The 40,542-nt window shown below is 71.7% G+C and carries 39 protein-coding genes and 1 pseudogene (1 of these 40 cut by a window edge); 22 read left to right on the forward strand and 18 right to left on the reverse strand.

Annotated elements, in window-relative coordinates:
* On the reverse strand, positions 1-241 hold the beginning of the coding sequence (locus tag ACFQRI_RS22140) for a LacI family DNA-binding transcriptional regulator (RefSeq protein WP_380671658.1). 782 nt of this gene lie to the left of the window's left edge; the window shows 241 of its 1,023 coding nt (coding positions 1-241); the start codon lies at positions 239-241; the stop codon falls past the left edge of the window.
* 189 nt (positions 242-430) lie between these two features.
* Here ACFQRI_RS22140 and ACFQRI_RS22145 point away from each other — a divergent pair, with 189 nt between their 5' ends.
* The 4 genes from ACFQRI_RS22145 to mmuM all read left to right on the forward strand — a co-directional run bounded on the left by ACFQRI_RS22145 (position 431) and on the right by mmuM (position 4,536).
* Positions 431-1,666, forward strand: coding sequence for an extracellular solute-binding protein (locus tag ACFQRI_RS22145; RefSeq protein WP_380671659.1), 1,236 nt, complete (start codon positions 431-433; stop codon positions 1,664-1,666).
* Positions 1,667-1,672: 6 nt separating this feature from the next.
* On the forward strand, positions 1,673-2,590 hold the full coding sequence (locus ACFQRI_RS22150) for a carbohydrate ABC transporter permease (protein ID WP_380671660.1): 918 nt from the start codon (positions 1,673-1,675) through the stop codon (positions 2,588-2,590).
* Complete coding sequence (locus tag ACFQRI_RS22155) at positions 2,591-3,499, forward strand: sugar ABC transporter permease (RefSeq protein ID WP_380671661.1); 909 nt, start codon at positions 2,591-2,593, stop codon at positions 3,497-3,499. It abuts the gene before it with no gap.
* 164 nt (positions 3,500-3,663) lie between these two features.
* Positions 3,664-4,536, forward strand: coding sequence for a homocysteine S-methyltransferase (gene mmuM, locus ACFQRI_RS22160; RefSeq protein ID WP_380671662.1), 873 nt, complete (start codon positions 3,664-3,666; stop codon positions 4,534-4,536).
* Positions 4,537-4,632: 96 nt separating this feature from the next.
* On the opposite strand, the gene ACFQRI_RS22165 is transcribed toward mmuM, so the two are convergent.
* The 3 genes from ACFQRI_RS22165 to ACFQRI_RS22175 form a co-directional block, all read right to left on the reverse strand.
* The gene (locus tag ACFQRI_RS22165) at positions 4,633-5,793 is read right to left on the reverse strand and encodes a YncE family protein (RefSeq protein ID WP_380671663.1); all 1,161 of its coding nucleotides are present in this window, start codon (positions 5,791-5,793) and stop codon (positions 4,633-4,635) included.
* A gap of 151 nt (positions 5,794-5,944) precedes the next feature.
* Entirely contained in the window at positions 5,945-7,411 is a 1,467-nt protein-coding gene (locus ACFQRI_RS22170; protein ID WP_380671664.1) for an alpha-amylase, read from the reverse strand.
* A gap of 120 nt (positions 7,412-7,531) precedes the next feature.
* On the reverse strand, positions 7,532-8,464 hold the full coding sequence (locus ACFQRI_RS22175; protein WP_380671700.1) for a carbohydrate kinase family protein: 933 nt from the start codon (positions 8,462-8,464) through the stop codon (positions 7,532-7,534).
* A gap of 149 nt (positions 8,465-8,613) precedes the next feature.
* Here ACFQRI_RS22175 and ACFQRI_RS22180 point away from each other — a divergent pair, with 149 nt between their 5' ends.
* The gene (locus ACFQRI_RS22180; protein WP_380671665.1) at positions 8,614-8,826 is read left to right on the forward strand and encodes an RNA-binding S4 domain-containing protein; all 213 of its coding nucleotides are present in this window, start codon (positions 8,614-8,616) and stop codon (positions 8,824-8,826) included.
* 59 nt (positions 8,827-8,885) lie between these two features.
* Here the strand turns inward: ACFQRI_RS22180 and ACFQRI_RS22185 are convergent, their stop codons facing one another.
* Positions 8,886-9,251: a HesB/IscA family protein gene (locus ACFQRI_RS22185; protein ID WP_380671666.1), complete on the reverse strand. Its 366-nt coding sequence runs from the start codon at positions 9,249-9,251 to the stop codon at positions 8,886-8,888.
* A gap of 212 nt (positions 9,252-9,463) precedes the next feature.
* Here ACFQRI_RS22185 and ACFQRI_RS22190 point away from each other — a divergent pair, with 212 nt between their 5' ends.
* The 4 genes from ACFQRI_RS22190 to ACFQRI_RS22205 all read left to right on the forward strand — a co-directional run bounded on the left by ACFQRI_RS22190 (position 9,464) and on the right by ACFQRI_RS22205 (position 12,628).
* On the forward strand, positions 9,464-10,099 hold the full coding sequence (locus ACFQRI_RS22190; RefSeq protein WP_380671667.1) for a DUF3043 domain-containing protein: 636 nt from the start codon (positions 9,464-9,466) through the stop codon (positions 10,097-10,099).
* Between the two features lie 141 nt (positions 10,100-10,240).
* Positions 10,241-10,786 carry a bifunctional adenosylcobinamide kinase/adenosylcobinamide-phosphate guanylyltransferase gene (gene cobU / locus ACFQRI_RS22195; protein WP_380671668.1) on the forward strand — a complete coding sequence of 182 codons (546 nt, stop codon included), beginning with the start codon at positions 10,241-10,243 and terminating at the stop codon, positions 10,784-10,786.
* Between the two features lie 34 nt (positions 10,787-10,820).
* On the forward strand, positions 10,821-11,897 hold the full coding sequence (gene cobT, locus ACFQRI_RS22200; protein ID WP_380671669.1) for a nicotinate-nucleotide--dimethylbenzimidazole phosphoribosyltransferase: 1,077 nt from the start codon (positions 10,821-10,823) through the stop codon (positions 11,895-11,897).
* Positions 11,894-12,628: an adenosylcobinamide-GDP ribazoletransferase gene (locus ACFQRI_RS22205; protein WP_380671670.1), complete on the forward strand. Its 735-nt coding sequence runs from the start codon at positions 11,894-11,896 to the stop codon at positions 12,626-12,628. The genes cobT and ACFQRI_RS22205 overlap by 4 nt, the downstream gene beginning before the upstream one ends.
* Positions 12,629-12,722: 94 nt before the next feature.
* Here the strand turns inward: ACFQRI_RS22205 and ACFQRI_RS22210 are convergent, their stop codons facing one another.
* Positions 12,723-13,826, reverse strand: a complete 1,104-nt coding sequence (locus ACFQRI_RS22210; RefSeq protein WP_380671671.1) for a branched-chain amino acid aminotransferase — start codon at positions 13,824-13,826, stop codon at positions 12,723-12,725.
* A gap of 158 nt (positions 13,827-13,984) precedes the next feature.
* On the opposite strand from ACFQRI_RS22210, the gene ACFQRI_RS22215 reads away from it, so the two are divergent.
* Positions 13,985-14,287 (forward strand): hypothetical protein, encoded by a 303-nt coding sequence (locus ACFQRI_RS22215; protein ID WP_380671672.1) that lies wholly within the window; start codon positions 13,985-13,987, stop codon positions 14,285-14,287.
* Here ACFQRI_RS22215 and ACFQRI_RS22220 read toward each other — a convergent pair whose 3' ends face one another.
* Together ACFQRI_RS22220 and ACFQRI_RS22225 are read right to left on the reverse strand one after the other, a co-directional pair.
* Complete coding sequence (locus ACFQRI_RS22220; protein ID WP_380671673.1) at positions 14,288-14,938, reverse strand: DUF402 domain-containing protein; 651 nt, start codon at positions 14,936-14,938, stop codon at positions 14,288-14,290.
* Positions 14,939-14,947: 9 nt separating this feature from the next.
* The gene (locus tag ACFQRI_RS22225; protein WP_380671674.1) at positions 14,948-16,186 is read right to left on the reverse strand and encodes an APC family permease; all 1,239 of its coding nucleotides are present in this window, start codon (positions 16,184-16,186) and stop codon (positions 14,948-14,950) included.
* A gap of 240 nt (positions 16,187-16,426) precedes the next feature.
* On the opposite strand from ACFQRI_RS22225, the gene ACFQRI_RS22230 reads away from it, so the two are divergent.
* On the forward strand, positions 16,427-17,920 hold the full coding sequence (locus ACFQRI_RS22230) for a leucyl aminopeptidase (protein WP_380671675.1): 1,494 nt from the start codon (positions 16,427-16,429) through the stop codon (positions 17,918-17,920).
* Between the two features lie 131 nt (positions 17,921-18,051).
* The gene (locus tag ACFQRI_RS22235; protein WP_380671676.1) at positions 18,052-18,552 is read left to right on the forward strand and encodes an OsmC family protein; all 501 of its coding nucleotides are present in this window, start codon (positions 18,052-18,054) and stop codon (positions 18,550-18,552) included.
* 73 nt (positions 18,553-18,625) lie between these two features.
* Here the strand turns inward: ACFQRI_RS22235 and ACFQRI_RS22240 are convergent, their stop codons facing one another.
* A complete protein-coding gene (locus ACFQRI_RS22240; protein WP_380671677.1) occupies positions 18,626-18,976 on the reverse strand; it encodes an oxidoreductase in 351 nt (116 codons plus the stop codon).
* Positions 18,977-19,250: 274 nt separating this feature from the next.
* Here ACFQRI_RS22240 and lpdA point away from each other — a divergent pair, with 274 nt between their 5' ends.
* From lpdA to ACFQRI_RS22270, 6 genes are all read left to right on the forward strand, one after another.
* Entirely contained in the window at positions 19,251-20,621 is a 1,371-nt protein-coding gene (gene lpdA / locus ACFQRI_RS22245; protein WP_380671678.1) for a dihydrolipoyl dehydrogenase, read from the forward strand.
* Between the two features lie 51 nt (positions 20,622-20,672).
* The gene (gene sucB, locus ACFQRI_RS22250; protein WP_380671679.1) at positions 20,673-22,442 is read left to right on the forward strand and encodes a 2-oxoglutarate dehydrogenase, E2 component, dihydrolipoamide succinyltransferase; all 1,770 of its coding nucleotides are present in this window, start codon (positions 20,673-20,675) and stop codon (positions 22,440-22,442) included.
* Between the two features lie 112 nt (positions 22,443-22,554).
* Positions 22,555-23,442, forward strand: a complete 888-nt coding sequence (locus ACFQRI_RS22255) for a TIGR01777 family oxidoreductase (protein ID WP_380671680.1) — start codon at positions 22,555-22,557, stop codon at positions 23,440-23,442.
* 35 nt (positions 23,443-23,477) lie between these two features.
* Positions 23,478-24,224: a lipoyl(octanoyl) transferase LipB gene (lipB, locus tag ACFQRI_RS22260; protein WP_380671681.1), complete on the forward strand. Its 747-nt coding sequence runs from the start codon at positions 23,478-23,480 to the stop codon at positions 24,222-24,224.
* A gap of 112 nt (positions 24,225-24,336) precedes the next feature.
* Positions 24,337-25,440, forward strand: coding sequence for a serine hydrolase (locus ACFQRI_RS22265; RefSeq protein ID WP_380671682.1), 1,104 nt, complete (start codon positions 24,337-24,339; stop codon positions 25,438-25,440).
* Between the two features lie 14 nt (positions 25,441-25,454).
* On the forward strand, positions 25,455-25,925 hold the full coding sequence (locus ACFQRI_RS22270; protein ID WP_380671683.1) for an ArsR/SmtB family transcription factor: 471 nt from the start codon (positions 25,455-25,457) through the stop codon (positions 25,923-25,925).
* Between the two features lie 27 nt (positions 25,926-25,952).
* Here ACFQRI_RS22270 and ACFQRI_RS22275 read toward each other — a convergent pair whose 3' ends face one another.
* Together ACFQRI_RS22275 and ACFQRI_RS22280 are read right to left on the reverse strand one after the other, a co-directional pair.
* On the reverse strand, positions 25,953-26,897 hold the full coding sequence (locus ACFQRI_RS22275) for an LLM class F420-dependent oxidoreductase (RefSeq protein WP_380671684.1): 945 nt from the start codon (positions 26,895-26,897) through the stop codon (positions 25,953-25,955).
* Positions 26,898-26,941: 44 nt separating this feature from the next.
* Positions 26,942-27,544, reverse strand: coding sequence for a TetR/AcrR family transcriptional regulator (locus tag ACFQRI_RS22280; RefSeq protein ID WP_380671685.1), 603 nt, complete (start codon positions 27,542-27,544; stop codon positions 26,942-26,944).
* Between the two features lie 110 nt (positions 27,545-27,654).
* Between ACFQRI_RS22280 and ACFQRI_RS22285 the strand changes: the two genes are divergently transcribed.
* The 3 genes from ACFQRI_RS22285 (at position 27,655) to ACFQRI_RS22295 (ending at position 30,146) form a co-directional block, all read left to right on the forward strand.
* A complete protein-coding gene (locus ACFQRI_RS22285; RefSeq protein ID WP_380671686.1) occupies positions 27,655-28,152 on the forward strand; it encodes a hypothetical protein in 498 nt (165 codons plus the stop codon).
* A 124-nt stretch (positions 28,153-28,276) separates the two neighbouring features.
* A complete protein-coding gene (gene lipA, locus ACFQRI_RS22290) occupies positions 28,277-29,284 on the forward strand; it encodes a lipoyl synthase (protein WP_380671687.1) in 1,008 nt (335 codons plus the stop codon).
* Positions 29,285-29,414: 130 nt separating this feature from the next.
* The gene (locus ACFQRI_RS22295; protein WP_380671688.1) at positions 29,415-30,146 is read left to right on the forward strand and encodes a DUF4191 domain-containing protein; all 732 of its coding nucleotides are present in this window, start codon (positions 29,415-29,417) and stop codon (positions 30,144-30,146) included.
* A gap of 299 nt (positions 30,147-30,445) precedes the next feature.
* Here ACFQRI_RS22295 and ACFQRI_RS22300 read toward each other — a convergent pair whose 3' ends face one another.
* Positions 30,446-30,916 (reverse strand): RDD family protein, encoded by a 471-nt coding sequence (locus ACFQRI_RS22300; RefSeq protein WP_380671689.1) that lies wholly within the window; start codon positions 30,914-30,916, stop codon positions 30,446-30,448.
* A gap of 223 nt (positions 30,917-31,139) precedes the next feature.
* On the opposite strand from ACFQRI_RS22300, the gene glnA reads away from it, so the two are divergent.
* Positions 31,140-32,564: a type I glutamate--ammonia ligase gene (gene glnA / locus ACFQRI_RS22305; protein ID WP_380671690.1), complete on the forward strand. Its 1,425-nt coding sequence runs from the start codon at positions 31,140-31,142 to the stop codon at positions 32,562-32,564.
* Between the two features lie 51 nt (positions 32,565-32,615).
* Here glnA and ACFQRI_RS22310 read toward each other — a convergent pair whose 3' ends face one another.
* From ACFQRI_RS22310 to ACFQRI_RS22335, 6 genes and pseudogenes are all read right to left on the reverse strand, one after another.
* Entirely contained in the window at positions 32,616-33,890 is a 1,275-nt protein-coding gene (locus ACFQRI_RS22310) for an aspartate aminotransferase family protein (RefSeq protein WP_380671691.1), read from the reverse strand.
* Positions 33,891-33,899: 9 nt separating this feature from the next.
* Positions 33,900-34,439: a GNAT family N-acetyltransferase gene (locus tag ACFQRI_RS22315; protein ID WP_380671692.1), complete on the reverse strand. Its 540-nt coding sequence runs from the start codon at positions 34,437-34,439 to the stop codon at positions 33,900-33,902.
* Between the two features lie 45 nt (positions 34,440-34,484).
* Positions 34,485-34,826, reverse strand: a pseudogene (locus ACFQRI_RS22320) (DUF6194 family protein); the annotation flags it as partial.
* A gap of 183 nt (positions 34,827-35,009) precedes the next feature.
* Positions 35,010-35,870, reverse strand: a complete 861-nt coding sequence (locus tag ACFQRI_RS22325; RefSeq protein ID WP_380671693.1) for an SMP-30/gluconolactonase/LRE family protein — start codon at positions 35,868-35,870, stop codon at positions 35,010-35,012.
* A gap of 577 nt (positions 35,871-36,447) precedes the next feature.
* Positions 36,448-39,486, reverse strand: a complete 3,039-nt coding sequence (locus tag ACFQRI_RS22330; RefSeq protein WP_380671694.1) for a bifunctional [glutamine synthetase] adenylyltransferase/[glutamine synthetase]-adenylyl-L-tyrosine phosphorylase — start codon at positions 39,484-39,486, stop codon at positions 36,448-36,450.
* Positions 39,487-39,539: 53 nt separating this feature from the next.
* On the reverse strand, positions 39,540-40,286 hold the full coding sequence (locus ACFQRI_RS22335; RefSeq protein ID WP_380671695.1) for a type 1 glutamine amidotransferase: 747 nt from the start codon (positions 40,284-40,286) through the stop codon (positions 39,540-39,542).
* Between the last annotated feature and the right edge of the window lie 256 nt (positions 40,287-40,542).

The raw sequence follows: 40,542 nt of genomic DNA on the forward strand, positions 1-40,542 counted from the left end.
GGCTCTCCAGCGCCTCGGCGAACGCGGGGAAGATCGGGTTGGACAGTTCCGGCACCAGCAGCCCGAGCACGCCGGTGCGGCGCAGCGCGCCCGCGCCGCGCGCGGTGTGCGGCATCTGGTTGAGCACTTCGAGCACCCGCTGCCGGGTCTCCTCGGCGATCCCGCCCTTGCGGTTGAGCACTCGGCTCACCGTCGAAACGCTCACGCCCGCCCGCTCGGCGATATCGGCCAGACCCGCCACGTCGTTGCTCCCGCTCGTGCTCGATTCCGTTGCGAACAATCCTGCACGCGATCGAAATGTTTTGCAATCACTGATAGTTGGAACCTGGAACGCCTGCCCAAGTTTACCCGCAATTCTTGACTTTGCTCACATGTTGGGTATGCAATCTTATGCCAGGTGTTCGCAAAAATTTGCAAAGGAGATCTTGCCATGAGACCCGAGGCCACGGTCACCGCCGCCCTCGGCCTGGTCTGCGCGCTCACCCTCGCCGGCTGCGGCGGCGCGGAGGGCAACGCGAACCAGGTCGTCTACTGGGACACCAGCGGAACCGCCGAGAGCGCGGTGTTCCGCGAGGTCGCGACCAGCTGCGGGAAGTCCGGCGGCTACCAGGTGCAGGTCGAAACCGTGTCGTTCGACCAGGCGCTGAACAACTACAAGACGGCCGCGCAGGGCGGGCGGGGACCGGACGTGCTGCGCGCCGACGTCGGGTGGGTCGCCCAGCTGGCCGAAGCCGGGCTCATCCAGGACCTCTCCGGCACCCCGCTGGCCGAGGACACCGCCGACTTCCTGCCCAACGCGCTGAAATCCACCCGCTACGAGGGCAAGACCTACGCCGTCCCGCAGGTCACCGACGCGCTGGCGCTGTTCTACAACAAGCGCAAGCTCGACGAGGCCGGCGTGCAGCCGCCGAAGACCTGGGAGGACGTCAAGCGGATCGCACCGGAGCTCGGCGGCGAGAACGCGCTGTTCATCAACAACGACGAGTACTACGCGCTGCCGTTCCTCTATACCCACGGCGGCGACCTGGTCGACACCGAAGGCCGGATGATCGAGGTCAACTCGCCGGAATCGGTGCGCGGCATCGGCATCGCCAAGGACCTGCTGGACGCGGGCGCGGCGCGCACGGCGCTGGACCAGCCGAACTCCTACACCAGCATGAAGGCGGCCTTCACCAACGGCGAGGTCGCGATGGTCATCGACGGCCCCTGGGCGGTGCCGGAGTACACCGAGTCCCAGGAGTTCTCCGACCCGGCCGACCTGGGCATCGCGCCGGTTCCGGGCTCGGCCAACCCCTCACCGGTCGGCGGGCACGACTACGTCATCCGGCAGGGCAGCGACGCCACCGAGGCCTCCCAGCAGTTCGTCCGGTGCATGAGCAGCGCGCAGAGCCAGGCAAAGATCGCCGCTGAGCTGGGCCTGCTGCCCACCCGCAAGTCGGCCTACGAGGACCCGGCCGTGGCCGGCAACCCGATCGTGCAGGCCTTCGAGCCGCTGGCCGCCTCGACGCACAGCCGCGCGTGGATCCCGGAGAACAACGAGCTGCTCGAACCGCTGCAGACCGCCTACGCCGACGTCCTCGCCGGCCGCCAGCAGCCCCAGGCCGCGATGGACGACCTGGCCAAGACCTACCAGACCTCGGTCCTGCCCGACTACGCGAAGCGCTGATCGACGATGCGGAACTTCCTCGGCCGCCACTGGTTCGCCTGCGCGATGGTGCTGCCGGTGCTGGCAGTGCTCGCGCTGCTGGTGGCGCTGCCGCTGCTGCAAGGGCTGTACTTCACCTTCACCGACATCAACGACACCAACATCGCCAACCCGGTCCTGGACCGCGAGGCGACCTACGAGTTCCTCGGCTGGCAGAACTACGCCAACGTGCTGTCCGGCTCGGCGGCCTACGGGTCGTTCTGGGCGACGCTGCTGCGCACCCTGATCTGGACCTTCGCCTGCGTGGGGTGCCACTACGGCATCGGGCTGGGGCTGGCGGTGCTGCTCAACCGGCAGGTCCGCGGGCGCGGCCTGTACCGGGTGCTGCTGATCCTGCCGTGGGCGGTGCCGGTGTTCATCAGCGCGTTCGCCTGGCGCTACCTGCTCAACTCGAACTACGGGCTGGTCAACTGGCTGCTGGAGTCGATCGGGCTGCCCGGGCAGGTGTGGCTGGGCCAGTCGAACCTGGCCCTGCTGTCGGTGATCGTGGTCAACGTGTGGCTGGGCGTGCCGTTCATGATGGTCGCCCTGCTCGGCGGGTTGCAGGCGATCCCGAACGATCTCTACGAGGCCGCCGACATGGACGGCGCCACGGCCTGGCAGCGCTTCGTCAACGTCACGCTGCCCGGCCTGCGCCCGGTGTCGTCGACCGTGGTGCTGCTCGGCGTGATCTGGACGTTCAACATGTTCCCGGTCATCTACCTGATCACCGGCGACAACCCGCACACCCGGATCCTGGTGACCTACGCCTTCGAGCGCTTCTTCTCGGGCGCCACCAGGGACTACGCCATCGCGTCGACCTACGGCGTGCTGATCCTGTCGGTGCTGCTGGTGTTCGCCGCGATCTACCGCCGCGCGATGGCGCGGCAGGGGGAGGTGCTGTAGTTGAGCCTCGACGTGGGGACGCCGCGCTCGGAGACCGCGCCACCGGTGACCCCGGTGCGCACCGCGCCAAGGCGATCGCGTTCGCGCCTGGCCAGCATCGGGCTGCACGGTGCGCTCGGGCTGGCCTCGCTGATCGCGGTGTTCCCGGTGTTCTGGGTCGTGGTGGTGTCGTTCAAGCCGAACTCGAAGGCCATCGAGGCCACGCCCTCGCTGGTCGACGAGTCGAGCTTGGACAACTACCGCGACGTGCTCTCCGGGGCGAAGGGAGCCTTCCTGACCTGGTTCGGCAACTCGGTGCTCATCGCGGGGCTGACCACCGTGCTGGCGGTGCTGCTCGCGGCCTCCACGGCCTACGCGCTGAGCCGCTTCCGGTTCCCCGGCAGGCACTGGCTGCTGCTGTCGTTCCTGGTGGTGCAGATGTTCCCGTTCGCGGTGCTGATCGTGCCGCTGTACAACATCCTGCTCAACATGGGTCTGCAGGGCAGCGCGCTCGGTCTGGTGCTGGTCTACTGCAGCACCGCGATCCCGTTCTGCACCTACATGCTCAAGGGCTACTTCGACGGGATCCCGGCCGACATCGACGAGGCCGGGCGGGTGGACGGGCTCAGCCCGTTCGGCGTGTTCTGGCGGCTGGTGCTGCCGCTGGCTCGGCCGGGCCTGGCCGTGACCGCGTTCTACTCGTTCATCGTGGCCTGGAGCGAGGTCGCCTTCGCCTCGGCGTTCCTGTCGGCCTCCGACGAGTCGAAGACGCTGGCGGTGGGCCTGCAGGTGTTCGTCCAGCAGAACCGCGCCGAGTGGGGCCACCTCGCCGCCGCCTCGGTGCTGGTGGCGATCCCGGCGGTGGCGGTGTTCTACGCCGTGCAGCGCTTCCTGGTCAGCGGGCTGTCCGCGGGAAGCGTGAAGGGCTGACCGCAGCGGCGGGATTCGGAGGGATCTCTCGGGGAGTTCGCCACGAGGCGAGCTCCCCGAGACCGCTCGACGGCAAAGGCCGAACCGGACTCGGCGGCTGCCCGGCGTGACGTCCGCCGCGCGCGCCAGCTCGGCATTACGCTGGGCTCGTGACGGTTTTCAGAGTGAATCGGCCCTTGGTCCTCGACGGCGGGCTGGCCACCGAGCTGGAGGCGATGGGACACGACCTCGCCGACGCGCTGTGGTCCGCGCGGTTGCTGGCCGACGCTCCGGAGGAGATCGTCGCGGCGCACGCGGCCTTCTACCGCGCGGGTGCGGACATCGCCACCACCGCCAGCTACCAGGCGTCCTTCGCCGGCTTCGCCGATCGCGGGATCAGCCGCGCCGAGGCCGAGCGGCTGCTGCGCCGCAGCGTGGAGCTGGCGCGGCTGGCCGGTGAGATCGAGGGCGGTGAGACGCGCATCGTGGCCGCCTCCGTCGGCCCCTACGGCGCGACGCTCGCCGACGGTTCGGAGTACCGCGGCGACTACGGCTTGAGCAAGCAGCAGCTCCGCGACTTCCACCTGCCGCGCATGGAGGTGCTGGCCGAATCCCGGCCGGACGTGCTGGCGCTGGAGACGGTCCCGGACGTCCGCGAAGCCGAGGTCCTGGTGGAGGCCGTCGCCGAGATCGGCATCCCGGCCTGGCTGTCCTACACCGTCGACGGCGGCAAGACGCGCGCCGGCCAGTCGCTGGTCGACGCCTTCGCGCTGGCCGAGTCGGACGCGATCGGCTGGGTCGGGGTGAACTGCTCGGCGCCGGACGAGGTGCTGCCCGCGCTGGAGATCGCCCGGCGGTCCACGCCGAAACCGCTGATCGCCTACCCCAACAGCGGCGAGTCCTGGGACTCCGACCACCGGACCTGGATCGGCGCCACCCACCTCTCCGCCGACCAGGCCCGCGAGTGGCGCACCGCCGGCGCCAAGATCATCGGCGGTTGCTGCCGGGTTCCCCCGGAGGAGATCACCGCCCTCGCCCACGCGTTGACCACGACCTAGCCGCTCGGCCGACCACCGACACTCCGCGCGCGAAATCCGAGGGAATTCGACCGGATCAAAACCCTCGAATTTCGCGCGCGCAGCGCGGGTGCGCGGTCAGGACTGGGGGTCCAGGAGGCCTTCGGGGACGGCGAAGCCGCGGATTCGCTGGGGGTGGTCGCCGACGGGGATGCGGGCGGTCTCGCCGGTGCCGTCGAAGTCGATGACCGAGATGTCGTCGCTGCCGCTGTTGGACAGCATGCAGTGCTGCCCGTCCGGCGTGCTGGCCGCCCAGTACGGCTTGTCGCCCGTCGGGACGATCGCGTCGGTGGTCAGCGAGGGAACCGACACGATGGCCGCGTAGTCCGAAACCGTGCCCGCGTCGCAGAGCTTGGTGCGCTCGGCGTTGGCGGCGAGCCCGTGGTGCGCCGAGTCCAGCGGGTACTCGTCGCGGCGCATCTCCTCCGCCTCCTCGGACAGCGGCAGGTGCACGGTGCGGGTGATGCGCTTCTCGGCCAGGTCGTACTCGATGAAGCCGTGGTGGAACGACAGCTGCGCGTACATCGTGCGCCCGTCCGGCGTGACCAGGAACGGCCGGATCCCCGCGTCGAAGTCGATGACCTCGCGGACCTCGTCGGTGGCGGTGTCCACGATGGTCAGCTGCCGCTTGCCCTTGAGCGGGTCGAGGGCCGGGTCGTCCGGCGCGATCACCCGTCCGATCGTGGCGTTGTAGAGGGTCTTGCCGTCCGGCGAGTACCGGTTCTCGTGCGGGAAGTCGCCGGTCGGGAACTCCCCGGTCACCGAGCCGTCGGCGGTGTCGAGCAGCTGGACCGCGTTCGCCGTGGTCGCCGAGACCGCGAGCTCCGAGCCGTCCGGGGACAGCGACATGTGGTCCGAGCGGAACCCGGCCACCTCGGTGCGCCACACCTGCTCGCCGGTGCCCAGGTCGAAGGCCGCCACGTCGCCGAGGCTGGGCCGCGAGACGTAGAGGGTGCGCCCGGCCGGCGAGACCCACACGTCGTCGACCAGCTGATCGTTCCCCTCACCGGCGGTTTCCCGGATCACCAGCATCGCGGCGCGCTCGTCCGGTGTCATCTCGCGCTTGCGCCGCTCCAGATCGGGCACCACGTCGATCCGCTGGTACTTCTCGAAGCTCCGCGCGTCGATCAGGTCGACGGTGCCGTCCCAGTTGTTGCCCACGAACATCACGTCCCGGCGCTGCTCGGCGGCCGCCGAGGTCGGCAGCGCGGCGAGCGCCACCAGCGCCGCTGCCGACATCGCGCACGCTCGCGATAAACCCATTCGCATCCGAATCGCCCTTCCTGCCCAAGCGGAACAACCCCACCAACGAATGTGAGAACAATTCGGATGTGCCCGGCCGCGCGGCTGGACGACATCGCACCCGAACAGCCGACGGCCGGGCACTCGATCAGCCGAGCTTCGCTCCGGCGTGCAGCGCGATGCCGGAGTTGGCGGGCACGGTCGCGTCGAACCAGCCGTTCTCGCCGACCTCGACGGCCCTGCCGGTGCAACCGCCCTCGGAGACCTCGCCGGACATCACGTCGCAGTAGGTCCCGGCGGGCAGCGAGGTCTGGAAGCTGCGCGACATCTCCCCGCCCTCGCGGTTGAACGCCACGTAGCCCTCGTCCTCCCGGCCGAAGGCGATCTGCCCACCGCCGTTGTCCCACCAGTCGGTGAGCCCGGCACCGGCGACCGCGTTGTGGAAGCCGACCATGCCCGCGATGATCGGGCGCCGCTGCTCGCAGACCCACGCCGCGTCGTCGCAGTTCGCGGGCTTGGTGGCGCCGTCGGACTCGGCAGGCGGACCCGCGTCGGCGTTGTCGAAGGCGAAGCTGGAGATCAGCTTCGGCGTGCCGTACGGGTGGGCGAGCTCGAAGGCGACGCCCAGGTCGTAGGCGGCACCGTCCTCGTGGGTCAGCGTCGGCTCGCTGCGCTGGGTGTCGTGGTTGTCGATGAACACCACGGCCTGCTCGCCGGGCAGCGGCATCGAGTCCGCCAGGCCCGAGAGCCCGGCCAGCGAACCGCTCTTGAACGCCTCCGAAACCCGCCCGTGGTAGGCGAACTCGGTAACATCGCCGTTGCCGGTGTACTCACCGGCGGTGGTCGTGCCGTCGGCGATGACCTCCTGGAAGACGTAGGGCTTCTGCCCGGTTCCCGGAACGGCGTCCAGCGCCCCGAATATCGCGCCGATGTCCTCCGGTGGCATGTGCTTGGAACCGTCCACCCGGAAGCCCGACACGCCCATGGCGACGAGGTCGTTGAGGTAGGCGATCTCGGTGCTGCGGACGTGGTCGCTCTCGGTCTTGAGGTCGGCGAGCCCGACCAGCTCGCAGTTGCGGACCTCCCACTTGTTCCCGTAGTCCGAGATGTCCCGGCGGCAATCGTGGAAGTCCTGGTCGGCGTAGGTGCCCGGGTAGTCGTACTTCTCGTAGTTCGTTCCGCCGCTGCCCGGACCGCCGTTCTGCGAACCGGAACCGGACATGTGGTTGATCACCGCGTCGACGTAGACCTCCACGCCGGCGCCCCTGCAGGTCTCGACCATGTTGGCGAACTGCTCGCGGTTCCCGCGGCGGCTCTCCAGCTGGTAGCTGACCGGTTGGTAGTCCTGGTACCAGGGATGCCCGGCGTCGCCGAGCACCACGTGCTCCTGCGGCGGCGAGACCTGCACCGCGCCGAAGCCCGCGGGCCCGAGGAAGTCGGTGCACTCGCGGGCGACCGAATCCCAGGGCCACTGGAACATCTGGATGATCGGCCCGCTCACCGGCGCCGCGGCAGGCCGGGCCGCGGGCTCGGGCGCGCGGTGCTGGGCGAAGGCGGTCGGCACCAGAGGGGTGCCGACCACGACCGCCGCCAGCGCGAGCACGGGTAATCGCATGGCGCTCTCCTCACGTCGTCGGAAGCAAGCGCCTTCGATAACATTTTCTTGCGCGAGTTAAGTCAATCCCACTTTCGAACTAGCAGCTCACCAGGCATTATCGTTGCAATAATTTGCAAATCAGCGCGGCAGAACGGTTGCGAGCTCGGTCGCCGCCCGCTCGCCGTAGATCCCGGCCAGGCGCTTGCGGCAGCGCTCGGGGTGCAGCGTCCACTCCTGGGTGCCGGTGACCTCCAGGACGTGCACCGCGATCAGCGAGCCCAGCTGCGCCGAGCGCTCCAGCGACAGCCCCGCCTCGACCCCGGCCAGGAACCCCGCCCGGAACCCGTCGCCGACCCCGGTCGGGTCGGCCTTGCCGAGCTCGGGCACCGCGGGCACGCGCAGCCGCGCGCCACCCCGCTCGACGACCTCGGCCCCGTCGGCGCCGAGGGTGGTCACGCGGGTGCCGACGCGCTCCAGCACCTCGCCCTCGCTCCACCCGGTCTTATGCAGCAGCAGGCCCCACTCGTAGGAGTTGGTGAACAGGTAGTCGGCCCCCTCGACGACTCGCCGCACCTGATCGCCGTCGAGCCGGGCGAGCTGCTGCGAGGGGTCGCTGGCCCAGCGGAAGCCCAGCTGCCGGCACTCGTCGGCGTGCCGCAGCATGGCCTTCGGGTCGTTCGGGCTGATCAGCACCAGGTCGGCCGAGCGGGCCCGCACGACCGGCGCCAGCTCGATGTTGCGGGCCTCGGCCATCGCGCCCGCGTAGAACGAGGCGATCTGGTTGAAGTCCTGATCGGTGGTGCACACGAAGCGCGCGGTGTGCGCGAACTCGGAGACGTGCACCCCGCCGCAGTCCACCCCGTTGCGCTCCAACCAGGAGCGGTAGTCGGCGAAGTCCTCCCCGACCGCGCCCACCAGGACCGGATCGCGGCCGAGCACCCCGAGCGCGAAGGCGATGTTGGCGGCCGCGCCGCCGCGCCGCACCACCAGGTCGTCGACCAGGAAGCTCAGCGAGACCTGCTGCAGGTTGTCGGACACGAGCTGCTCGGCGAAGCGCCCCGGGAAGTGCATCAGGTGGTCGGTGGCGATGCTGCCGGTAACTACCACGGACACGGAACGCCTCCAGAACACTACCAGGTGTGATCTTCCGAGGTGAGCCTAACGCCACAGCGGGCTCGGCCGCGCGCTCGCGCGGGCGGCTCCGCGGGACAATCGGAGGCATGCGCGATGTGGAGATCTCCGACGAGATGATCCGGCTCGGCCAGCTGCTCAAGCTGTCCGGGCTGGTCGAGGACGGCACCGAGGCCAAGGAAGTGCTGGAGGAGGGCCTGGTGACGGTCAACGGCGCGGTCGAGACGCGCCGCGGCAAGCAGCTCGTGGACGGCGACCGGATCGCGCTCGACGAGGAGGAGGTGCGGGTGGTGGCCCGCTGAACGCCAGAAGGCCGGTGCCCGAGCGGGCACCGGCCTTCCGCCGAATCAGGGAGCGACCGTCAGTGGAACGAGTCGCCGCAGGCGCAGGAACCGCCGGCGTTGGGGTTGTCGATGGTGAAGCCCTGCTTCTCGATCGAGTCGACGAAGTCGATCACCGCGCCCTGCAGGTACGGGGCGCTCATCCGGTCGACGACCACGCCCAGGCCCTCGAAGTCGCGACGCGCGTCGCCGTCGAGCGAGCGCTCGTCGAAGAACAGCTGGTAGCGCAGGCCGGCGCAGCCACCGGGCTGCACGGCGATGCGCAGGTGCATGTCGTCGCGGCCCTCCTGCTCGAGCAGGGCCTTGGCCTTCTGGGCAGCCGAGTCGGTCAACGTGACACCGTGGGCGGGCGCCTCGGTCTCGGTCGTGGTGTTCGGGGCGGTCATGGACACTCCCTCGGTCTCGCTCATCCGAATCCGGCGTGAGGTGGAACCACACCCGGAGCCGGGCTATTCCCACGGGCGAACCCGGGGACGCATTGATGTCTCCTCCCCACATGGTGGCACAGACACGCCGCGAACTGGTGTGACGTGTCCTGCGCCATCCGTTTCGGGCGGTCTCCTGCGAGCGCCCGAGCAGCGTCGAATAACCTGGAGGGGTGAGGTTCCTTCGCCGCAACACCGAGCAGCCCGCCGCGGACGACGCCGAGAACGAGACCGCTCAGTCCGAGGAGGAGCAGGCGCAGGGTCACACCCCGAAGAAGGGGCGACCCACGCCCAAGCGGCGGGAGGCCGAGGGCAAGCGCCGCGGACCGGTCCCGCCTCCGCCGAAGACCCAGCGCGAGGCCATCAAGCGCTCCCGCGGCAACAAGGAGGAGCGCCGCAAGGCCGCCGCCGAGCGCCGCGAGCGCATGATGCAGGGCGACGACCGCTATCTGATGCCGCGGGACAAGGGCCCGGTGCGCGCCTACGTCCGCGACCTGGTCGACACCCGCAGGCACCTGATGGGCCTGTTCATGCCGCTGGTGCTGATCGTGTTCGCCGCCACGCTGGCGCAGAACCTGGTCGTGCAGCAGTACGCGACCCTGTTCTGCCTGGTGCTGCTGATCATGATGGTGATCGAGGGCAGCCTGCTGGGCCGCTACATCAACCGCCAGGTCCGCGCGAAGTACCCGGACCACAAGGACCGCCCGCTGGCACTGGGCTGGTACGCGTTCACCCGAGCCATGCAGATCCGCAAGCTCCGCGTCCCGCGCCCCCGCTACACCCCCAAGGACATCGCCAAGATCGGCTGACCCCGCGACACCTCGCAGTTCGGCCTGGAACTGCATGCTTCGAGGCATGCAGTTCCAGGCCGAACTGCGAGGTTCAGGCGCGCGGTGAGGCTCCGCCCGTCCGCGTGGTGGGGCTCGATACGGTCGTCGGGGTCTTTGGAGGTGGGGATGCGGTCGTTGGTGCTCGGCGGGGCTCGCTCCGGGAAGTCCGCGCACGCCGAGGGGTTGGTCGGCGCGGATTCGGCGGTGACCTACGTGGCCACCGCGCGGCGGATCGCCGGGGACGGCGAGTGGGACGCGCGGATCGCCGAGCACGTGGCTCGGCGGCCGGACTCGTGGACGACCGTGGAGGCGCCGGACGCCGAGTCCCTGCGCGAGGCGCTGCGCGAGGCTCCGGCCGGGGCCGAGGTGCTCGTCGACGACCTCGCCACCTGGTTGACCGGGGTGCTCGACGACGCCGGCGCCTGGGAGCGCGACCCGGCGGCGCTGGAGGTGGTCGCCGCGGAGCGCGAGCGCCTGGTCGCGGCCGCTGCCGGGTGCGCTGGGCGGTTGGTGCTGGTGTCCGCGGAGGTCGGCCTCGGCGTCGTGCCCTCGACGCGGTCTGGAAGGCTGTTCCGAGACGAGCTCGGCTCGCTCAACGCCCGGTTGGCGGACGTCTGCGACGAGGTCCTGCTGCTGGTGGCGGGGTGCCCGCTCCGCCTGCGGTGAGCCGAGCTGCGCCGCACCAACACGGAGGTTCCCCTTGTCGACCGAAGTCAACGACCTCGAGTTCCCGCCCGTCCCGGGACCCGACGAGCAGGCCCGCCGCGACGCCGCGTCCCGGCAAGCGCAGCTGACCAAGCCCGCTGGGTCGCTGGGCAAGCTGGAGGAGCTGGGCGTGTGGGTGGCCGCGCGGCAGGGGACCTGCCCGCCGCGGCCGTTCGCGCGGCCGCGCGTGGTCGTCTTCGCCGGTGATCACGGGATCGCGCGGCAGGGCGTCTCGGCGTACCCGCCGGAGGTCACCGCGCAGATGGTCGGCAACTTCCTGACCGGGGGCGCCGCGGTGAACGTCCTGGCGCGGCAGGCCGGGGCGACCGTCCGGGTGGTCGACATGGCGGTCGCCACCGACACCGCGCCGGTGGTCAGCGCGCACAAGGTCAACAACGGTTCCGGGGCGATCGACCGCGAGGACGCGCTCACCGACGAGGAGGTGCGCGCGGCGATCCGGGCCGGGCGCGCCATCGCCGACGAGGAGGTCGACTCCGGTGCGGACCTGCTCGTCGCCGGGGACATGGGCATCGGCAACACCACTCCCGCCGCGGTGCTGATCTCGCTGCTGACCTACACCGAGCCGGTGGCCGTGGTGGGCCGCGGGACCGGCATCGACGACCAGGCCTGGATGCGCAAGACCGCCGCGATCCGCGACGCGCTGCGCCGGGCCCGCAAGGTCCAGCACGACCCGGTCGCGCTGCTGCGTACCTCCACCGGCGCGGACATCGCCGCGATGGCCGGCTTCCTCGCGCAGGCCTCGGTGCGGCGCACCCCGGTGCTGCTGGACGGCGTGGTCGTCGGGGCCGCCGCGCTGGTGGCCGAGGAGCTCGTGCCCGGGGCGCGGCGGTGGTGGCTGGCCGCGCACCAGTCGGCCGAGCCGGGCGGGCAGCTGGTGCTGCAGCACCTCGACCTCCAGCCGGTGCTGAACCTGGACCTGCGGCTCGGCGAGGCCTCCGGGGCGCTGACCGCGCTGCCGGTGGTGACCGCGGCGATCAAGGTGCTCGGCGAGATGGCGACCTTCGCCGAAGCCGGGGTCGGCGGCCCCGCGGAGGCCGAGGCCACGTCGTGACGGACGGACTGCGCCTGGCCGTGTCCTGGCTGAGCGTGCTGCCGGTGCCCGCCGGTGAGGTCGACGACCGGTCGAGCCGGCAGGCCATCGCCCTCGCCCCGCTGGTCGGCGCGCTGCTCGGCGGCGCGGGCGCGCTGGTGCTGTGGGGCCTGTCGGCCGCGGGCGCTCCCCCGCTGCTGGCCGGGTTCCTCGTGGTCGGACTGCTGGCGCTGCTGACCCGCGGCATGCACGTGGACGGCCTGGCCGACACCGTCGACGGCCTCGGCTGCTACGGCGGACCGGAGCGGGCGCTGCAGGTGATGCGCGACGGCGGCGCCGGGCCGTTCGCCGTGGTGGCGCTGATCGTGCTGCTCGGGGCGCAGGCGGTGAGCTTCGGCGCGCTGGCCCACCAGCCGTGGGTGCTGGTGCTGGCCTGCGCCGTCGGACGCGCGGGGTTCGTGCTGTGCTGCCGCCGCGGCGTGCCCGCCGCCCGGCCCGAGGGCTTGGGCGCGCTGGTGGCGGGCAGCCAGCCGACCTGGCTGGTCGCCGGGTGGTGGCTGGCGCTCGCGACGCTGGGCTTCCTGGCCGGGCACCACGTGCTGGTCGGCGTGCTCGCGGCCGCGGCGCTGCTGCAGGTGTTCGTCCAGCACGCGACCCGTCGCTTCGGCGGCATCAACGGCGACGTGCTCGGCGCGTCCTCCGAGCTCGCGACGACCGTGGTCCTGATCGCCGCCGCGCTCGGCCTCGGCTGACGGTCGCGCCCGGGACTGCCGCTGATCCGCGCGGGCGGAAGAACGACGGGGGGCCCCCCCCCGGGGGTGGCGGCCCGCCGTCGTCGTTCCGGGGTCAGGCGAGCTTGGTCATCCAGGAGTGGGAGTCCTCGGACTTGCCGTACTGGATGGCGGTGAGGCGGTCGCGCAGCTTCATGGTGACCTCGCCCGGGTGGCCGTCGGCCACGGCGAACTCGCCCTCGCGGTGCTTGACCTTGCCGACCGGGGTGATGACCGCGGCGGTGCCGCAGGCGAAGACCTCGGTGAGCTCGCCGGTCGCGGCGGCCTTCTCCCACTCCTCCGCGGTGATCTTGCGCTCCTCGACCTGCATGCCCAGCTCCTTGCCGAGCTCCAGCAGCGAGGACCGGGTGACGCCCGGCAGCAGGCTGCCGCTGAGCGCCGGGGTCACCAGGCGGGCGTCCTTGCCGGACCCGAACACGAAGAACAGGTTCATCCCGCCCATCTCCTCGACGGTGTGCCGGTCGCAGGCGTCCAGCCACACCACCTGGTCGCAGCCCTGCTCGACGGCCTGCGCCTGCGCCAGGAAGGACGCGGCGTAGTTGCCCGCGAACTTGGCCGCACCGGTGCCGCCGGGCGCCGCGCGCACGTACTCGTGGCTGAGCCAGACCGTCACCGGCTTGATGCCGCCGGAGAAGTACGAACCGGCCGGCGAGGCGATCAACGAGTACAGGTAGCTCTTCGACGGGTGGTTCACGCCCAGCCCGATGTCCGTGGAGACCATGAAGGGCCGCAGGTACAGCGAGCTCTCACCCGAGCTCGGCACCCACTCCCGGTCGGCGGCGACCAGCTCGCGCAGCGACTCGACGAACAGCTCCTCGGGCAGCTCGGCCATCGCGATGCGCCGCGCGGAGTCCTGGAAGCGGCGCGCGTTGGCCTCCGGGCGGAACGCGGCGATCGAGCCGTCGGGCTGCTGGTAGGCCTTGAGCCCCTCGAAGATCGCCTGCGCGTAGTGCAGGACCGAGGTCGCCGGGTCGAACTCGAACGAGTGGTAGGGCTCCAGCTTGGCGTCGTGCCAGCCGCGGCCCTCCTCGTAGCGGATGGTCACCATGTGATCGGTGAAGAACCGTCCGAACCCCGGATCCTCCAGTACCTCGGCCCGGCGCTCCGCGGTGGCCGGTTGCGGGTTGGGGTTCCGGGTGAAAGACAGCGCTCCAGTCATGGACGTACGTTATCGCGCCCGCTGGAGCAGTGGAAACCGGATCACTTCGATTGGTCGTCCAAGTATTGGAGGCGCTCGGGCAAGCGGAGCGGGGCCGGCCGGTTCCGGGCGTTCCCGGAACTGCCCGCGGCGCCCTCGCGCCCGACTATGCTGGCGGCATGAACGAGGCGTCCCGTACTCCCGCCCCGCGCACGCCGACCACCACCAACCAGGACGTGCTCGCCGCCGCCCTGGCGGCGCTGCTGCCGCTGGGCGGCGGACTGCTGCTGGTGCTCGGCTACGCGTGGCTGGGCTGGTTCGGCGTCGTGCTCGCCGCGGTCGGCGACGCCGGCTGGGGCTACTGGTGGTACGGCAAGAACGAGCAGCGCTGGTTCCCGGAGAGCCTGCGCGGCGGCCAGGTCGGCGGCATCGCGGTGCTCGTCGCGATCATCACCCTGCTGCTGTTCGTCACGATCAGCTGATCAGTCCCGCAGCAGCGATTCGGGCAGCTCCGGCAGCGACCAACCCGGGTTCGGGGCGAGATCGCAGTAGGTGCCGTCGAACGGGAACTGGCCGTCCTCGGCGAGCTTGATCATCCGCTCGCCCTCGGCGCGCAGCTCCTCGGCCTGCTGCCGCTCGAAGCGGCCCGCGGACACCGCGGCAGGCATCTCGTCCTCGTCCTTCCAGGACCAGCTGCCGTCGGGCAGCACCTCGACGTCGAGCACGCCGTCGACCCGCCGCACCCCGGTGGCGTCCCGGCCGAGCGGGACCTCGAGGTTCACGTACCAGTTGCGGAAGGTCCCGTCGGGTTCGAAGAACCACCACACCGAGGACCACTGGTGCTCGTGGACCAGCCGCAGCGTCGAGGTCCCGCGCCAGGTGGAGCGCTTCGGGACCCGCGGTCCGCCGAAGCGCTCGGCCAGCGGCATGTCCCGCGGCCCGCGCCCGTCCGGCGCGGTCGTGGTGCGAATGGGCGTTCCGGCCAGCACCCAGCACAGCAGCTGATCGCCGTCGTCGGCGACGACGCGGCCCGGGTGCACGGTGCCCAGCGAGCCGTCCAACCGCCAGAAGCTGTAGAGCACGTCCGCGCCGGGGAAGAAGGTCTGCTTCGGCTCGAATTCGGTGATCGGCATGTTCCCGCCTCACTTCCAGCGGCGGGACACACCTCCCGCCACCAACGGTCCGAGGACAACGACAACAGCGGTGCTCAGCATGGCACCGATCGGCATGCTCATGGCCACCACGACCGAGAGCCCCATCCCGAGGCACGCCAGGCGCGTCGCCCACGCGGGACCGTCGGCCAGCAGCAGGCGGGCGCCCGCGCTGGCGAGAGCGTAGTGCAGCAGCAGCGCGCACGCGGCGAAGGACATCGCCGCGACGGGTGAGACCCACTGCGCGACCAGCACCGCGGCCACGCCGCCGAGCAGGTCCAGCAAGTAGGGAGTCCCGGCCGAGCCGGTGCGGCCCAGCGCGCGGGGCAGTTCACCGTCGCGGTTCAGCGCGACCGCCGTGGAGCGCCACGACTCCAGCGCTCCCAGCAGCACCGGCAGCAGCGCGACCGCCGCGCCCGCGCTCACCAGCGGGCGCATGTCGGCCGCGGCCGCGGCGGTGAGCACGTCGCGCAGCGGCGCGGGCGACAGCGCCAGCCGCGCCCAGCCCAGCTGGTGGGCCAGGGCCAGCATCATCAGCGCGAGCACCGCGGTGACCACCGACAGCGAGATCACCGCCGCGCGCTTGACCACCCGGGGAGGGAGCCGGCGCCCGTCCGGCGCGGTCAGCCGCTCGATGCCCAGGAAGGCCACGAACAGCACCCCGGCCGCGCCGAAGGGGCCCACCGCGCTGTCGGCGACCTGGCCGGCCGGCTGCCCGCCCACCGGGGCGATCGCGAAGCAGGTCGCCACCACCAGGCCGACGACCAGCAGGCTCAGCGCGGTCCACAGCCAGGCCGCGCCGCCGCGGATGCGCAGGCCGGTGGTCGCCGAGAGCACCACCAGCAGGATCGCCACGGCCGCGACCTGCGGAGCCGCCGAGGGCAGGAACAAGTCCCCCAGGACCCGGGCCACCGCGGCCATCGCCGCGACCTGACCCGCCAGGAACGCCGAGGCCGCCACGCGCGCGGCGAGCAGGCCCATCCGCTCGCGCACGCACGCGTAGGCCGGTCCGGGACCGCCGTAGGAGTTCGACTGGTGCGCCGTCGCCGAGGCCACGCAGATCGCGGTCACCAGCGCGATCGGAAGACCCAGCAGCGACCACGGCCCGGCCGCGGCGGCGGCCGGGGCCGGGCCGAGCAGCACGCCGATGCCGAGCATGCCGCTCAGCGCGAGCGCCACACCGCCGCCGACCGCGGTGGAACGACCGCTCGATTCAACCTGTTGGGTCACGCGACCACCCTTGCAGAGGATTGCCGGTGGATCAGCCGCTCTCCGACTGACCCGCGGTGCGGGATCGTCACCCAGCGTAGAACCAGGCGCGCGGCACCCCGGGGGCACCTTTCGCGCCGGGGGCGTTTCCGCAGAACTCGCGAACTGCGCCGTGAGCGAACCTGTGGGTTTCCGGATGGCGGAGGGTTCTAGAGTGCCAAGCAGCTTCGCTTTTCCCGCACGAATCCGGAGGATGACCACGTGACGACCCCCAAACTCGCGCTCACCGACACCGCGGTGGGCAAGCTCAGCGCCGACGCGCTCGTCATCGGCACCGTTCAGGGAACCGACGGGCTGCAGCTCGCCCCGGGCGCCGACCAGGTCGCCGCGGCCCACGACGGCGACCTGGTCGAGGTGCTGACCTCGCTGGGCGCGACGGGCAAGGCCGACGAGATCGTCAAGCTGCCGGCGAGCGGCAAGCTCAAGGCCGAGGTGCTGGTGGCCGTCGGGCTGGGCAAGCCGGGGGACGACGGCGTCACCGCCGAGGCCGTGCGCCGCGCCTCGGGCGCGGCGGCCCGCGCGCTCGCCGGCGTCGAGCACGCCGCGACCACGCTGTCGGCGAGCGACCTCTCGGCGGCCGTGCAGGGCACCGTGATGGGCGCGTACAGCTACACCGCGTACAAGTCGAGCGAGAACGGCAACGGCCCGGTCGCCGCGGTGGACTTCGCGGTGCCGGACGCCAAGGCCGACGCGAGCGCCCACGCGCTCAAGGGCGCCGCGGCCATCGGCGAGGCGGTCAACACCGCCCGCGACCTGATCAACACCCCGCCGAACGACCTGTACCCGGCCTCGTTCGCCGAGCGGGCGACCGAGCTGGCCAAGGCCGCGGGCCTGGAGGTTGAGGTGCTCGACGAGAACGCGCTGCGCAAGCAGGGCTTCGGCGGCATCCTCGGCGTCGGCATGGGCTCGACCCGCCCGCCGCGGCTGGTCCGCATCAAGCACAAGGGCCCGAAGGACGCCAAGAAGGTCGCGCTGGTCGGCAAGGGCGTCACCTTCGACACCGGCGGCATCTCGCTCAAGCCGGGCGCGGGGATGGACAACATGACCTCGGACATGTCCGGGGCCGCGGGCGTGGTGGCCACGATGGTGCTGGCCGCCAAGCTCAACTACCCGCTGGAGATCACCGCGACCGTTCCGATGGCCGAGAACATGCCCTCGGGCAGCGCCTACCGGCCGGGCGACGTGCTCAAGATGTACGGCGGCAAGACGGTCGAGGTGCTCAACACCGACGCCGAGGGCAGGCTGATCCTGGTCGACGCGATCACCCGCGCCTGCGAGGAGAACCCGGACTACCTGGTCGAGACCTCGACGCTGACCGGCGCGCAGGTGGTGGCGCTGGGCAACCGCACCCCCGGCGTGATGGGCAGCGAGGAGTTCCGCGACCGGGTGGCGAAGCTGTCCCAGGGCGTCGGCGAGGGCGCCTGGCCGATGCCGCTGCCGGAGGAGCTGCGCACCGACCTGGACTCCAAGCTCGCCGACCTGGCCAACGTCACCAACCACCGCTGGGGCGGCATGCTGGCCGCGGGCCACTTCATCAAGGAGTTCGTGGCCGAGGGCGTGCAGTGGGCGCACATCGACGTCGCGGGCCCGGCCTACAACACGAACTCGCCGTGGGGCTACACCCCGAAGGGCGGCACCGGCGTGCCGGTGCGCACCCTCGCCGCGGTGCTGGCCGACATCGCGGACCACGGCTGACTGCGCTGCGTCATCAACGGGCCCGGACCGGCGCCGGCCCGGGCCCGTTTTGTCGCGAATCGCATTTCAGCGCGTGAGCCAGGCCACAAAGAGGTGACCATCGAGGGGGATTCCGGTGTCACGATGGGTGAATGACCCAATCTGAACCGGCCACGCTCGCCGAGACCCGGCACGGCTACCAGGTCGACGTGGTGTGGACCGGGAACACCGGACAGGGCACCTCGACCTACCACTCCTACGAGCGCACCCACGAGGTGCGCGTGGCGGGCAAGGACTCCATCGACGCCTCCGCCGACCCGGTCTTCCTGGGCGAGGCGGACCGCTACAACCCCGAAGAGCTGCTGGTCGCATCGCTGTCGCAGTGCCACATGCTGTGGTTCCTGCACCTGGCCGCCGACTCCGGCGTGGTGGTCACCGGCTACCACGACCGCGCCCGCGGCGTGCTCGCCGAGAACTCCGACGGATCCGGTCAGTTCGAGGCCGTCGAGCTGCTCCCCGAGGTCACCGTCTGCGACCGCGCGAGCGTGGACGTCGCCGAGGCGCTGCACGAGCGCGCCCACGAGCTCTGCTACATCGCGAAGTCCGTGACGTTCCCGGTCCGCTTCACCCCCACCGTGCGGATCGCCAACTGATCCCGCGCGGAGTAATCGATTCAGTCGTCGAGGCGGTCGTGCGCACGGAATTTCCGCCCTGCGGATTTCCGGCTCACGACTGCTCGTCGGCGGCGCGCTGCGCGCGCTTGCGCAGAATGCGCTGCCTGGCCTGGTAATCGCGCATCCGCTGCGGGTATCCGACCTTGGCCACCTCGTAGAGCGGAATTCCCAGACCCCGGGTGAACCGACCGGCCGCGCCCGGACTCGCCACTCGCCGCCGGGTCCACTCCCCGTCGTGCGCGATCAGCAGCAAGGTGGTCTCGGTGACCAGCGTGCGCGGCTCCAAGAATCCCTCGACGCCCCGCCGCTGCTCGGCCCAGGCGCGCAGGTGCTCGGAATCCGACGAGGAAGCACCGCGCATCCGGCCGGGGCGGCGGCCGCGGAACCGGTCGAAAAGTCCCACCGCACTCTCCCCTCCAAGCCGAAGGAACCGGCATCGGATTCGAGAACCGATCCGAACCTCCACTTCGATTCTGCCATCACCCGGATGGGGAGAATGTGAAAACTCGCTGATAATCGCACCGCAGTTCCGGGACTTCTCCGCGAGGGTGACGAACAGATCACCCCGCCCGCGTCGCATCCGCCGCTCGGGTGGTGACAAGATGGCCAGTGGAGCACCTGACCACCAGGTCAGGTCACCGTCAGCAAGCCAATGACGCCCTGTCGAGGAGTGCGAAGTGACCGACACGTCCGCCGATCTGGTCATCCTCGGCGGCGGTTCGGGCGGCTATGCCTGCGCTTTCCGCGCGGCCGAGCTCGGCCTGTCCGTCGTCCTCATCGAGAAGGACAAGCTCGGTGGGACCTGCCTGCACCGAGGATGCATTCCGACCAAGGCCCTGCTGCACGCGGGCGAGGTCGCCGATTCCGCCCGGGAGGCCGACCAGTTCGGTGTCCGCGCCTCGTTGGAGGGCGTCGACATCGATGGTGTCAACAAGTACAAGGACGACATCGTCGCGGGCCTGTACAAGGGTCTGCAGGGGTTGGCCAAGGCGCACAAGGTGACCCTGGTCGAGGGTGCGGGCACCCTGGTGGATTCCAAGACCGTCGAGGTCGACGGCACCCGCTACACCGGCGAGAACGTGGTGCTGGCGACCGGTTCGTACTCCAAGACGCTGCCCGGTCTGGAGCTGGGTGGCCGGGTGGTGGCCAGCGAGCAGGCGCTCAACCTCGACTACGTGCCGGACAAGGTCGTGGTGCTCGGCGGCGGTGTGATCGGGGTGGAGTTCGCCAGCGTGTGGCGCTCCTTCGGTGCCGAGGTCACCGTGGTCGAAGCGCTGCCGAACCTGGTGCCCAACGAGGACGAGTTCCTGTCCAAGCGCCTGGAGCGCTCCTTCCGCAAGCGCGGCATCAAGTTCAAGACGGGCGTGAAGTTCACCGGTGTCGAGCAGAGCGACGACGGCGTGTCGGTGAGCCTGGAGAACGGCGAGACCTACGACGCCGACCTGCTGCTGGTGGCGGTGGGCCGCGGCCCGAACACCGCCGGCCACGGCTTCGAGGAGGCCGGGGTGACCCTCGAGCGCGGGTTCGTGCGCACCGACGAGCGGCTGCGCACCAACGTGCCGGGCGTCTACGCCGTCGGCGACATCGTGCCGGGTCTGCAGCTGGCCCACCGCGGGTTCCAGCAGGGCGTGTTCATCGCCGAGGACATCGCCGGACTCAACCCGCAGCCCATCGACGAGGCCGGTATCCCGCGGGTGACCTACTGCCGCCCCGAGGTCGCCTCGGTGGGGCTGACCGAGGCCGCCGCCAAGGAGCAGTACGGCTCGGTGGAGACCTTCACCTACGACCTGGCCGGCAACGGCAAGAGCCAGATCCTCAAGACCCAGGGCGCGGTCAAGCTGGTCCGCGTCACCGACGGCCCGGTCGTCGGCCTGCACCTGGTCGGCGACCGCGTCGGTGAGCTCATCGGCGAGGCGCAGCTGATCTACAACTGGGAAGCGCTGCCCGACGACGTGGCCCCGCTGGTGCACGCCCACCCCACCCAGACCGAAGCTCTGGGCGAGGCCCACCTCGCCCTGGCCGGCAAGCCGCTGCACGTGCACGGCTGAACCGCGCCCATTCAGCCGCACCCCGCCACACCCACGAGGAGTCAGCAACAGATGGCCTTCTCCGTTCAGATGCCGGCACTCGGCGAGAGCGTGTCCGAGGGAACGATCACCCGGTGGCTCAAGCAGGAGGGCGACACCGTCGAGGTCGACGAACCCCTGCTGGAAGTCTCCACCGACAAGGTCGACACCGAGATCCCCTCGCCCGCCGCCGGCGTCCTGCAGCGCATCATCGCCAAGGAGGACGACACCGTCGAGATCGGCGGCGAGCTCGCCGTGCTCGGCGAGTCCGGTGAAGCCCCGGCCGCGGAGCCCGCCCAGGAGGCACCGGCCCAGGAAGCACCGGCGCAGGAGGCACCGGCGCAGGAAGCGCCCGCCGCCCCCGCCGCTCCGGAACCGCAGGCCGCCGCTCCGGCGGCCCCGGCCGGTGGTTCCGCGCAGGGCACCGACGTCGAGATGCCCGCGCTCGGCGAGAGCGTCACCGAGGGCACGATCACCCGGTGGCTCAAGCAGGTCGGCGACTCGGTCGAGGTCGACGAGCCGCTGCTGGAGGTCTCCACCGACAAGGTCGACACCGAGGTCCCGTCCCCGGTGGCCGGCACCCTGCTGGAGATCGCCGCGGGCGAGGACGACACCGTCGAGGTCGGCGCCAAGCTGGCCGTCATCGGTTCCGCCGACGCGGCCGCCGCCCCGGCGGCACCCGCGCCGACCCCGGAGCCCGCCCCGGCCGCCGAGCCCGCGCAGCCCGCGGCTCCCGCAGCCGCCGCTCCGGCCCAGCCCGCGCAGCCGGCCCAGCCCGCGCAGCCGGCCCAGCCCGCGCAGCCCGGGCAGCCGGCCCAGCCCGCGCAGCCGGCTGAGCCCGCGCAGGAATCCGCTCCGGCCGGTGGCACGCCCTACGTGACCCCGCTGGTGCGCAAGCTGGCCAACGAGCACGGCATCGACCTGACCCGGCTCAAGGGCAGCGGTGTCGGCGGCCGCATCCGCAAGCAGGACGTGCAGGCCGCGATCGACGCCGAGCAGGCGCCCGCGAGCGCCGCTCCGGCCGCCCCGGCGGCGAGCGCCCCGGCCAGCACCGTGGAGCCCTCGGCCGAGGCCGAGGCGCTGCGCGGCACGACCCAGCCGATGTCCCGGCTGCGGCAGCTGCTGGCCCGCCGGATGGTCGAGTCGCTGCAGACCGCGGCGCAGCTGACCACGGTGATCGAGGTCGACGTCACCAAGATCGCCCGGCTGCGCGACCGCGCGAAGGGCAACTTCGAGGCGACCGAGGGCGTCAAGCTGTCCTTCCTGCCCTTCTTCGCCAAGGCCGCGGCCGAGGCGCTGAAGCTGCACCCGAAGGTCAACGCGTCCATCGACGAGGAGAACAACCAGGTCACCTACCACGGTGCCGAGCACCTCTCGATCGCGGTGGACACCGAGCGCGGCCTGGTCTCGCCGGTCATCCACGACGCCGGGAACCTCAACCTCGGCGGGCTGGCCCGCAAGATCGCCGACCTGGCGGCGCGGACCCGCAACAACAAGATCAAGCCCGACGAGCTCTCCGGCGGCACGTTCACCATCACCAACACCGGCAGCCGCGGGGCGCTGTTCGACACGCCGATCCTGAACCCGCCGCAGGTGGGCATGCTGGGCACCGGCTCGGTCGTCAAGCGCCCGGTCGTGGTGGCCGACGAGAACGGCGGCGACACCATCGCCATCCGCTCGATGGTCTACCTGGCGCTGTCCTACGACCACCGCCTGGTCGACGGCGCCGACGCCGCCCGGTTCCTCAACACGGTCAAGCAGCGCCTGGAGGAAGGCGCCTTCGAGGCCGACCTGGGGCTGTGACGGGTCGACCACCGGCCTGACGCGAACGGCCGCTCACCCCTCGGGGTGGGCGGCCGTTCGCCGTTCGGGCGAACGCCTCGCACCGAGTGGATCGATGCGGGACGATGCCCGCATGCGCGTCGTCGTCGCCGGGTCCTCGGGATTGATAGGTACTTCGCTGGTCGCCGGGCTGCGCCAGGCCGAGCACGAGGTGGTGCGGCTGGTCCGGCGGGTTCCCGGCGCGCCCGACGAGCGCGGCTGGGACCCGGACACCGGTGCGCTGGACCCCGACGCGCTCGACGGCGCGGAGGCGGTGGTCAACCTGTGCGGCCCCGGCATCGGCGACAAGCGCTGGACTCCCGAGCGCAAGCGCCACCTGGTGCAGGCGCGGGTGCGCGCGACCGAGGTGCTCGCCGAGGCCGTGGCCAAAGCGGGCGTCCCGGTGCTGGCGAACGCCTCCGCGGTCGGCTACTACGGCGACGCGGGCTCGCAGCCGGTGACCGAGACGTCCCCGCCGGGAACCGACTTCCTCGCCGACCTGTGCCAGCGCTGGGAGTCGGCGACCTCGGCGGCCTCAGACGCCGGGACCCGGGTCGTGCTGCTGCGCACCGGCCTGGTGATCTCGCCGTCGGGCGGGCTGCTCGGGCAGCTGCGCCCGCTGTTCAAGCTGATGCTCGGCGGCAGGCTGGGCTCGGGGCAGCAGTACATGCCGTGGATCTCGCTGGACGACGAGATCGCGGCGATCCGCTTCGTGCTGGAGACCCCGGAGATCTCCGGCCCGGTCAACCTCACCGGTCCGGCGCCGGTGACCAACGCGGTGTTCACCCGCGCGCTCTCAGAGGCGCTGGGGCGTCCGGCGCCGTGGGTCGTGCCCGGGTTCGCGATGCGCGCGGCGCTGGGCGAGCTCGCCGACTCGGCGCTGACCGGTCAGCGGGCGCTGCCGACGGTGCTGGAGGCCAACGGCTTCACCTTCCAGCACCCCACGATCGGCGCGGCGCTGGCGGCTGCGACCGGCCGTTGAACGACCCGCCCCGGCTAGGCGTAGCCTGTGCGGACGTGAGCCGAGCTGATTCTTCGTGCCGCACCTCCTCGGCGGCGGTGGACGTGAAATACCTGGGCGTCATCGACTACCTCGATGCGTGGGAAATGCAGCGGGAGCTGGCCAACGGCCGCTTCGAAGAGCAGAGCCCGGACACCCTGCTGCTGCTGGAGCACCCGTCGGTCTACACAGCGGGCAAGCGCACCTCGCCGGAGGACCGGCCGACCGACGGCACCCCGGTCATCGACGTCGACCGCGGCGGCAAGATCACCTGGCACGGCCCGGGCCAGATCGTCGGCTACCCGATCGTGGGGCTGGCAGATCCGATCGACGTGGTCGACTACGTGCGACGCCTCGAGCAGGCGCTGATCCACGTCTGCGACGGGTTCGGGCTCAACGCCGGGCGCGTGGAGGGCCGCAGCGGCGTGTGGCTGCCCGCCGAGGGCACCCGGCCGGAGCGCAAGATCGCCGCGATCGGCATCCGGGTGCAGCGCGGCGTGACGATGCACGGGCTGGAGCTCAACTGCAACGCCGACCTCGGTGAGTTCGACCGGATCGTGCCCTGCGGCATCAGCGACGCCGGCACGACCTCGCTGTCGGCCGAGCTCGGTCGCGACGTGGCCGTCGACGAGGCCTACCCGCTCGTGGAGAAGGCGGTGCTGGACGCCCTCGACGGCCACCTGCCGGTGACCGACCGGGACATCCCGCGCAACCAGCCGAGCGCCGCGGGCGTCACCCTCGCCCTCGACCCGAGCCTGCGCTAACGCGGTTCTGGCCGGAACTTCACCCCGCGCAGGTGAAGTTCCGGCCAGAACCGCCCGATGCTCGCCCCGTTCCTCTAGAGTTCCGCAATTACGGACTACTAGAGGAGTGAGCATGTCGATGTCCCGCCGAAGCCTCCTGGTCGCGGTCGGCGCCGCGACTCCCCTGCTGCTGGCCGAGCCGTCGTCGGCCCAGTCCCCACCGGATCTGAGCACCCCCGAGGGCTGGCTGAGCTGGCTGCCCGCCAACCGCGACCGGGTCGGCATCGCCCTGGACGACGGCCGCGGTGCCCAGCTGGCGCACGCGGCGAGCGCCCCGATGCCGCTGGCCTCGGCGGTGAAGGTGCTGCACCTGGCCGCCTACGCCGAAGCCGTCGTCGGCGGTCGGCTCGACCCCGCCGAGCAGGTGCGGGTCGGCGACTGGGAGCGCTACTACCTGCCCACCGACGGCGGCGCGCACAAGCTGTCGCTGGAGCACCTGGGCGTTCCCGCCGACGAGTCGGGATACTACGCCGCCGACCCGGATCAGCGGGTGGCGCTGCGCGAGATGGTCGCCATGATGATCACCTACAGCGACAGCGCGGTCCCGGACCTGCTGCGCGACCGACTGGGCACCCGGGAGGTGCTCGCGGCGGGCCGCTCGCGCGGGTGGGCGCGCCCGGACGTGCGCTCGCTGTGCGCGGAGTACCTCTTCCTGGCCCTGCCGGAGACCGCTCCCCCGCCGGGGATGCCGACCGAGGCCCGCCGGTCCTGGGGGTTCGCGGTGGAACGCCGCTACCGGGACGATCCCGCGCTGCGGCAGCGCGTCCGCGAGCGGCTGCTCACCCGGCCGCTGCCGCCGTGGCAGCAGCAGACCGCGTGGGCCTCGGCGACCGCTGCGGGAGCACCGCGCGAGCTCGCAGCGGTGCACCGCGCGCTGGCCGGCGGAACCGATCCGGTCTCCGCGCTGGCCCGCGAGCACCTGGAGGCGCCGACGGCCGGTCACCTGCCGCCCGGGGTGGACGGCATCGGGTTCAAGGGCGGCAGCTTGCCCGGCGTGCTCGCCTGCGGCCTGTCGGTGCGACGCACCGACGGCGCGATCGGCAGCGGCGGTCTGGTGCTGCACGATCCGGCGAGCGGACCGCGGGAACTGCGCAGCGCCGACCCCGCGCTGCCGCTGCTGCTGGCGCTGCGCGACGCGGCCTGGCGGGACCGGCTGGCCGCGGCGCTGGGCCGCTGAGGCAAGCTCGCGGCGTGGACTTGCAACAACGCGTCGAAGCCCTGGAAGCCCGCGTGGCCGCCCTGGAAGCCGGGAGCTCCGGGGGAGACCGGCCCGCGACCGAGCCCAGCGGGTCGGTGGTGAGCTACGACGGCCACCTCGCCGAACCGGTCGAGCTGGAATGGCATATCAGGGCCGACCCGATGCAGGTCCTGGAGTTCCCGGACGGTCCGCGCGCGGACGTGCTGGCCGCCCTCGGCCACCCGACCCGGGCGGCCATCGTCCGCCAGCTCGCCGCGCGCGGCCCGCAGTCCTCGACCGCTCTGCAGGAAGCCGCCGGGCTGGGCTCGCCCGGCCAGCTCTACCACCACCTCAAGGCGCTGACCTCGACCGGTGTCGTGGAGCAGGACAAGCGCGGCTCCTACCGGCTGCGCCCGCAGGCCACCGTGCCCGCGCTGATCCTGCTCACCGCGGCCTCGGACATCGCGGGGCAGTTCCGGGGATGAGGACTCGCGCCGCGCCCCGTCGCCGGTTCACAGCTGAGGCGCCACCTGCTCGGCGACGAGGTCGAGGTGGTCCAGGTCCGAGAGGTCCAGCACCTGCAGGTACAGCCGGGTGATGCCGGTGCGGTCGCGCCAGTCGCCGATCTTGTCGACGACCTCGTCGGGCGACCCGGCCAGGCCGTTGGCGCGCAGCTCGCCGACCTCGCGGCCGATCGCCTCGGCGCGCCGCGCCAGCTGCCCCTCGTCCTTGCCCGCGCACAGCACCAGAGCGGCCGAGCGCACGATCTCGGCGGGGTCGCGACCGATCTCCGAGCACGCCGCCTCGACCCGCCCGAACTGCGCGGCGGCGGTCTCGACGTCCACGAACGGCAGGTTGAACTCGTCGGCGAAGCGCGCGGCCAGCTCCGGGGTGCGCTTCTTGCCGCCGCCGCCGACGAGCACCGGCGGGCGCGGCGACTGCACCGGCTTGGGCAGCGCGGGCGAATCGGTGAGCTGGTAGTGCTGGCCGTCGAAGGAGAAGGTCTCGCCCTCCGGGGTGGACCACAGCCCGGTGACGACCTCCAGCTGCTCGGCGTAGCGGTCGAACCGCTCCTTCAGCGAGGGGAACGGGATGCCGTAGGCGGTGTGCTCCTCCTCGTACCACCCGCTGCCCAGGCCCAGCTCGATCCGGCCTCCGGACATCTGGTCGACCTGGGCGACCGAGATCGCCAGCGGGCCGGGCAACCGGAAGGTCCCCGCGGACATCAGGGTGCCCAGGCGCAGCCTGCTGGTCTCGCGGGCCAGGCCGCCGAGCGTCACCCACGCGTCGGTCGGGCCGGGCTGCCCCGAGACGTCGCCCATCTTCAGGTAGTGGTCGGAGCGGAAGAACGCGTCGTAACCGGCGTCCTCGGCGCGCTTGGCCACGCGCAGCAGGTCGTCGTAGCTCGCGCCCTGCTGGGGCTCGGTGAAGATCCGGAGCTTGAAGTTCTCAGTCACGAGCCCCGAGAGTAATCGCGCGCGCACGAGCGCGCGCTGAGATTTCAGCGGGCCAGCCGGAGGCCGGCGAGGACCTGCTCGACGCAGGCCGCGATGTCGGCGCGCTCCTGGATGGGGCTGGGCGAGCCGGCGATGGCCGTGGCGCCGGCCGAGAGGGCGCCGAACATGATGCGCGCCAGCGCGTCGACCGGGAGCTCCCCGATCTCGCCGGACTCGACCAGGTTGCTGACCACGGTGCGCAGCACGCCGAAGGTGTGCGCCTCCTCCGCGGTGCGCCAGCGCTCCCAGCCCATCACCGCCGGCCCGTCCTGGACCACGATGCGCTGGTAGGACGGCTCCAAGCAGACCTCCAGGAACGCCGACAGGCCGGAACGGGTCGCCTCCCACGGGTCACCGGAGTCCGACACGACCTCGGCGAGCCGGTCGACCACGTCGGCCTCCACGGCGCCGAAGGCCGCCTCGAACAGCGCCTGCTTGCCGCCGAAGTGGTGGTACAGCGCTCCCTTGGTGACCCTGGCGCGCTTGGCGATCTCGTCCAGCGACGTGCCCGAGTACCCCCGCTCGGTGAACAGCTCCACCGCGGAGTCCACCAGCGCCTGCCTGGTGGTTTCCGAGTACTCGACGCGTCGCGAACGGACTGTAGGCATGCTCACGAGCCTATGACATACCGATGGTACGCACTCGTGGTACCGTCGGTCGTGGACATACCGACGGTATGCGACACACCTGGGGTATCCCCGACTCCCTGGAGAGCGCCATGAGCTGGAACACCTACTACCAGCGCAAACACGCGATCGACGCGGTCCTCGACAGCGCTCGTCGAGATCCCGATCGGGCACTCGACACGATCCCGAGCCCGTTCGCCGACGCGGGCGAGTTGCTGGCCGCGCTGCAGCACAAGTGGCTCCAGCAGCTCGGCGGCCGCCTCGAGGTGGCCCTGACCGACGCCGAGCGCGCTCCGCACGGCGACCGCGTCGAGGCGGTCACCAGCGCGTGGCGGCGCGCCGCCGCGGCCAACCCCGCGCTGCGCGCCGTGCTCGACCACCACGCCGAGCACCCGGCCCTGCGCGCCGGCGCCACCGCGGAGAACCGGCTGCTGGCCACCTCGGCCGGCCTCGCCGAGGAGTTCGAACCCGAGCACGACGCCACCCGGGTCGGCCAGGCGTTCCAGCAGCTGCTGCGCGCCAGCCCGCCCCCGGCCGAGCGGCGCGGCCGCACCGGCGTGCTGCGCAAGCTGCTGGCCCCGAGCAGGTGAGCGCACGGGCGGCTCCGGACCCGGCGGAGCCGCCCACCCACCCGCGGTGCGAACGCCCGTGATCACCGTCACCACCCCTGCGCCCATGGACGAATCGGACCCGCTAGGGCGTAGCCTGGGGGCCGTGACTGTGGCGCCTGAGGGGCGGAAGCTGCTGCGGCTGGAGGCTCGCAACAGCCAGACCCCGATCGAGAAGAAGCCGTCTTGGATCAAGACCCGCGCGAAGATGGGTCCGGAGTACCAGGAACTCAAGGGTCTGGTCCGCCGTGAGGGGCTGCACACCGTCTGCGAGGAGGCGGGTTGCCCGAACATCTTCGAGTGCTGGGAGGACCGGGAGGCCACCTTCCTCATCGGTGGTGACCAGTGCACTCGCCGGTGCGATTTCTGCCAGATCGACACCGGCAAGCCGGCTGCGCTGGACACCGAGGAGCCGCGCAAGGTCGCCGAGTCGGTGCAGGCCATGGGGCTGCGGTACTCGACGGTGACGGGTGTGGCCCGCGATGACCTCGACGACGGGGGTGCGTGGCTCTACGCCGAGACGGTCCGGCAGATCCACGAGCTCAACCCGGGCACGGGTGTGGAGCTGCTGATCCCGGACTTCAACGCCGATCCGGACCAGCTGGCCGAGGTGTTCAGCTCGCGGCCGGAGGTGCTGGCGCACAACGTCGAGACGGTGCCGTCGGTGTTCCGCCGGATCCGCCCGGGCTTCCGCTACGAGCGGTCGCTGGAGGTGATCACCAAGGCCCGCGAGGACGGGCTGGTGACCAAGTCGAACCTGATCCTGGGCATGGGCGAGCAGCCCGAGGAGGTGCGCCCGGCGCTGCAGGACCTGCACGAGGCGGGTTGCGACATCATCACCATCACCCAGTACCTGCGGCCCAGCCCGCGGCACCACCCGGTGGACCGGTGGGTCAAGCCCGAGGAGTTCGTCGAGCACACCAAGGCCGCCGAGGAGATCGGCTTCCCCGGCGTGATGGCCGGTCCGCTGGTGCGCTCCAGCTACCGCGCCGGTCGGCTCTACGCCAAGGCCACCGCGCACCGCGGCATGCCGCTGCCGGACGACCTCGCCCACCTCGCCAAGGCCGGCGAGGCCGCGCAGGAAGCCAGCAGCGTCCTGGCCCGCAACAGCTGACCCGAGCTCACGACGAGGGGCGCCCGGCGAGGTCCGGGCGCCCCTTCTCGTGCGCGCCCGGAACCTCGATTCCATTACGCATTCGGGGCAGGTATGCGGCCTCTTGTGGTGGAGCCGTATCCTGAAATGCATGGCCAAGCAGGACAAGGCCGCCAAGAAAGAGGCGGCCAAACAGCGACGTCAGGCGAGCGCCGGCCGCGTCAAGCAGATCTTCGAGGCGTTCAAGATGCAGCGCCGGGAGGACAAGCTCCTCCTCCCGCTGATGCTCGGTGCGTTCCTCGGCGTGACCGCGGTGGTCTTCCTGCTGGGCATGATCTGGGGCCTGCACTGGGTGTTCCTCCCGGTCGGCCTGGCCTTCGGCCTGCTCGCAGCCGTGGTCATCTTCGGGCGGCGGGTGCAGTCGACGGTGTACAAGAAGGCCGACGGGCAGCCGGGCGCGGCCGGCTGGGCGTTGGACAACCTGCGCGGGCGCTGGGTGCTCAACCAGGCCGTCTCGGGCACCGCCCAGCTGGACGCCGTGCACCGGCTGATCGGCCGCCCCGGCATCGTGCTGGTCGGCGAGGGCGCCACGCACCGGATCAAGGGCCTGATGGCGCAGGAGAAGAAGCGGGTGGCCCGCATCGTCGGCGAGACCCCGATCTACGAGATCGTGGTCGGCAGCGAGGAGGACCAGGTCCCGCTGTCCAAGCTGCAGTCGCGGATCATGAAGCTGCCGCGCAACATCGGCCCGAAGCAGATCGACGAGCTGGAGAACCGGCTGGAGGCGCTGGCCAACCGCAGCGGCAACGCGATGCCCAAGGGCCCGGTCCCGCAGGGCGCCAAGATGCGCAACATGCAGCGAGCGGTCCGCCGGGCGAAGTAGCCGGCACTTTTCTCATCACGAGGTCCCCGAGCGCGCGCTCGGGGACCTTCTGATGAGAACGGCAGCCGATCACCGCGAAGCGAGATCGAGGCGCAGCGCGAGCCGCCGACGATTCCGACGCCCTGCGACGGCGCAGCCGTTGGCCCGCTCGAGCGACCGGCACCGCCGCGGGTTCTCGGCGTCCCCGCCGCGACGCGGCGCAGGTCGGCTGCTCGACGAGCGGATCCCCCAGCCGGAGGGCCGCTGCGGCTCTCCCGCCCGCACGGTTGCCGGACGACGCGGGAGAGGCAGCTGCCGGCTCAGCGGCTGAGGACGATGGTTTGGGTGAGGCGATCGTGCCAGGACCTGCCGTTGAAGTCCCAGATCACCGCGGGGATGATGAAGGCGGTCAGCACGGTGCGCAGGATCGCGCGCAGCGGGCCGACCATCCGGGTCGAGTCGGTCCGGGCCACCCAGATGCGGGTCAGCACCATCCCGGGGGTCACGCCGAAGAAGGTCACCGGGACCGCGGTGATGACGAACCAGGTCACCACGCTCCAGTCGCCCGGGTAGTCCGGTGCGGTGAAGGCGGCGGTGATCAGCGCGGCGAGCAGCAGGTCGACCACGAACGCCAGCAGCCTGCGGCCGAGCGGCGCGGCGGAACCGGGGCCCGACTCCGGAAGCCCCAGCTTCTCGCCGCGGTACGCGGGGCGGGCGTCGTGTCCCCGCTCGCGCGCGTTGTTGAACGCGGCCTTGGGGCCGTCCAGCCAGGAGCCGAGCACGTTTCGCACGTCCTCCAGGATACGTGGCCGCGCCGGGAAGCACCCCGCCGGCGGAGCGCGAAGTGACCGGGCGTGCAACCCCCACCGCCCGATCAGGTGGCAGTTAACGCGCGCGAAACACTGGAGTGACGACAGGGCAACACCGATCCCATACCGTCAGCACTGAGCCGGCGGCGACCAATCGACGTGGCACCGGTGAGCTGTACGAAACTGCGTGAAGGAGCCACCGAGCTTGTTCAAGAATCCAGACGAGGTCCTCCGCTTCATCGCCGATGAGGACGTGAAGTTCGTCGATGTCCGGTTCTGCGACCTGCCGGGCGTCATGCAGCACTTCACGGTGCCCGCCGGCGCGTTCGACGCGGACTCGTTCACCAACGGCCTGGCCTTCGACGGCTCGTCGGTTCGCGGCTTCCAGTCGATCCACGAGTCCGACATGCTGCTGCTGCCGGACCCCTACACCGCCCGAGTGGACCCGTTCCGCGCCGAGAAGACGCTCATCCTGAACTTCTTCGTGCACGACCCGTTCACGCTGGAGCCCTACAGCCGCGACCCGCGCAACATCGCGCGCAAGGCCGAGCAGTACCTGGCCGAGTCCGGCGTGGCCGACACCGCGTTCTTCGGCGCCGAGGCCGAGTTCTACATCTTCGACTCGGTGAAGTTCGGCGAGGCCCCGAACAAGTCGTTCGCCGAGGTCGACTCGATCGAGGGCTGGTGGAACACCGGCCGCGACGAGGAGGGCGGCAACCGCGGCTACAAGACCCGCCTCAAGGGCGGCTACTTCCCGGTCTCGCCGTACGACCACTTCGCCGACCTGCGCGACAAGATGGTCACCGAGCTGCAGGGCTCCGGCTTCGAGATCGAGCGGGCCCACCACGAGGTCGGCACCGGCGGTCAGGCCGAGATCAACTACAAGTTCAACACGCTGCTGCACGCGGCCGACGACCTGCAGCTGTTCAAGTACGTCATCAAGAACACCGCTTGGGAGAACGGCAAGACCGTCACCTTCATGCCCAAGCCGCTGTTCGGCGACAACGGCTCGGGCATGCACAGCCACATGTCGCTGTGGAAGGACGGCAGCCCGCTGTTCTACGACGAGGCCGGTTACGCCGGTCTGTCGGACACCGCACGCTACTACATCGGCGGCATCCTGCACCACGCCCCGAAGCTGCTGGCCTTCACCAACCCGACGGTGAACTCCTACCACCGCCTGGTGCCGGGCTTCGAGGCCCCGGTGAACCTGGTGTACTCGCAGCGGAACCGCTCCGCCTGCATGCGCATCCCGATCACCGGCTCGAACCCGAAGGCCAAGCGCGTCGAGTTCCGCTGCCCGGACCCGTCCGGCAACCCGTACCTGGCCTTCGCCGCGATGATGATGGCGGGCCTGGACGGCATCAAGAACAAGATCGAGCCGGCCGAGCCGATCGACAAGGACCTCTACGAGCTCCCGCCGGAAGAGGCCAAGAACGTCCCGACCGTGCCGAGCTCGCTGGCCGAGGCCATCGACAACCTGGAAGCCGACCACGACTTCCTGCTCGAGGGTGGCGTGTTCACCCCCGACCTGATCGAGACCTGGATCCAGCTCAAGCGCGACGAGGAGATCGACCCGATCCGCCTGCGCCCGCACCCGCACGAGTTCTCGCTGTACTTCGACGTGTGAGTCGATGACCAGCGAACGAAGGCCCGCCGGTACGCCGGCGGGCCTTCGTCGTCACCGGCCGCCCACCTCGTCGAGCGCCGTGCCGATGATCGACACGCCCCGGTCGATCTCCTCCTCGGTGGCGGTCAGCGGCGGCGCGATGCGGAACGTCCCGCCCATGCCGGGCAGCTGCACGATGTTCATGTGCAGCCCCAGCTCGGCGCAGCGCCGGGTGACCGCGGCACCGAGCTTGTCGGCGTCCGCGCCGTCGGACACCAGCTCCAGCCCGACCAGCAGGCCGCGTCCCCGCACGTCGCCGATCGAGGGGTGCCCCAGCTCGTCGAGCCCGCCCCGCAACCGCTCGCCGAGCTCGCGGGCGCGCAGGTCGAGCCGGTCGCGGGCGAGCACGTCCAGCACCGTGTTCCCGACGGCGGCCGGCAGCGGGTCGTTGACGTGCGTGGTGAAGAACAGGAACCCGCGGTCGTGGGCCCGCTGCTCGATGTCGGCGCTGGTGAGCACCGCGGCCAGCGGCAAGCCGGCGCCGAGCGTCTTGGACAGCGTGAGGACGTCGGGCACGACCCCGTCGCGCTCGAAGGCGTACCAGTCGCCGGTGCGGCACAGCCCGGTCTGCGCCTCGTCCAGGATCAGCAGCATGCCCCGCTCGTGGCACTTGTCCCGCAGCGCCGCCAGGTAGCCCGGCGGGAGGTCGACCACGCCACCGGAGCTCAGGATCGGCTCGACCAGGCAGGCGGCCAGGCCGCCGGTCGACTGCGCGTCGATCAGGTCGAAGCCGAGGTCGAGCTGGCGGCGCCAGTCCAGGTTCCCGTCGGCGTCGACGACGTCCGGCCGGAACGAGTCCGGCACCGGCAGGGCGAAGTTGCCGGGAGCACCGGGCCCGTACCCCGTGCGCCCGGCGACGTAGGTGGCGTTCGCCGCCGCCTGGGTCATGCCGTGCCAGGACCGGGCGAACGAGACGACCTCGTGCCCGCCGGTGACGAGCTTGGCCATCCGCAGCGCGGCCTCGTTCGCCTCCGCCCCGGTGCTCAGGAACATCGCCTTGTCCAGCGGCTCCGGCACGGTCGCGGCGAGCCGCCGCGCCAGCTCCACGACCGGGCGGCTGAGCATGCCGCTGTAGAGGTGGTCCAACCGCCCGACCTGCTCGCGCACCGCCGCCACGATCTCCGGGTGGGAGTGCCCGAGGATCGCGCTCATCTGCCCCGAGGTGAAGTCGAGCAGCTCGCGGCCGTCCTCGGTGACCACCGTGCTCCCGCTGGCCCGGTCGACGATTCCCTCGCTGAACGCACCGCGCCCGGAGTACCGGACCAGGTGCTGCGCCGCATCATCCATGCCCCGACGCTAACCGCCGGAACGGTCGACCGCGTACACGTAGTGCCTGCGATCGTCGACGGGGTTGTCCGGCGTCAGCTCGCCCTCGGCGACGCGGGCGAACCCGGCCTTCTCCAGCGCCCGCCAGGAAGCCCGGTTGTGCACCGACACCGGCACCACGACGGACGGCGCGGCCGGGTAGTCGGTCCAAGTGGCCCGGACGATCGCCCGGATGATGCGCGGCCCCAGCCCGCGGCCGGTCCACCGCGGTTCGCCGATCAGGTAGTCGAGGGAAACCGCCTCGACGTCCACCGCCAGGATCGGGGCGAGCTCGGCGAGGTGTTCCGGGTAGTCGCCGTACCGGCAGCGCTGCACCAGACCGACCGGTTCGCCGTCGAGGAGCACGAGCAGGTCCTCCGCGGGCTCCGCGCCGCGCGCCGCCGGGCCGAAGTCCCGCGCCACCGCCTCCGCGGAGGTCTCGTGGTTCCACCACCGTGACACGTGCGGCTGCTGCAACCACCGCCGCAGCAGCGGGAAGTCCGGCTCGGCGAGCCTGCGCCAGCTGATCATCCCCCACCCCGCGCTCCCCTCGCGCCAACGCGATCCGATCCGAGACTAGCCGCTGGATCCGCCCGAGGTCGGCCGGTTCTCGTGACGTTCCCGGGCCCGCTGGCGGGCCTCGCGGAGCAGCTCGCACGTCGACGTCGCCGCGTTCTCGGCGGGGTCGATCACGGCCAGCCAGCCCGCGCTGGCGTAGACCGGGTGCGGTCGAACGGTGTCGGTGGCCGCGTGGTCGACCTCCTCGGTAGCAGGAGCGCGCGGTTCGCGACCGACCCATCGGGTGAAGGCATCCTTCCCCGCCGCGATCTTCACGCGGAAGGCGCCCGGGCGGTCCAGCCCCGCAGGAGGCTCGTCCGGGTAGTCCTTGGTCACGATCGTCGCGAAGGGCTGCGCCCTGGTCGGGACGGGCTGCCGGACGTGGTCGAGGGGCTGGAAGCGCGCGACGCCGACGTCGAGCGGCGCTCCCGCGAACTGCTCGCCGACGGCGCCGCGCTGAACGACCTGATCGCAGCGGTCGAAGATGATCGCTATTAGCAGCGGTTGGTCGCATCGTCCGCGCCGGCGCTGCTCGGCCGCCGGTCAGATGCCCTGCCAGGGCGCCCGCGCGGTGCCGGTGGTTCCCGGGCGGAAGCGCAGCAGCGAACCCGCGTAGGGGTCCGCGGCGAAGGCCAGCTCGTCGTAGCCGAAGCACGCCGAGGTCACGTAGAGCTCCTCGAGGCGGGATCCGCCGAAGGCCAGGCCGGTGACCCGGCGCGTCGGCGCCCACAGCACGGTCTCCAGGTCGCCGCCCGGCGCGTAGCGGTGGATGCGCCCCGTCCAGTGCATCGCGACCCACGCGCAGCCCTCGGCGTCCACCGCGATGCCCTGCGGGCTGCCCTCCGCCTCCGGGCAGCTCACCCACCGCCTGCCGGAGACCGCCCTGGCGCGCTCCACGTCGTAGTCGTAGACCCAGACGGCGTGCAGATCCGTCACGTAGAGCCTGCTGCCGTCCGGGCTCCAGGCCAGCCCGCCCGGCGCGGTCAGACCGTCGAGCAGCAGGCGCGCCCGGTTGCCCTCCAGCACGTAGCAACCGCTGGCGCGCAGGTCCGCGGCGTGCGTGACGGTGCAGGCCACGAACCGACCCGCGGGATCGCACCCTCCCGCGCCCATCCGATCCCCGCTGCGCACCTGCACCACGGGTTCCAACCCGGCGCGCGCCAGGTGCACCCGCCCGAAGCCGCTCTCGGTCGCGGCGACGAGCTGGCCCTGGCGGGTCGAGGCGAGCGCGGTGATCTTGCCGGGCAGCACCCGCACCTCGTCGGCCCCGGTGTCCCTGCGGTAGGTGTGCAGCTCGCGGCGCAGCAGGTCCACCCAGTGCACGCAGTTGAGCGAGGACATCCACAGCGGGCCGGTCCCGCACAACGCCTGACGATCGACGAGCAGCTCGAACTCCTCGGACATCCTCGCCCCCGATCAAGCGATGAACTCCCGAGAGCAGCCTAGGGAGGACGACTCCCCACCGGCACCGCCGACCGGCGGTTCTTGCGGGCAGCGCCCAGGTCGAGGACGAAGCGGACCCGGGACCCGCCCGGACCGTCGCAGTCGAGCAGGACCGGGGCCCCTCGACCTGGTCGTCACCGCTCCGGTGGAACGCGAGGGACGCGCGGTTTCCCGGCGAGACGATGCAGCGCACCCGGGTTCGCCCGAGCGCGGTCACCCGCTCGAAGAAAGCGGCGTACAGGCGCCGCGCCAGCCCACCGCGCCGGTGATCGGGTCCACGACGGCGAGTGGACGCAGGCCTCGTCAGGGGATCGGGCGAGCGGAAGCCGACCAGGAAACCCTGATCCGTCCGTCGGTCTCGGCCGCGAAGTGGTGCTCGCGAAGTGCTGCACGAACATCCGCGGCACCAGCGAGCCCAACCGCCGCGCCTCCTCCGGCCCGCGCGAATCCTCCCACCAGCGGTCGATCGCGACGACGATCGCCGCGTGGTCGCCCTCGTCCGCCCGATCACGTCTCCTCCCGAACGCCTCCGGCGCGCTCACGTCCCGTAGAAGACGCGCTCCACGACCGCTCGGGCGTGTCGGGTGATGCGCAGGTAGTCGTCGACGACCTCGCCGGTGTCCACGTTGGCCGGATAGCCCAGGGCCGCCGCGACCGCGACGCGCTCCTGGGACTTCTTCGGCAGCTGATCACCGGGCTTGCCGCGCACCAGCATGACCGCGTTGCGCACGCGGGTGGCCAGCGTCCACGCCTCGATCAGGTCGTTCGCGTCGGACTCGGCCAGCAGCCCGGCCTCGGTCGCCGCCCGCAAGCCGTCCACCGTGGACGAGGTGCGCAAACCCGGTGTGTCGTGGCCGTGCTGGAGCTGCATCAGCTGCAGGGTCCACTCGACGTCGGCAAGCCCGCCGCGACCGAGCTTGGTGTGCGTGGCCGGGTCCGCTCCCCTGGGCAAGCGCTCGGAATCGACCCGCGCCTTGATCCGGCGGATCTCGCGGACCTTGGTCTCGTCCAACCCGCCCTCCGGGTAGCGGATCGGATCGATCGCGCGGCAGAACCGCTCCCCGAGGTCCACGTCGCCAGCCACCGCGCGGGCGCGCAGCAGCGCCTGGGCCTCCCACACCTCGCCCCAGCGCGCGTAGTAGCTCAGGTAGGAGTCCAGGGTGCGCACCAGCGAACCCTGCCTGCCCTCGGGGCGCAGGTCGATGTCGACGTCCAGCGGCGGGTCCTGGCTCGGCTGCCCCAGCAGCCGCCGCACCTGCTCGACGACCGCGCCCGCGAACTTCACCGCCGCGGTCTCCTCGGCGCCGTTGGCCGGCTCGCACACGAACATCACGTCGGCGTCCGAGCCGTAGCCGAGCTCGGCGCCGCCGAGCCTGCCCATGCCGATGACCGCGATGCGCGCCGGCACCTGCCCGCCCTCCTGGGCCGCCGTGTCCCGCATCGCCATGTCCAGAGTGGATTCCAGGACCGCCACCCAGATGCTGGACAGGGCACGGCACACCACGTCCGGCTCGACCAGGCCGAGCAGGTCGGCGCAGGCGATGCGCAGCAGCTCGTGCCGCCGCAGCGACCGCGCCGCGGCCGCGGCCCGCGCCGGATCGCTGTACCGGGAGACCGTGCTGCGCAGCGAAGTCGCCACCTCGGCGGGATCGCGCTCGGCCAGCGCGGGCGTGTCGGCCAGCAGCCGCAGTACCTCGGGCGCGCGGATCAGCAGCTCGGGAACCAGCTTCGAGGTGCCCAGCAGCTGGGCCAGCCGCTCCACGACCACGCCCTCGTCGCGCAACAACCGCAAGTACCACGGGGTTTCGGCCAGCGCCTCGGACACCTTGCGGTAGGCCAGCAACCCGCCGTCCGGATCCGGGGTGTTGCCCAGCAGGTCCAGCAGCACCGGCAGGAGCGCGCCCTGGATGCTCGCGCGCCGCGACATGCCCGAGGTCAACGCCTCGATGTGCCGCAGCGCGCCCTTCGGCGAGCCGTAGCCCAACGCCGCCAGGCGGGCCTCCGCCGCTGCGGTGGTCAACCGCAGCGCCTCGGTGGGCACCTTCGCCACCGCCTCCAGCAGCGGGCGGTAGAACAGCTTCTCGTGCAGCCGCCGGACCTGCTTGGCGTGCCTGCGGAACTCGGCCACCAAGGCCTGCCCCGCGGTGTTGCGCCCGCTGGAGCGGAATCCGACCGCGCGGCCCAGAACGCCCAGCGCATCGGCGTCGTCGAACTCGGGGAACATGTGGGTGCGGCGCAGCTGGCGCAGCTGCAGCCGGTGCTCGACCGTGCGCAGGAAGCGGTAGGAGTCCACCAGGTCCGAAGCGTCGGCGCGGGCCACGTAGCCGCCCTCGCCGAGCGCGCGCAGCGCCTCCAGCGTGCTCGCCGAGCGCAGCTCCTCGTCGCTGCGGCCGTGCACCATCTGCAGCAGCTGCACCGCGAACTCGACGTCGCGCAAGCCTCCCCGACCCAGCTTGAGCTCCCGCTCCACCACGTCGGTCGGAACGTGGTCCTCCACCCGGCGACGCATCGAGCGCACGTCGTCGACGAAGTTCTCCCGCTCCGAGGCCGTCCACACCAGCGGCTGCACCGCCTCCAGGTACCGGTCGCCGAGCTCCCGGTCCCCCGCCACCGGCCGCGCCTTCAGCAGGGCCTGGAACTCCCAGGTGCGCGCCCACCGCCGGTAGTAGCTCAGGTGCCCGTCGAGGGTGCGCACCAGCGCGCCCGCCTTGCCCTCCGGGCGCAGCGCCGCGTCGATCTCGAAGAACGCCGGGCCGACGATCCGCATCATGGTGCTGGCCAACCGGGTGCCGACCGGGATGTCGGCTTCCCCGTCGGCGACGAAGACCACGTCCACATCGCTGACGTAGTTGAGCTCGCGACCGCCGCACTTGCCCATCGCGATCACCGCGAGCCGCGGCACCTCCGACACGCCCGCGTGGCGCAGCTCGGCGACCGCGACCGCGAGAGCGGCCCGCAGCGCGGCCACCGAAGCGTCCGAGAGCAGCTCGGCGACCTCCTCGTAGGGCACCGAGGGAAGCGCCGGCTCGGGAATGCTCGCCAGGTCGCGGGCGGCGATGTCGAGCAGCAGCCCGCGATAGGTCGTGCGCAGCGCGCGGACGGCCTCGTGCCCGCGCAGCTCGGCGACCGGCCCGCCCCCGGTGCCCGGCTCGCCCTCGCCCCGGGCGCCCACCGCTTCCAGCAGCAACGAGGTGCGCTCGTCGAGCATGCGCGGCGGCGCCGCTTCGGCGGTCAGGCGCCGCCAGTCGTCCGGATGCGCGACCAGGTGGTCGGCGAACGCGGTCGAATCGCCGAGAACCCCGAACAACCTCCCGCGCAGCTCGACGTCCTCGCCGAGGGCCGACGACAGCTGTTCCCACTCGCCCGCCATCGCATCGCGCAGCCGGTCCACGGAGTGCAGCGCGAGATCCGGATCGGGGGTGCGGGACAGCGCCGCCACGATCGGCTCGGCGTTCCCCGGGCCGGAATCCGACCACCAGCCCGCTCCTCGCAGCTGGGCTTCGGCGCGTTCGGTGTCGCTGAACCCGTACCGAGCCGGGGACGGCGATCCCGACCTCGAGGAGTTGCTGTTGGCCATGTTCCGAACCGTAGTCCGCTACCGGCCGTTCTGGAGACCGGACTCGACGATCATCACGCGAGCGGGAGGAAGCGGCTCGCCGTGCGCTGCTCGGGCGGCGTCGCCGCCACCCGCACGAACTGGTCGGCCAGCGGTCGCCAGGTCTCGGCCAGCTCGGCGTGGAACTCCTCCAGGTGCTCCGGGTCGAGCTGACCTGGCCGAACCGCGGCCGCGACGTGCGGGGAGTCCGCGGCCCACTGCAGCACGGTCTCCGGCGTCGTCTCGATGTGGAACTGCAGCCCGTAGACGCAATCACCGATCCGGAAGGCCTGGTTCTCGCACTTCGGCGAGGAGGCCAGCAGCTGGGCCGACGGCGGCAGGGTGAACTCGTCGGTGTGGAACTGGAGCACGTCCGGCGTCAGCGGGAGCGGCCCGAGCAGCGGGTCCTCGGCCGCGGCGTCGCGCTTGGCGACCAGCAGCGTGCCGGCCTCCGGACCGTCCGGCACCTCGCGGACCCGCCCGCCGGTGGCCGCGGCGAGCAGCTGAGCGCCGAGGCAGATCGCCAGCACCGGCATGTTCCGGGTGACGGCCTTGCTGAGGAGGCCCCGGACCCCGGACAGCCACGGGTGGTCGATGTCGTCGTAGGCGCCCATCTCACCACCGAGCACGATCAGGGCGTCGTAGTCGCCGAGCTCCGGGAGCTCCTGCTCCCACGCCCGCACCACGTCCAGCTCAGCACCGGCGTCGGCCAGCCAGTCGCCCAACCTCCCGATCGGGTCGATCGTCGACGGCTGCACCACGAGGATCCGCACACCACCCATGCCGCCGACGATACGTCCCGACGAGCCGCGACCCAACGCCGACCGGACAACGCCACACGGCCAGTTCCTCAGGAGCCGGCAAGCGCGTCATCCACCACGACGACCTCCCCGAAAGCCACACCGCCACCGCCCCACGCCCTCGGGACGAGTGCATAAAAAAGTGGTGGGGTGGAAACACGTTAATGTTTCCACCCCACCACACAGGGAATGTGTCGGCGGTGCCTTACTCTCCCACACCCTGCCGAGTGCAGTACCA

It is taken from the genome of Saccharopolyspora griseoalba, assembly GCF_042665275.1.
Lineage (GTDB): Bacteria > Actinomycetota > Actinomycetes > Mycobacteriales > Pseudonocardiaceae > Saccharopolyspora > Saccharopolyspora griseoalba.

Excerpts from the sequence above, each read along its gene's own strand:
- ACFQRI_RS22145 (WP_380671659.1), top strand. The coding sequence starts at position 431 with ATGAGACCCGAGGCCACGGTCACCGCCGCCCTCGGCCTGGTCTGCGCG.
- ACFQRI_RS22150 (WP_380671660.1), top strand. The coding sequence starts at position 1,673 with ATGCGGAACTTCCTCGGCCGCCACTGGTTCGCCTGCGCGATGGTGCTG.
- ACFQRI_RS22165 (WP_380671663.1), bottom strand. The coding sequence starts at position 5,793 with ATGTCGGCAGCGGCGCTGGTGGCGCTCGCCGCGCTGCCGACCTCGGCG.
- ACFQRI_RS22170 (WP_380671664.1), bottom strand. The coding sequence starts at position 7,411 with ATGCGATTACCCGTGCTCGCGCTGGCGGCGGTCGTGGTCGGCACCCCT.
- ACFQRI_RS22175 (WP_380671700.1), bottom strand. The coding sequence starts at position 8,464 with ATGCACTTCCCGGGGCGCTTCGCCGAGCAGCTCGTGTCCGACAACCTG.
- ACFQRI_RS22180 (WP_380671665.1), top strand. The coding sequence starts at position 8,614 with ATGCGCGATGTGGAGATCTCCGACGAGATGATCCGGCTCGGCCAGCTG.
- ACFQRI_RS22185 (WP_380671666.1), bottom strand. The coding sequence starts at position 9,251 with ATGACCGCCCCGAACACCACGACCGAGACCGAGGCGCCCGCCCACGGT.
- ACFQRI_RS22210 (WP_380671671.1), bottom strand. The coding sequence starts at position 13,826 with ATGACTGGAGCGCTGTCTTTCACCCGGAACCCCAACCCGCAACCGGCC.
- ACFQRI_RS22215 (WP_380671672.1), top strand. The coding sequence starts at position 13,985 with ATGAACGAGGCGTCCCGTACTCCCGCCCCGCGCACGCCGACCACCACC.
- ACFQRI_RS22220 (WP_380671673.1), bottom strand. The coding sequence starts at position 14,938 with ATGCCGATCACCGAATTCGAGCCGAAGCAGACCTTCTTCCCCGGCGCG.
- ACFQRI_RS22235 (WP_380671676.1), top strand. The coding sequence starts at position 18,052 with ATGACCCAATCTGAACCGGCCACGCTCGCCGAGACCCGGCACGGCTAC.
- sucB (WP_380671679.1), top strand. The coding sequence starts at position 20,673 with ATGGCCTTCTCCGTTCAGATGCCGGCACTCGGCGAGAGCGTGTCCGAG.
- ACFQRI_RS22255 (WP_380671680.1), top strand. The coding sequence starts at position 22,555 with ATGCGCGTCGTCGTCGCCGGGTCCTCGGGATTGATAGGTACTTCGCTG.
- ACFQRI_RS22265 (WP_380671682.1), top strand. The coding sequence starts at position 24,337 with ATGTCGATGTCCCGCCGAAGCCTCCTGGTCGCGGTCGGCGCCGCGACT.
- ACFQRI_RS22280 (WP_380671685.1), bottom strand. The coding sequence starts at position 27,544 with ATGCCTACAGTCCGTTCGCGACGCGTCGAGTACTCGGAAACCACCAGG.
- ACFQRI_RS22285 (WP_380671686.1), top strand. The coding sequence starts at position 27,655 with ATGAGCTGGAACACCTACTACCAGCGCAAACACGCGATCGACGCGGTC.
- ACFQRI_RS22295 (WP_380671688.1), top strand. The coding sequence starts at position 29,415 with ATGGCCAAGCAGGACAAGGCCGCCAAGAAAGAGGCGGCCAAACAGCGA.
- ACFQRI_RS22310 (WP_380671691.1), bottom strand. The coding sequence starts at position 33,890 with ATGGATGATGCGGCGCAGCACCTGGTCCGGTACTCCGGGCGCGGTGCG.
- ACFQRI_RS22315 (WP_380671692.1), bottom strand. The coding sequence starts at position 34,439 with ATGATCAGCTGGCGCAGGCTCGCCGAGCCGGACTTCCCGCTGCTGCGG.
- ACFQRI_RS22325 (WP_380671693.1), bottom strand. The coding sequence starts at position 35,870 with ATGTCCGAGGAGTTCGAGCTGCTCGTCGATCGTCAGGCGTTGTGCGGG.
- ACFQRI_RS22330 (WP_380671694.1), bottom strand. The coding sequence starts at position 39,486 with ATGGCCAACAGCAACTCCTCGAGGTCGGGATCGCCGTCCCCGGCTCGG.
- ACFQRI_RS22335 (WP_380671695.1), bottom strand. The coding sequence starts at position 40,286 with ATGGGTGGTGTGCGGATCCTCGTGGTGCAGCCGTCGACGATCGACCCG.